The organism is Campylobacter concisus (assembly GCF_050447485.1).
GTDB classification, from domain to species: Bacteria; Campylobacterota; Campylobacteria; order Campylobacterales; family Campylobacteraceae; genus Campylobacter_A; species Campylobacter_A concisus_BQ.
On record NZ_JALMFY010000001.1, the window covers coordinates 921137 to 978807 of the forward strand.

The 57671-nt window shown below is 39.7% G+C and carries 63 protein-coding genes and 1 pseudogene (2 of these 64 running past the window's edge); 30 read left to right on the forward strand and 34 right to left on the reverse strand.

The genetic code is table 11. The features are described from left to right. The 4 genes from MTT29_RS04645 to MTT29_RS04660 all read right to left on the reverse strand — a co-directional run. Positions 1-273 carry the 5' end (the start) of a hypothetical protein gene (locus tag MTT29_RS04645; protein ID WP_429799914.1) on the reverse strand. It extends 1857 nt beyond the left edge of the window, so 273 of the gene's 2130 nt are visible here — the first part of the coding sequence; it begins with the start codon at positions 271-273; the stop codon falls past the left edge of the window. 213 nt (positions 274-486) lie between these two features. After that, positions 487-792, reverse strand: coding sequence for a hypothetical protein (locus MTT29_RS04650; RefSeq protein WP_429799915.1), 306 nt, complete (start codon positions 790-792; stop codon positions 487-489). Positions 793-834: 42 nt separating this feature from the next. Beyond that, positions 835-1056, reverse strand: a complete 222-nt coding sequence (locus tag MTT29_RS04655; protein ID WP_107856962.1) for a phosphonate transporter — start codon at positions 1054-1056, stop codon at positions 835-837. Between the two features lie 125 nt (positions 1057-1181). Next, a complete protein-coding gene (locus MTT29_RS04660) occupies positions 1182-1508 on the reverse strand; it encodes a hypothetical protein (RefSeq protein WP_107856961.1) in 327 nt (108 codons plus the stop codon). Positions 1509-1795: 287 nt separating this feature from the next. Here MTT29_RS04660 and MTT29_RS04665 point away from each other — a divergent pair, with 287 nt between their 5' ends. The 6 genes from MTT29_RS04665 to MTT29_RS04690 are packed head-to-tail and all read left to right on the forward strand — an operon-like array spanning position 1796 to position 3488. Next, positions 1796-2047: a cobalt chelatase gene (locus MTT29_RS04665; RefSeq protein WP_103578958.1), complete on the forward strand. Its 252-nt coding sequence runs from the start codon at positions 1796-1798 to the stop codon at positions 2045-2047. Beyond that, positions 2044-2295 (forward strand): hypothetical protein, encoded by a 252-nt coding sequence (locus MTT29_RS04670; RefSeq protein WP_103578957.1) that lies wholly within the window; start codon positions 2044-2046, stop codon positions 2293-2295. The genes MTT29_RS04665 and MTT29_RS04670 overlap by 4 nt, the downstream gene beginning before the upstream one ends. Further along, positions 2292-2528: a histidine kinase gene (locus MTT29_RS04675; protein WP_108700399.1), complete on the forward strand. Its 237-nt coding sequence runs from the start codon at positions 2292-2294 to the stop codon at positions 2526-2528. The genes MTT29_RS04670 and MTT29_RS04675 overlap by 4 nt, the downstream gene beginning before the upstream one ends. Before the next feature lie 45 nt (positions 2529-2573). Further along, on the forward strand, positions 2574-2783 hold the full coding sequence (locus MTT29_RS04680; RefSeq protein WP_103579048.1) for a helix-turn-helix domain-containing protein: 210 nt from the start codon (positions 2574-2576) through the stop codon (positions 2781-2783). A gap of 14 nt (positions 2784-2797) precedes the next feature. Then, positions 2798-3031 carry a histidine kinase gene (locus MTT29_RS04685; RefSeq protein WP_107860954.1) on the forward strand — a complete coding sequence of 78 codons (234 nt, stop codon included), beginning with the start codon at positions 2798-2800 and terminating at the stop codon, positions 3029-3031. Between the two features lie 4 nt (positions 3032-3035). Continuing rightward, a complete protein-coding gene (locus MTT29_RS04690; protein ID WP_103578955.1) occupies positions 3036-3488 on the forward strand; it encodes a hypothetical protein in 453 nt (150 codons plus the stop codon). A gap of 510 nt (positions 3489-3998) precedes the next feature. On the opposite strand, the gene MTT29_RS04695 is transcribed toward MTT29_RS04690, so the two are convergent. Continuing rightward, complete coding sequence (locus MTT29_RS04695; protein WP_429799916.1) at positions 3999-6242, reverse strand: molybdopterin oxidoreductase family protein; 2244 nt, start codon at positions 6240-6242, stop codon at positions 3999-4001. Between the two features lie 259 nt (positions 6243-6501). Then, on the reverse strand, positions 6502-7320 hold the full coding sequence (tupA, locus tag MTT29_RS04700) for a tungstate ABC transporter substrate-binding protein TupA (RefSeq protein ID WP_021085041.1): 819 nt from the start codon (positions 7318-7320) through the stop codon (positions 6502-6504). A 71-nt stretch (positions 7321-7391) separates the two neighbouring features. Between tupA and tupB the strand changes: the two genes are divergently transcribed. The 10 genes from tupB to MTT29_RS04750 all read left to right on the forward strand — a co-directional run bounded on the left by tupB (position 7392) and on the right by MTT29_RS04750 (position 17012). Beyond that, a complete protein-coding gene (gene tupB / locus MTT29_RS04705) occupies positions 7392-8084 on the forward strand; it encodes a tungstate ABC transporter permease TupB (protein WP_429799917.1) in 693 nt (230 codons plus the stop codon). 9 nt (positions 8085-8093) lie between these two features. Continuing rightward, positions 8094-9047 carry a tungstate ABC transporter ATP-binding protein TupC gene (gene tupC / locus MTT29_RS04710; RefSeq protein WP_429799918.1) on the forward strand — a complete coding sequence of 318 codons (954 nt, stop codon included), beginning with the start codon at positions 8094-8096 and terminating at the stop codon, positions 9045-9047. A 245-nt stretch (positions 9048-9292) separates the two neighbouring features. Next, entirely contained in the window at positions 9293-9988 is a 696-nt protein-coding gene (locus tag MTT29_RS04715; RefSeq protein WP_429799919.1) for a TorD/DmsD family molecular chaperone, read from the forward strand. Beyond that, positions 9978-10151 (forward strand): twin-arginine translocation signal domain-containing protein, encoded by a 174-nt coding sequence (locus tag MTT29_RS04720; RefSeq protein ID WP_103571853.1) that lies wholly within the window; start codon positions 9978-9980, stop codon positions 10149-10151. The genes MTT29_RS04715 and MTT29_RS04720 overlap by 11 nt, the downstream gene beginning before the upstream one ends. Before the next feature lie 30 nt (positions 10152-10181). Further along, the gene (locus MTT29_RS04725; RefSeq protein ID WP_429799920.1) at positions 10182-13004 is read left to right on the forward strand and encodes a formate dehydrogenase subunit alpha; all 2823 of its coding nucleotides are present in this window, start codon (positions 10182-10184) and stop codon (positions 13002-13004) included. A gap of 1 nt (position 13005) precedes the next feature. Beyond that, on the forward strand, positions 13006-13647 hold the full coding sequence (gene fdh3B / locus MTT29_RS04730; protein ID WP_107914773.1) for a formate dehydrogenase FDH3 subunit beta: 642 nt from the start codon (positions 13006-13008) through the stop codon (positions 13645-13647). Between the two features lie 219 nt (positions 13648-13866). Further along, a complete protein-coding gene (fdhD, locus tag MTT29_RS04735) occupies positions 13867-14649 on the forward strand; it encodes a formate dehydrogenase accessory sulfurtransferase FdhD (RefSeq protein ID WP_429799921.1) in 783 nt (260 codons plus the stop codon). Then, positions 14642-15385 (forward strand): winged helix-turn-helix domain-containing protein, encoded by a 744-nt coding sequence (locus tag MTT29_RS04740; RefSeq protein WP_009294802.1) that lies wholly within the window; start codon positions 14642-14644, stop codon positions 15383-15385. Before fdhD ends, MTT29_RS04740 begins: the two co-directional genes overlap by 8 nt. A gap of 25 nt (positions 15386-15410) precedes the next feature. Continuing rightward, a complete protein-coding gene (locus tag MTT29_RS04745) occupies positions 15411-15599 on the forward strand; it encodes a hypothetical protein (protein WP_002941192.1) in 189 nt (62 codons plus the stop codon). Positions 15600-15686: 87 nt separating this feature from the next. Beyond that, positions 15687-17012: an aminotransferase class V-fold PLP-dependent enzyme gene (locus MTT29_RS04750; protein ID WP_429799922.1), complete on the forward strand. Its 1326-nt coding sequence runs from the start codon at positions 15687-15689 to the stop codon at positions 17010-17012. 660 nt (positions 17013-17672) lie between these two features. On the opposite strand, the gene hisG is transcribed toward MTT29_RS04750, so the two are convergent. Genes hisG through MTT29_RS04775 form a run of 5 tightly spaced genes read right to left on the reverse strand, consistent with a single transcriptional unit; the run spans position 17673 to position 20799 of the window. After that, positions 17673-18287 carry an ATP phosphoribosyltransferase gene (hisG, locus tag MTT29_RS04755; RefSeq protein ID WP_012140323.1) on the reverse strand — a complete coding sequence of 205 codons (615 nt, stop codon included), beginning with the start codon at positions 18285-18287 and terminating at the stop codon, positions 17673-17675. Next, positions 18284-18913, reverse strand: a complete 630-nt coding sequence (locus MTT29_RS04760; RefSeq protein WP_429799923.1) for a type III pantothenate kinase — start codon at positions 18911-18913, stop codon at positions 18284-18286. Before MTT29_RS04760 ends, hisG begins: the two co-directional genes overlap by 4 nt. After that, positions 18900-19232 carry a hypothetical protein gene (locus tag MTT29_RS04765; protein WP_103631045.1) on the reverse strand — a complete coding sequence of 111 codons (333 nt, stop codon included), beginning with the start codon at positions 19230-19232 and terminating at the stop codon, positions 18900-18902. The genes MTT29_RS04760 and MTT29_RS04765 overlap by 14 nt, the downstream gene beginning before the upstream one ends. Then, complete coding sequence (locus MTT29_RS04770) at positions 19229-20236, reverse strand: L-seryl-tRNA selenium transferase (RefSeq protein WP_107856617.1); 1008 nt, start codon at positions 20234-20236, stop codon at positions 19229-19231. The genes MTT29_RS04765 and MTT29_RS04770 overlap by 4 nt, the downstream gene beginning before the upstream one ends. Continuing rightward, positions 20236-20799, reverse strand: a complete 564-nt coding sequence (locus MTT29_RS04775) for a hypothetical protein (protein ID WP_103618072.1) — start codon at positions 20797-20799, stop codon at positions 20236-20238. The genes MTT29_RS04770 and MTT29_RS04775 overlap by 1 nt, the downstream gene beginning before the upstream one ends. Before the next feature lie 124 nt (positions 20800-20923). Here MTT29_RS04775 and gatC point away from each other — a divergent pair, with 124 nt between their 5' ends. From gatC to MTT29_RS04825, 10 genes are all read left to right on the forward strand, one after another. Further along, positions 20924-21211, forward strand: coding sequence for an Asp-tRNA(Asn)/Glu-tRNA(Gln) amidotransferase subunit GatC (gene gatC / locus MTT29_RS04780; RefSeq protein ID WP_021085025.1), 288 nt, complete (start codon positions 20924-20926; stop codon positions 21209-21211). A gap of 3 nt (positions 21212-21214) precedes the next feature. Continuing rightward, positions 21215-22348, forward strand: coding sequence for a type IV pilus twitching motility protein PilT (locus tag MTT29_RS04785; RefSeq protein ID WP_021085269.1), 1134 nt, complete (start codon positions 21215-21217; stop codon positions 22346-22348). After that, positions 22348-22959: a CvpA family protein gene (locus tag MTT29_RS04790; protein ID WP_429800457.1), complete on the forward strand. Its 612-nt coding sequence runs from the start codon at positions 22348-22350 to the stop codon at positions 22957-22959. Before MTT29_RS04785 ends, MTT29_RS04790 begins: the two co-directional genes overlap by 1 nt. A gap of 1 nt (position 22960) precedes the next feature. After that, entirely contained in the window at positions 22961-23428 is a 468-nt protein-coding gene (locus MTT29_RS04795) for a Fur family transcriptional regulator (RefSeq protein ID WP_002941362.1), read from the forward strand. A 4-nt stretch (positions 23429-23432) separates the two neighbouring features. Further along, entirely contained in the window at positions 23433-24941 is a 1509-nt protein-coding gene (gene lysS, locus MTT29_RS04800; protein WP_231132548.1) for a lysine--tRNA ligase, read from the forward strand. After that, complete coding sequence (locus MTT29_RS04805; protein WP_429799924.1) at positions 24938-26182, forward strand: serine hydroxymethyltransferase; 1245 nt, start codon at positions 24938-24940, stop codon at positions 26180-26182. Before lysS ends, MTT29_RS04805 begins: the two co-directional genes overlap by 4 nt. Next, entirely contained in the window at positions 26182-26724 is a 543-nt protein-coding gene (locus MTT29_RS04810; RefSeq protein ID WP_002941307.1) for a DUF1882 domain-containing protein, read from the forward strand. The genes MTT29_RS04805 and MTT29_RS04810 overlap by 1 nt, the downstream gene beginning before the upstream one ends. A gap of 9 nt (positions 26725-26733) precedes the next feature. Beyond that, positions 26734-27627 carry an SPOR domain-containing protein gene (locus MTT29_RS04815; RefSeq protein ID WP_429799925.1) on the forward strand — a complete coding sequence of 298 codons (894 nt, stop codon included), beginning with the start codon at positions 26734-26736 and terminating at the stop codon, positions 27625-27627. Then, the gene (locus MTT29_RS04820; RefSeq protein WP_429799926.1) at positions 27624-28412 is read left to right on the forward strand and encodes a shikimate dehydrogenase; all 789 of its coding nucleotides are present in this window, start codon (positions 27624-27626) and stop codon (positions 28410-28412) included. The genes MTT29_RS04815 and MTT29_RS04820 overlap by 4 nt, the downstream gene beginning before the upstream one ends. Positions 28413-28545: 133 nt before the next feature. Continuing rightward, positions 28546-28923, forward strand: a complete 378-nt coding sequence (locus MTT29_RS04825) for a hypothetical protein (RefSeq protein ID WP_107805556.1) — start codon at positions 28546-28548, stop codon at positions 28921-28923. Positions 28924-28981: 58 nt separating this feature from the next. On the opposite strand, the gene MTT29_RS04830 is transcribed toward MTT29_RS04825, so the two are convergent. The 7 genes from MTT29_RS04830 to gltX all read right to left on the reverse strand — a co-directional run bounded on the left by MTT29_RS04830 (position 28982) and on the right by gltX (position 35914). Beyond that, positions 28982-30817 (reverse strand): aryl-sulfate sulfotransferase, encoded by a 1836-nt coding sequence (locus MTT29_RS04830; protein ID WP_429799927.1) that lies wholly within the window; start codon positions 30815-30817, stop codon positions 28982-28984. Positions 30818-31112: 295 nt separating this feature from the next. Beyond that, the gene (locus tag MTT29_RS04835) at positions 31113-31787 is read right to left on the reverse strand and encodes an MqnA/MqnD/SBP family protein (protein WP_429799928.1); all 675 of its coding nucleotides are present in this window, start codon (positions 31785-31787) and stop codon (positions 31113-31115) included. Beyond that, positions 31784-32056 carry a barstar family protein gene (locus MTT29_RS04840; protein ID WP_429799929.1) on the reverse strand — a complete coding sequence of 91 codons (273 nt, stop codon included), beginning with the start codon at positions 32054-32056 and terminating at the stop codon, positions 31784-31786. The genes MTT29_RS04835 and MTT29_RS04840 overlap by 4 nt, the downstream gene beginning before the upstream one ends. Then, complete coding sequence (locus MTT29_RS04845) at positions 32053-32559, reverse strand: ribonuclease domain-containing protein (RefSeq protein WP_429799930.1); 507 nt, start codon at positions 32557-32559, stop codon at positions 32053-32055. Before MTT29_RS04845 ends, MTT29_RS04840 begins: the two co-directional genes overlap by 4 nt. Positions 32560-32568: 9 nt before the next feature. Further along, positions 32569-33195, reverse strand: coding sequence for a uracil phosphoribosyltransferase (upp, locus tag MTT29_RS04850; protein ID WP_429799931.1), 627 nt, complete (start codon positions 33193-33195; stop codon positions 32569-32571). 89 nt (positions 33196-33284) lie between these two features. Next, complete coding sequence (locus MTT29_RS04855) at positions 33285-34538, reverse strand: malic enzyme-like NAD(P)-binding protein (protein ID WP_429799932.1); 1254 nt, start codon at positions 34536-34538, stop codon at positions 33285-33287. After that, complete coding sequence (gene gltX, locus MTT29_RS04860) at positions 34535-35914, reverse strand: glutamate--tRNA ligase (protein WP_429799933.1); 1380 nt, start codon at positions 35912-35914, stop codon at positions 34535-34537. Before gltX ends, MTT29_RS04855 begins: the two co-directional genes overlap by 4 nt. Positions 35915-35984: 70 nt before the next feature. On the opposite strand from gltX, the gene MTT29_RS04865 reads away from it, so the two are divergent. The 3 genes from MTT29_RS04865 to MTT29_RS04875 all read left to right on the forward strand — a co-directional run bounded on the left by MTT29_RS04865 (position 35985) and on the right by MTT29_RS04875 (position 41005). Further along, positions 35985-36815: a peptidylprolyl isomerase gene (locus MTT29_RS04865; protein ID WP_429799934.1), complete on the forward strand. Its 831-nt coding sequence runs from the start codon at positions 35985-35987 to the stop codon at positions 36813-36815. 175 nt (positions 36816-36990) lie between these two features. Beyond that, positions 36991-39297, forward strand: coding sequence for a TonB-dependent siderophore receptor (locus tag MTT29_RS04870; RefSeq protein WP_429799935.1), 2307 nt, complete (start codon positions 36991-36993; stop codon positions 39295-39297). Positions 39298-39349: 52 nt separating this feature from the next. Next, entirely contained in the window at positions 39350-41005 is a 1656-nt protein-coding gene (locus tag MTT29_RS04875; RefSeq protein ID WP_429799936.1) for an ABC transporter ATP-binding protein/permease, read from the forward strand. Positions 41006-41033: 28 nt separating this feature from the next. On the opposite strand, the gene MTT29_RS04880 is transcribed toward MTT29_RS04875, so the two are convergent. The 16 genes and pseudogenes from MTT29_RS04880 to ileS form a co-directional block, all read right to left on the reverse strand. Continuing rightward, positions 41034-41216 (reverse strand): hypothetical protein, encoded by a 183-nt coding sequence (locus MTT29_RS04880; RefSeq protein ID WP_429799937.1) that lies wholly within the window; start codon positions 41214-41216, stop codon positions 41034-41036. Between the two features lie 193 nt (positions 41217-41409). Continuing rightward, positions 41410-42501: a succinyl-diaminopimelate desuccinylase gene (gene dapE / locus MTT29_RS04885; protein ID WP_429799938.1), complete on the reverse strand. Its 1092-nt coding sequence runs from the start codon at positions 42499-42501 to the stop codon at positions 41410-41412. Further along, a complete protein-coding gene (locus MTT29_RS04890) occupies positions 42501-44411 on the reverse strand; it encodes an EAL domain-containing protein (RefSeq protein ID WP_429799939.1) in 1911 nt (636 codons plus the stop codon). The genes dapE and MTT29_RS04890 overlap by 1 nt, the downstream gene beginning before the upstream one ends. A 96-nt stretch (positions 44412-44507) precedes the next feature. Beyond that, the gene (locus MTT29_RS04895; protein ID WP_429799940.1) at positions 44508-46712 is read right to left on the reverse strand and encodes an endonuclease MutS2; all 2205 of its coding nucleotides are present in this window, start codon (positions 46710-46712) and stop codon (positions 44508-44510) included. Further along, on the reverse strand, positions 46709-47053 hold the full coding sequence (locus MTT29_RS04900) for a hypothetical protein (RefSeq protein WP_103633672.1): 345 nt from the start codon (positions 47051-47053) through the stop codon (positions 46709-46711). Before MTT29_RS04900 ends, MTT29_RS04895 begins: the two co-directional genes overlap by 4 nt. Next, a complete protein-coding gene (locus MTT29_RS04905; protein WP_107848148.1) occupies positions 47047-47364 on the reverse strand; it encodes a hypothetical protein in 318 nt (105 codons plus the stop codon). Before MTT29_RS04905 ends, MTT29_RS04900 begins: the two co-directional genes overlap by 7 nt. Beyond that, positions 47364-48671: a UDP-N-acetylmuramate--L-alanine ligase gene (gene murC / locus MTT29_RS04910; protein ID WP_429800458.1), complete on the reverse strand. Its 1308-nt coding sequence runs from the start codon at positions 48669-48671 to the stop codon at positions 47364-47366. The genes MTT29_RS04905 and murC overlap by 1 nt, the downstream gene beginning before the upstream one ends. Positions 48672-48757: 86 nt before the next feature. Further along, positions 48758-49111 (reverse strand): MmcQ/YjbR family DNA-binding protein, encoded by a 354-nt coding sequence (locus MTT29_RS04915; RefSeq protein WP_429799941.1) that lies wholly within the window; start codon positions 49109-49111, stop codon positions 48758-48760. Further along, positions 49111-49523: pseudogene (locus MTT29_RS04920) on the reverse strand (DNA-3-methyladenine glycosylase I). Before MTT29_RS04920 ends, MTT29_RS04915 begins: the two are co-directional and overlap by 1 nt. Before the next feature lie 21 nt (positions 49524-49544). Then, positions 49545-49667, reverse strand: coding sequence for a hypothetical protein (locus MTT29_RS04925; RefSeq protein WP_429799942.1), 123 nt, complete (start codon positions 49665-49667; stop codon positions 49545-49547). After that, positions 49664-50458 (reverse strand): carbon-nitrogen hydrolase family protein, encoded by a 795-nt coding sequence (locus tag MTT29_RS04930; RefSeq protein WP_429799943.1) that lies wholly within the window; start codon positions 50456-50458, stop codon positions 49664-49666. Before MTT29_RS04930 ends, MTT29_RS04925 begins: the two co-directional genes overlap by 4 nt. Further along, positions 50451-50642: an exodeoxyribonuclease VII small subunit gene (xseB, locus tag MTT29_RS04935; protein ID WP_004317712.1), complete on the reverse strand. Its 192-nt coding sequence runs from the start codon at positions 50640-50642 to the stop codon at positions 50451-50453. Before xseB ends, MTT29_RS04930 begins: the two co-directional genes overlap by 8 nt. Positions 50643-50645: 3 nt before the next feature. Continuing rightward, positions 50646-51752, reverse strand: coding sequence for a homoserine O-acetyltransferase MetX (gene metX / locus MTT29_RS04940; protein ID WP_429799944.1), 1107 nt, complete (start codon positions 51750-51752; stop codon positions 50646-50648). After that, complete coding sequence (gene guaB, locus MTT29_RS04945) at positions 51752-53200, reverse strand: IMP dehydrogenase (RefSeq protein WP_107791297.1); 1449 nt, start codon at positions 53198-53200, stop codon at positions 51752-51754. The genes metX and guaB overlap by 1 nt, the downstream gene beginning before the upstream one ends. Positions 53201-53204: 4 nt before the next feature. After that, positions 53205-54563, reverse strand: a complete 1359-nt coding sequence (gene gatA, locus MTT29_RS04950; protein WP_429799945.1) for an Asp-tRNA(Asn)/Glu-tRNA(Gln) amidotransferase subunit GatA — start codon at positions 54561-54563, stop codon at positions 53205-53207. 99 nt (positions 54564-54662) lie between these two features. Continuing rightward, positions 54663-57419: an isoleucine--tRNA ligase gene (gene ileS / locus MTT29_RS04955; protein WP_429799946.1), complete on the reverse strand. Its 2757-nt coding sequence runs from the start codon at positions 57417-57419 to the stop codon at positions 54663-54665. 95 nt (positions 57420-57514) lie between these two features. Here ileS and MTT29_RS04960 point away from each other — a divergent pair, with 95 nt between their 5' ends. Then, positions 57515-57671, forward strand: partial view of a CinA family protein gene (locus tag MTT29_RS04960; RefSeq protein ID WP_429799947.1) — the 5' end (the start) only. It continues 941 nt past the right edge of the window; only the first 157 of its 1098 coding nucleotides appear in the window; its start codon is at positions 57515-57517; the stop codon falls past the right edge of the window.

The window sequence follows — 57671 nt, forward strand, 5'->3', positions numbered from 1 at the left end:
AAAGTAAAGATAATCTCCAGCAGTATAAAAACCGCTTGATTTAGTCGGATTAAAATAAAGACGATCTTCAACAGAATAAGTAGTAAAAATTCTATATCCCCCAGTTTCAGGAACAGAACATTTTACAAATTTTTTACCAGATAAAAATTCGCAATCTCCAAAAGGATAAAGATTTCCTAAATTTACATCAGTATCAACCCAAACTTCTTTTGAGAATGAAAAAGAGCTTAACAAGCTAAGCAGACAAAAAAGCTTTAAAAGAAATTTAACCATAATATTGAGCTCCTATTCATTACTGACGCGCTTCGCTTGTCACTTCTTTTTTATCCAGCGGAAAAAAAGAAGTTTAAAGCTTCGCAAGGAAAAATTTATATCTAAAAAACTATTTCACAAAAGAGAGAGCTATAACGTATATAAAAATAGGCACAAAAAAGAGAGAGAAAACATTTAAAAAATAATTAAATACATCATTGTTAAATACTTCAATCATCGTGTAGCTCCGACTATAATTAACCCAATAAGAAAAGAAAATGCTATAAGTATCGCAGAAAAACCCATGAGAAAGTTAAATTGATATTCATATATACCTAAATTTGGAAGTAAATCATTTTTTTGAATGTAGCAAATATTAGTTTCAGTGTTAAAAAGATAGTTTGTTTGAAAATTAGAAAATGAATAATCAGAAGTAGAAACGCTATCATCAAAATTTACAAAAAATACTTTTTTATCTTTTATGTAGAAATCTTTAACACAGATATTTAGATTAGGAACGTATATAGCATTTTCTTTCATTATTTTAACCTTACAAGGGAGCAAAAAGCCCCCTATAAAAAACTACTTTATGAAAGACTTGACTCTGCCAGCAATCATAAAGATAAAAGCGACAGCAATAACGCCAGCAAACACGTAATCGAACAAAGCATAATCAGCTTTTAATGGCGTAGCCGGAACAGTTGGAGCATCTGCCGCAAAAAGAGCTGGAGCAGTTAGCAACATAGAGCTAGCAACAGCAACTTTACCCTTAGTAGATTTTAGAAAATTTTTAGTTTTTTCCATATCTAACTCCTTTTTAAAATTTTAGAGATCAATCTCTACAAAATTTAAAAAATAAACTTTGTAGAAATTGATATGAGCGGGAGAGTGGTTTGCTACTCACATTAAGGCATAGCCCCCGCTTTTAACTATTTAGATGATTTAGTTTCTTTCAAAAAAGGATTTTCATTGAAAACTTGGAAACTTAAAGTTTCATCAGGGAACATATATGCACCATTGCGAGTATTTAAAAAGCGATATGGAACAGCGATATATTTGCCTTTTACAGAATCAAATTTTGGCTTAAGAGAAAAGTCATAATTGATAGTTTCAGTTGATTTAACAAGATAGCCGTGTTGATCGCGACTTTCAAAAGTGATAGTTACGTCGATAGACGATGAAACTTCGCCAGTTTTCTTGTCGATGCGAGAAATCGGACGAACTTCGTCACAAAGGCCTAAAAGATAAGTGTACATGTGTAGCTCCTTAAAAAATATTTGTTTTGTAGCTAAGTATTTTAGGGGCAGAGCTACACCACCCCCAACAGTTTTACAACGTATTAAGGTTGTAACAAACAAGCCCCTAAACATCTCTACTCTGTTGCGGGCAGTTCATTAGGTTCAAAATAGTTTAAAGCCATATTAAGGGCAAAATTTACATACCTTCGATAAAATCGGAAATATGAAATCATTTCATACGAACAATGAAATTATTTCATAATGTAACTTAAATAAAAATTAAAAATGAAAGAATTTCAAAGAATATGGAAAAAAAAGAGATAGCAAATTTACTAGACATAGAACTAAGAACACTCTATAACTGGGAAAAATCAAGACCAAAACTATATAATTTCATTATAGAAAATATTAAAGATAAACAAGAAAATAATTCAAAAACGGATGAATTAAAAAAATATTTTGAAAAATTATCAGAGATAGAACAAGAATATTTTTTATCTAGCTTAAAAGTAAAAGTATTAGAAAAAGAAATAAAACAAACAGAAACATACAAATGACAAATGCAGAAATCGCAAAAAAGCTAAAAATAGCTGAAAAAACAATATATAACTGGCGTAAAAATAGAAAAGAGCTTTTTGAAGTTATAGAAAATGGACTAAATTTAAAAGAAAACAAAGAAAGCCTATATGTAAATGATGCATATAAAAAATTAATACAGCTCTTTGAAAAACTATCAGAACAAGAAATTCAATACTATATCCTAGATATAAAAACAAGAATTTTAAAAAAAGAAATAGATAAATGAACAAAAGAGAAGTAGCCAAATTTATCGGAAAAGATATAAGCACTATCTATAACTGGAAAAAAAATAACCCAAACTTATACAAAATACTAGAATTTTATTTTCAAAAAGAAAGTGAAATAAATCCAACGCATAAAGAGCTAATAGAGCTATTTGATAAGTTAAGTGAAATGGAACAACAATTTTATTTATCAGACATAAAAGCAAGAATACTTAAAAAAGAGATAGATAAATGAAAAAATCTAATAAAATACAAAATAATTTGTCAAAAAGTATAAAAAATGACTAGACAAGAATTAGCAGAAAAATTAAATATTACAAGAAATACACTAACAAACTGGGAAAAAGAAAAACCAGAATTAATCAGATTAATAAACCAAGGTCTAGCACTAGACGATCAAATTTCGGAAACTCAAAAATTCTTAGAAAAATTAGAAAAAATAAAAGAAAAAGCAAACAATGGAAAACTAAATATAAAAGAAAAAAAATAGGTAGAGATAGATAAATGAATAAAAGAGAAGTAGCCAAATTCATCGGAAAAGATATAAAAACTATCTATAACTGGGAAAAAAATAACCCAAACTTATACAAAATACTAGAATTTTATTTTCAAAAAGAAAGTGAAATAAATCCAACGCATAAAGAGCTAATAGAGCTATTTGATAAGTTAAGTGAAATGGAACAACAATTTTATTTATCAGACATAAGAGCAAGAATACTAAAAAAAGAAATAGGTTAATAGAGTGAGAATACTAAAAACTTTATTATTGCTTTGCATTTTTTTAATTGCTGATCCAATAGAAATACACGTAGAGAAAAACAAAAACCAAAACAAATACATAAAAGATTTAAATTTAGTAGGCGACTGGAACATACAAACGGAGAGATACTTTATAGATTTTATACTAACAGCAGGCAGTAGCTGGGATATAAGTTTTAAAAAAAATCACGAAATTTTACTTGATAATCAACCAAGAGAAATGTTTTGGAAATACGACAACGAAAAAGGGGAAATAAGCATATACAACAAAAAAGAAATAACCATATACGGCGGAGATGAAATAATTTTAAAAGAATACATAGGAAATAAATGCTTTAAAGCAGAACTAAACAAAAACCACCAAATAAAAATGTGTAAAACAAAAGGAACAATAGTAAATAACGTAAAAGAATTAATAAAAATAGATATGAAATAAAATGTATAGTATTCAAATCCCTCTCTGTCCGCCACTAGTTATAAACAATCACAAATTTTTATCAACTTTTGCAAACATTGAGCCACGGTTTTAACGTTATTTTAAAACCTTTATTCAAAAAATTACAAACAATAGCAAACTATTATTATCATAACTTTTTAGCTGGCTGTTTGGCTGACTAGCTCAAAAAATAGCCAAAATATTCTGTCTTAATCAGTCAAAAAATACAAATGCCTAAACCCTCACGCCAACCGTGATCACACAATTTAAAAATTAAAGCCGATAAAGTCTTGTTAAAAAGATAGCCATGACGCATACAAGCTCTAAAAGCATAAAAGTCTTAATAAATTTAAAAGAGAAAACTATATGGATAGCACTTCATAGTAATTTTAAAAAATAGCCCTTTCTTACTATGAAATTTCATCTAAAACAATAGAAAATTTTAGTTAATAAAAGTTGATTTGCTATGAAAATTTGAATTAAAAATTCAAGGGCATTGCGCCCTTGAAATTATGATCTAACAGGTGAAAGATAAGGTTTTTCAGAGTGCATAGACATCTCGTTTTGTTGTCTAAAAGCTATATACTCTTCTTCGCTTAATTTTTTTATGTTAGCTATAGTGATCTTAAGAGGTGTGATACCTGAGAGTGGGTCGTGGTCTTGTGCGTTTGCGAGCTCATTGCCATCAGCCTCACTATAGTGGAAAGTCGTAAATATCGTACTCTCCCTAAGGTCAGGATTTACACGAAGTTTAGCTGCGATCCTGCCGCGTTTATTCTCTACCATTGCGTAGCAGCCATCTTCTAGCTCTCTTTCTCTTGCGATATCAGGGCTTACTTCGATTAGCGGACCTTCGATGCCAGCACCATACTCTAGCGGTGGGCACTCTCTAGTCATCGTACCAGTATGGTAGTGATAAACTTTTCTACCTGTTGTAAATAGGCAAGGATAGACCTCATCAGGCACTTCGCTCATCGCACCTGAGCCTACTGGATAGCCATCAGGTATATGCATTTTGGCTTTAAATTCAGCCTCCATGCTTGCACGCTTATCTTTATCGTCAGCGTAAAGTACTGGAGCTAGGCGGAATTTACCATCAGGTAGCATTGATTTGTGATCAGTATAAAGATCAGGTGTGCCTGGATGATCTTCATCGGGGCATGGCCAGCTGATGCCGCCTAGTTTTTCAAGTCTATAGTAGCTGATACCGCCAAAGAATTTAGGCATTAGTTTTCTAAGCTCGTCCCAAACCTCTTCTGCGCTTAAGAAGTCAAATCCCTCAAGTCCCATAGCTTTTGCGATGTTACAAACTACTTTCCAGTCAGGTTCTACACCACCTACTGGCTCACTTGCTTTTCTGGTTCTTTGAACGCGGCGAGATGTGTTGATAAATGTTCCATCTTTCTCACCCCAACCAGCTGCAGGTAAGACGACATCAGCCTTTTGAGCACTTTCAGTAAAGAATAGATCTTGTACGATAAAGCAGTCTAGGTGATGCGTAGCATGCACAAAGTGCTCTGTCCAAGGGTCGCTCATAACAGGGTTTTCGCCGTAAACATAAAGCACTTTTAGCTCGCCACTATCCATCTTATCAGGTGCGTATGTTAGTTTAAAGCCAGGCACTGGATTAAGCTCGAAGTGCCAAACTTTGCGAGCTTGCTCTTGTGCGTAAGCGCTATTTACTGCACCTGCTGGGATGACATTAGGTAGTGCGCCCATATCGCATGAGCCTTGAACGTTGTTTTGGCCACGAAGTGGATTTACTCCAGCGCCTTTTTTACCTAAATTTCCTGTTAGGATCGCTAAATTTGAAAGCGAGAAGACATTTGATGTGCCATCGCTAAACTGAGTGATACCCATAGTGTAGCAAATAGCAGCACTGCCAGCTTTTGCATACATCCTAGCAGCCTCAATGATGAGCTCTTTTTTGACGCCAGTCTCACGCTCAAATCTCTCAGGAGTGAAGTCTTTTACCGCTTCTTTTAGGTACTCAAAACCCTCTGCATATTTTTCGATAAATTCTGTATCTTGTAAATTTTCAGAGATGATGACGTTCATCATTGTGTTTAGTGTTTTGATGTTTGAGCCAACTGGAATTTGCAAGAAAATATCGGCTTTTTTAGCCATATCGGTGCGTTTTGGATCCACAACGATCATTTTTGCACCACGCTCTAAGCCTCTTTGCATCTGCATAGCGATGATAGGGTGGCATTCGCTTGTGTTTGTGCCTATTAGTAAAAATACATCTGTATCAGTCGCAAATTCAACAAGATCATTTGTCATCGTTCCGTTTCCAAGGGTGCTGGCAAGACCTGCCACTGTTGGAGCGTGTCAAAGACGAGCGCAGTGATCTACGTTGTTACTTCCTAAAGCACGAAAGAATTTTTGAAATACATAGTTATCTTCGTTGTTTGAACGAGCTGAACTAAAGCCCATGATAGAGCTTGGACCATATTTTTCTACGCTATTTTTAAAAGTCTTTCCTAAAAATTCATAAACCTCTTCAAAGCTAACCTCTTCGAGTTTGCCCTCTTTGTTAAACTCTCCGTTTAGTTTTCTCATCATTGGTTTAGTTAAACGTTTTGGAGAATTTACAAATTCCCAACCAAACATACCTTTTAAGCACAACTCGCCATCATTTACATGGTGGTTATCAGTCGGCTTTGCATCGACTATCCTACCGTTTTCTACGATAAGGTCTATGCCGCAACCAGTTCCGCAATACGGACAGGTTGTTTGAACAATCTTTTGCATAGATTTCCTTTCAAGTAATATTTCTAATAGTTCGGTTATTATATACCTTATAAAATAAAAGTAGTTTTAAAATTAATTATTTTACTTAAAAAAATTTTAAGTAATATGCAAAATTTGCATATTACTTTGACGCTGAATTTACGGAGTTTTTTACCATTTTTTGTCTTATTTTAAATTTGGTTTTTAGCTTAAGTGATTAAAAATAAATTTAAAGATTATGAAAAATTTATAAAAGATGGGCGATTGCTCGCCCGTTGTATTAGTTCTTGCGTGTGTTTGCGTCTGGAGTAAAAAGTGGCTTATCAAGAAGTTTGAAGTCGCCTATAAATTTCTGACCCTCTTCGCTTGTCGCCCATTTTATAAATTTCTCTGCATTCTCGATGTCAGTTTTAGGGCAGTGTTTTGGATTTACTGCGATTAGAGAGTAGAAGTTTTTAAGGTCGTTGTCGCCCTCGTTGATGATGACCATCTCAGGATGACCTTTTTGGTTTGCTTCATATTTAATGTAAGTACCGCGGTCAGTAAATGTAACGCCTTTTTGCTCAGCAGCAGCATTTATCGTAGCTAGCATGCCTTGACCTGTTTGCATATACCAGCTATCTTTTTCAGGGACTTCGCCAGCGATCTTTTTCCAGATGCCTTTTTCTTTATTGTCTGTGCCTGATTTGTCGCCACGTGAGAAGAATTTGATACCATCTTTTTTGATAAGTTCAAAGCTTTGTTTGATATCTTTACCTTTAAATTTATCAGCGATAGATTTATCAGCGATAACGACGAAATCATTGTACATTACGGCATTTCTTTTTAAGCCAAAGCCTTTTTCTACAAATTCTTTCTCAACTTTTGGTGAGTGAACGAAAAGTATGTCAGCGTTGCAGTCTTCGCCAAGCTTTAGAGCTGCGCCTGTACCAACAGCTGTCCATTTTATATCAACACCTGTTTTTGCCTTATAAACTGGGTAGATCGCATCAAGCAAGCCAGTGTTGTCTGTACTTGTTGTAGTCGCCATGATTAGTTCATTGTCAGCACCAAACGCCAAAACTGCGGCTGCTAGTGAGCCTAAAATAATCTTTTTCATTTTTCTCCTTTTTAGAAAATGTGGTATTATAGCATATTAAAATAATATGAATAAAAAAATAGGAATAATATTTGGATTTTTTACTTAATGGCTTTGCAGAAGCTTTTAATCTACTTTTAAACGGCGATCTTGAAACGTATTCAGCCATCAAGGCTACCCTTTACACATCAAGTGTGTCGATACTTTTTGCTGTTATTGTAGGCTTTCCACTTGGTTTTATACTTGGCTTTTATGACTTTAAAGGTCGCAAAATTTTACGCCTTCTAAGTGACACAGCTCTAGCCATGCCAACGGTTGCCATTGGTCTTATTTTATACGCATTCATCACTAGAAACGGTCCGCTTGGCAGCTTAAATTTACTCTTTACGCTAAAAGCGGTCATGCTAGGTCAGTTTGTGCTAGCCCTTCCTATCATCATCTCGCTTACTGCAAGCGTCGTTGAAAATATGGAGAAAAAGCACTATCTAACTATCCTAAATTTACGCCTCGCGCCAGCAAAGCTAGTTTTTTGCGTGCTTTACGAGCTACGCTACGCCCTCATGGTCGTTATCGCCACTGCTTACGGCAGGATCGTGGCTGAAGTGGGCGTTGCGATGATGATAGGCGGCAACATCAAGTATTTTACCAGAACGATCACCACAGCCGTTTCGCTTGAAACAAACAAGGGCGAATTTGCCATGGGTATAGCACTCGCGATGGTTTTGATATTTATCGCATTTTTAGTAAATTTAGCGATCTTTGCGCTAAGAAAACTCGACAAATAGGAGCAAATTTTGATAAAGATAAGAAATTTACACCTAAACTACGGCAAAAGCGAGATCCTAAATATCCCAAGCCTTGATATAAATACTAAAAAAATAACTGCTCTAATGGGTAGCAACGGCAGCGGCAAAAGCACGCTCATACGTGTGCTCTCACGCCTGCAAAGCCCAAATAGCGGCGAAATTTCACTCTGGGGAGAGAGCAAACCAAGCCTTGAAATGCTGCGTAAAATTTCAGTTTTATTGCCTGAGCCAGCCCTTTTAAAAAGAAGTGTGAGAGAAAATTTCAAAGCCATCTTAAAAAGTAGAAATTTACTAAGCGAATTTGATGAGCGAACTAGCGAAGCTCTGGCACTTGTAGGACTTGATGAGAAATTTTTAGATAAGCGCCACTTTGAGTTAAGCTCGGGGCAGACGCAGCGCATCGCATTTGCTTTGGCACTTTCTTTAAGAGCGCCATTTTATCTGCTTGATGAGCCGACAAATAGCGTTGATATCGCTACTTCAAAGCTCTTTAGCAAGGCTATAAATTTGATGCACGAGAAATATGGCTGCGGCTTTGTCATCGCAAGTCACGACGAGAAGTGGCTTAGCATGCTAGCAAACGAGTGCGTGTTTTTGCACAAAGGCAGAGTCTGCGAGTTTGAATACAAAAATATCTTTGAGATAGAGGATGGCGTGCTAAGCTTTGGCGATGATGCGAAGCTAAATTTAGCTTCAAATTTTAAAGGTAAAAGCAAGATCACGATCAATCCAAGCAAGATAAAAATTTCTAAAACAGGTGGTGAAGGTCAAATTTCAGGGATTTTGCACTCAGCTTCACTCTACATGGGCAATGAAAAGCTTTTGAAGGTCAAAGTTGGCGACTTTTTGATCAAAATTTTTAGCCACGATGATGAAATTACAAAGATTGGCGAGCGAGTATTTTTAAAATTTGAAGATGGCTCGATGCTAGCTTTAGAGTAAAATTTACTCCCACTCTTTAAATTTAGTCCAAAAATAAAAATGGATATCAAAAAATAGCTAAATTTTAATAATCATGCTAAAAAATCATATCTTATATAACTCCCTAAAAATGGCTTTTTTAAATATGCAATTAAGGCATATTTAAGCTTTTTTTAACTTTTCTAATTTATTTTATTTTAAGCCACATTAATAAGGCAATTAATTGTATAGTTTCAGTGTCGTTAAAAAACTATTTAAGGAAAAAGGTGAGCACAAAAGAGGAATTTGCAGCTGGCAGAAAACTTTACTATGCTACTTTCTCTAAATTCTTCGTATTTAGTGAAGATGAAAAGAGATTTGATGGCCTTAGTAAAATGCTTGATCTCATCGAAGAATATAGCCTAAACGATGAAGTCTCGCAAGCTGCTACTAATATAAAAAGTAAATTTAATGAAAAAAATCCAGAGAATTTGATCACCGAATTTGATGACATTTTTCACACTCCGCCAAGTCCGCTTCGAAACTCGCTCTCTTTTTATGATGAGGGATATGAAGTGGGTCATGCTTGCGCTAATGTGCGTAAAATTTTAGCCAAGACAAACATCAGAAGAGATGAAAGTAAATTTAAAGAGAATGAAGATAACGTGGGCTTTGTCTTTACGCTTATGAACGAGTTTATCGGCAAATTTGACGAGTGCGAAGATGAGCTTTTTAAAAATATTATAAATCCAAACATTGATGAGTTTATAGAGAATTTATATGAGCATAAAAATAGTGAAATTTACAAGGATGTGGCCGTTTTGCTAAACGAATTTATCGCGTTTGAGCGCGTGGCACTAAACTCACCAAAACCAGTCAAGATAGACCACAAAAAGAGCGATGGTCTTTCAAGATCTGAAAGCATAAGAAGAGAAAAAAACAGGATAAGAAAACTAAGAACGGAGGGTACATATGCAAAATAGACGCGAATTTCTAAAAAAAGTCGGTCTAGTTGGCGCTGTAGCAGCAAGTGGTGCTGTAGCAGCAAATGCTGATGAAAATTTAAAATCAGGAAAGAGTAAAAAGACCGAAGTGCTTTACAAAAGAAGCAAAAACTGGGAACTTTACTACAAACAAGCAAAATAAAATTTGATAGAAATTTAAGAAAGGATGAAAATGTCTGAAGCTATATTAAACGCTACGCCAAACAACATCGGCCGTAGATCGTTTTTAAAAATGGCTGCATTAGCAGGTGCTAGTGGAGCGGCCGGCTTTGCAGCAAGCAATGTCACAAGAGAAGCAACAGCTCAAGAGATGGCAAACCCATTTCCAGACTCAAAAATAGTAAAAACTGTTTGTTCAGTTTGCTCTGTAGGATGTGGAGTGTTAGCTGAGGTAGAAAATGGAGTTTGGGTGCGTCAAGAAGTAGCACAAGATCACCCAGTAAGTGCTGGTGGTCACTGCTGTAAAGGAGCAGACGTTATCGATATGGTGCGCTCACACTGCCGTGTAAAATATCCGATGAAAAAAGTTGGTGGCAAGTGGCAACGCATCTCTATGACGCAAGCACTTGACGAGATCGGTGCAAAACTAAAAGCTTACCGCGAGAAAAATCCAGAGCAAGTAATGTTTTTAGGATCAGCAAAAGACTGCAACGAGCAAAGCTATTATATAAGCAAATTCGTTGCGATGTTTGGGACGAACAACCTAGATCACCAAGCGCGTCTTTGACACAGCTCTACAGTCGCCGGTGTGGCGAATACTTGGGGTTATGGAGCTATGACAAATCACCTTGGAGATATCCAAAACGCAAAGTCTATTTTTATAATCGGATCAAACCCAGCGGTAAATCACCCAGTTGGTTTTAGACACTTTTTAAAAGCAAAAGAAAAGGGTGCTAAGCTAATAGTAATCGATCCAAGATATACAAGAACGGCGGCAAAGGCTGATTATTTCGCACAAATTCGCCCAGGAACGGATATACCTTTTGTATATGGCATGATGAATCTCATCTTCGAAAATGGCTGGGAGGATAAGAAATTTATTGATGACCGTGTTTATGGTATGGATCTGATTCGTGAAGAGGCTGCAAAATGGACACCTGAAGTCGTTGAAGATGTGACTGGAGTCCCAGCTGCAACTCTTAAAGAGATCACAGAAGTCTATGCCAAAAACCGCCCTGGCTCAGTCGTTTGGGCGATGGGTCTAACTCAGCACACAATAGGTAGCTCAAACACTCGTATAGCTCCGATCTTGCAACTAGTGCTTGGCAACATGGGCGTAAGTGGCGGCGGATGTAACATCCTAAGAGGCCACGATAACGTTCAAGGTGCAACTGATATGGCAAATTTACCAGATAACCTACCTGGTTATTACCCTAAAAATGAAGGAAGCTGGAAATATTTTGCAAAAATGTGGAAGGTTGATTTCGAGTGGTTGCAAAAGAATTTTATCAAGCCTGAGTGGATGTTTAAGCCAGGATTTTCACTTGCACGCTGGTGGGCTGGTACGCTTAATGGTAAAGATGGCAATGATGCAATCGATAATGCAGGAGATAGCCTAAAAGCTCTTGTAGTTATAGGTAACGGCATAACATCTACTGCACAACAAGCAAAGGTTCAAGAGGGTCTTGATGCACTTGAGTTACTTGTTTGTGTAGATCCGTTTGTAAATGACGCTGCCGTTATAACAAATAAAAAAGATGATGTATATATCATACCTGCTTCAACTCAGTATGAAACTAGCGGCACAGTCGTAGCTACAAACAGAAGTGGTCAATGGAGAAGCCAAGTATGCAAACCACTTTATGAGAGCATACCTGATCATGAATTGTTATTTGAACTAGCTAAACGCATAGGCTTTTATGACGAGCTAACTCGCACTATAAGAGGCGCTGACGGCAAGATAGAGTGGCCAGAAGCTGCTACTCACGAGATAGCAAATATTATAAAAACTATCGGTATGACTGGCTGGACACCTGAGCGCTTAAAACGCCACCAGGAGAACTGGGATAAATTTGATGAAGTAACATCTCTTGGCAAGCCAGGCACTCCTGTTGAAGGCGAATACTACGGACTTCCATGGCCATGCTGGACAGAAAATCACCCAGGTAGCCCAATACTTTATGATACACACAAATCAGTTCGCGAAGGCGGAATGGGCTTTAGAAACCGCTTTGGTTTAGAGCATAACGGTGTTAGCCAGCTAGCAGCTGAAGGCTCAGCGCCAGTTGGTTCATCTATAAATGGCGGATATCCTGAGATCAAAAAAGACAATATCGAGAAAATTTTAGGCATCACACTAACTGATGATGAAAAAGCAAGGATCGGAGCTAGCTGGTCAACTGATGATAGTAATATCATAGCAACAAAATGTTTGGAGAAAAACATCGCTCCATATGGCAATGCACGTGCTAGAACTATCGTTTGGACATTTGCTGATCAGATCCCTCAACACAGAGAGCCGATCCACTCACCAAGACCAGATCTAGCCAAGAAGTATCCAAGCTTTAAAGATAAAGCAAAACAATACCGCGTTGATACTAAATTTGAAAGCTTGCAACAAAGTAAGGACTTCTCAAAAGAATTCCCTATCAACCTTATTACAGCTCGTCTCGTAAATTTCAGTGGTGCTGGTATGGAGACGCGTGCTAGTAAGTATCTATCACGCATTACGCCTGAGATGTTTGCTGACATCCACCCAGAGCTAGCGGCTAAACATGGCATTAAAAATTGGGATTTTGTTTGGGTTCATTCACCTGAGGGTACTAAGATCAAGGTTCGCGCAAGGATCGTGCCATCAGTCAAGCCTAATATGATCTTCTTACCATTCCACTGGGCTGGATATATGCAAGGTGTTGATATGACTGGAAATTTCCCTGAGGGAACAAGACCTTTTGCAGTTGGCGAGAGCGCAAATACCGTAACAAACTACGGATATGACATAGTCACTCAAATTCCAGAAACAAAAGGCGGTCTTTGCCGCATAGAAAGGGCATAATATGAGCGCATTTAACGATAACAATAGACTTAAATTTTACTGCGACACAGATAGATGCATTGATTGCAACGGCTGCGCAGTAGCATGTGATGAAGCTCATGAGTTGCCTATCGGCGTTAGAAGACGCCGCGTCGTCACACTAAATGAAGGTATGCCTGGCAAAGAAATTTCAACATCAATCGCATGTATGCACTGCGAAGATGCACCTTGTTCGCTTGTTTGCCCAGTTGATTGTTTCTACATCAGAGCTGATGGCATCGTGCTTCACGATAAAGATATCTGCATAGGCTGTGGATACTGCTTATATGCTTGCCCATTTGGCGCACCGCAATTCCCTAAAGATGGTGCGTTTGGCGCAAGAGGCGTAATGGATAAATGCACCATGTGTGCAGGCGGTCCGCTACCAACTAATAGTGAAGAAGAACGCGAAGTATATGGACAAGATAGAATTTCTGAGGGCAAAGTGCCAGTTTGTGCTGCGATGTGCTCTACAAAGGCTTTGTTAGTTGGCGAGTCAGATATGATAGAAAAAATCTACAATGACAGAGTTACTGCAAGAGGTTATGGCGAAAAAGACCTAAAACAAACTACTGTTTGGAAGATCGCTTACTACGCTGGCGACAGACTAAAACTAAAAGCGTAAATTTATAGGTGCTTTTTGCACCTATAAAATTTGTTATTTTCTCTAATTTTATACTTTAAGAAATATGCCTATCTTGCATATCAAATTTTAATCACAATAACGTTTATTTCGTATCAAAATGCGTTTAAGCTTTTTGCTTTGTTTAAGCAAGTTTTTACTACAATCCAAAATTAAATTTAGCTTTTTGGGCTATCATTTGTGAAAACTTCAAGGAGCAAGATGGAACCGATTTATAAAACGCAGATCATCAAATATAAAGGCGAGCAAAAAGCACATGTTGATGATATTTTGGTGCGTGAGATCAAGCTTGAAATTTACATAAATGACAAAAAATTTGGTGCCGTTATGGCAACGCCTACCGATCAAAAGGCGCTTGCTGTGGGCTATTTGATCAGCGAAAACGTCATCACAAAGCCAGAGGACATAACAGAAGTTAGGCTCTCAACCGACGAGCTAAGCGTCTATGTAAGCGCCAAAGTGAATGAAAAACGCTTAGAGCAGTTTGACGAAGAGAAGGTCATAATAAGTGGCTGTGGCAGAAGCTCAACGGCAAATATCGACCCACAGGCGATGGCGGCAAGAGCCGTAAAAAGCGGGGCTAAATTTAACAAAGATATGATCCTTAATCAAATGAAGGAGTTTTACACGCAGTGCGAGCTTTATGAGATGACTGGCTGCGTGCATACGGCAAAGCTCTTTGTGAGCGAAGATAAATTTTACATAGGCGAGGATATCGCTCAGCACAACACGATAGACAAAGCCGTTGGCAAGGCTGTTTTAGATGGAGCTAACTTAGCAAATTCATTTTTGATGGTGAGTGGCAGACTTAGCTCAGAGATGGTCGCAAAGGCCGTTATGCACGGCATCCCAGCGCTTATCTCAAGGACAGCGCCAACTAGCCTTGGCGTGGTGATCGCTCGTAAATTTGAGCTGACGCTTTGTGGCTTTGCAAGGGGCGAAAATATCAACGTTTATAGCGGTGAAGAGAGAATTTATGAGTAAAAATTTAGAAGAGCTGATAAAACAAACGCTAAATAAAAGCGGCAAACTTGACTGTGGTACGGCTTTTAAGATCGCAAACAAGCTTGGCATAGAAGTCGGCGAGGTAAGCGACGAGGCAACCAGACTTGGCATCAAGATAGACAACTGCGAGCTTGGGCAGTTTGGCGCCCTAGATAAAGACCGCGGTAAATTTACATTGTCACTAAAACTAAAAGAAGTGAGCGACGAAAAGGGCAGAGTTTTTTGCAAAGATGCAAGAGAGATGGCGGCGGCTAACGGCGGGCTAAAGACCATGCGCTCGACGCTTAGAGACTACGGCTTTGACGTGAAGTACTGTCAGCTAGGCTGTTTTAAGGAAAAGAAAGGCAAAAAGATGAGAGTAAAGACGAAGACTTGGATAGAAAACGACGAGGGCGAGCTTATATTTGGCAAGGGCAAAACCGAGGTTTTAGACGTTATAGCCGAGGTTGGCTCGATATCAAAGGCAGCTGAAATTTTAGGTATGAACTATAAAAAATGCTGGTCGCATCTGCAAATTTTGCAAAAGAATTTAAAAGAAGATCTCTTTACGACCAAGCAAGGTGGCGGAGATAGCGCTGGCACTACGCTAAATGATAGGGCACACGAGCTCATAAACGCCTATAAACAGCTTCAAAATGACATCGAAGACTATGCAAATAAGCGCTTTAAAGAGCTATTTTTAAAACAAGACGAGAAGAAAAACGATAAAAAATAAACCAAATTTTTAAAAGGAGAAAAACATGTATGTAAAACTAAATGACAGGACTTATCTAAACAAAGATAAGATCACTAGAATCAAGATTGATAGCGTTCAAGACGGCATTCGTATCCGTTTTTACGAGGGTGCAAACCAAGTTGCTAAGAGCCAAAGATTTGAGAGTGAAGCAAAAGCTAACGAGTGGTTAGAGAAAAACTTCTTAAACAAATAAACAGACGCGAGTGGGCGCCCTGCCCGCTTGTAACCTCACTTTATACAAAATTTCATTATAATCGCGCTTTTAACCAAAGGGAAAATCGTGCCAACTATAGATGAAGTAAGAAAAAATATCATTTTAAAAGATGGAATTTACTATTTTGACTACACGGCCTCAGGACTTGCCTATGCGCCTATCGAAGATGAAATTTCAAAATTTCTAAAAACCTACGCAAACACTCACTCAGACAGCAGCTCAAGCGCCGTGCTAACGCAAAAACGCTACGAAAACGCAAGAGCCGAGCTAAAGGAGCTTTTGGGGCTTGATGATAGCTTTTATCTAATAGCAACAGGTCAAGGCGCAACGGCTGCGATAAAGAAATTTCAGGAGATAATGGGAATTTATCTGCCGCCAGCAACAAGAGCCTTGATCGGCGAAGCAAATTTAAGAAGCATAAATTTACCACTCGTGCTTGTGGGGCCCTATGAGCACCACTCAAATGAGATCAGCTTTCGCGAGGGACTTTGCGACTGCGAGCGCATCGGACTTGATGAAAACGGCGAGATAGACTACGTGATGCTTGAGAGGACGCTAAAACTAAACGCAAAAAGAAAGATCATCGCCTGCTTTAGCGCCGCCTCAAACGTCACAGGCGTGAAAACCGACTACAAGAGAATTTACTCGCTCGTTAAGAAATTTGGCGGAGTGGTGGCATTTGACTGCGCAGCGACCAGCTCGCATGAAATTTTAGACGCTGCGTACTTTGACGCAGCCTTTTTCTCGCCTCACAAACTACTTGGCGGAGTTGGTAGTTGTGGACTTTTAGCGATCAAAAAAGAGCTTTATACAAGCGATATACCAAGCTTTGCAGGTGGCGGCACCATCGCACTTGCGACGCCTTCAAAACACCTTTTTATAAAAAATGCCGAGCAGCTTGAGGAGGCTGGCACGCCATCTATCTTGGGGCTGGTGCGAGCAAGCCTAGCTTATAGCCTGCAAGCAAGTGTCGGGGTGGAAAACATCAAAGCTTGCGAAAATGAACTGGCAAATTTCTTTGAAAAAGAGCTTAGCAGCATCGAAGATATCACCATTTATGGCTCTAAAAATGCAGAAAAACTGCCTATTTTTTCATTTAATGTCCGTGATATTTCGCCTTATGACTTTGCCGCAACACTTAGCAACAACTACGGCATACAAAGCCGCGCTGGCGTGATGTGCGCTGGACCTTACGCTTTTGATCTGCTGGGACTTAAAGAAAATAAGATCTTAGAGAAAAAGCCAGGTTTTGTAAGAGTGAGCATGCACTACACGCACACAAAAGAGGATGTGCTCTATCTCATAAACGCTATCAAATCATCTATCAAAAAGCACCGTGAGCTTTGGGGCGAGGAAAAGGCGATGTATGAGATGTTTGGCAGGAAAATTTAGGCTAAATTTTTTTAGTTAAATTTAATATGTTTTGGAGATTAAGCGATTTATTTTTAAATACCAGCACAGATACAACTAGCTAATATCATAATCACATTGAAATTTTAAACGCTTTGCTTTCAAATAGCTTCTGTAGAATTAGCTATGTTTTTTAAATTTAAGCAGGCTTTATGTATATCAAATTTAGTCGGTCTGAAATAAAAATTTAAAATTTATCATAGCAACCCAGAAACCTAACCGCAAAGCAAAGCATATCTGCTTCCCCTTTTAAATTTAACTTATAAATTTAGCTGTGGATACAACTTTTGATTTGCCTAAATTTTAATAGCAAAGTCTTTTAAAAATAGATTTAAAATTTAAGCATTTTGTTTTTTGAACAGCCTCTGTAAAGCTAGCTCTGTTTTTCAAATTTAAACTGGCTCTACCTATATCAAATTTGGTTTTGAAATAAAATTGATCATGCCAGCTCATAAACCTAACCGAAAAACATATTTGCACCCAACAAAATACATTCAAATTTAACTTTTAAATTTAGTGGCGGCTACGGCTTTTACCCTATCTTACTTAGCTTAAATTTTAGTGGCAAAGCTTTTAAAATTTGGATAAAGCTAGTGGCATAAATTTAATAATTTTTAAATTTAAAAGCCGAAATTTCAAATTTTACTTTGAAATTTCATCTTTTATCTTTTGATAAAGCTCCAAAATTTCATCTTTTTTGATGATAAAGCTATTTTTATTTGCGATCAGATAGGCTGAGCTTTGCATAATATCACCAGCCACTTTTAGCCCATTTTGCTTCATGGTTGAGCCAGTCTCTACCACATCGACGATCGCGTCACTTAGCCCAACAAGCGGTGCTAGCTCGATCGAGCCATAAAGCTTGATGATCTTCACGCCAACAGCAAGCTTGGCAAAATAGTTTCTCGTGATATTTGGCATTTTTGTAGCGATCTTTAGCTCAGACCTTGAAAAATCAAGCTCCTCTTCGTTTTTTATGCCTATACAGACCTTGCACTTACCTATTTGCAGATCAAGTAGCCTCACCACATTTGGCTTATGCTCTTCAAGCACATCAAGGCCGACCACGCCGATATCTGCAGCGCCTTCTGTGACGTATGTTGGTATGTCTTGGTTACGAACCATTAAAAATCTAAAATTTCCCTCTTCAAGGATAAGCTTTCTATCCTCAAACATAAAGCTAGAGCCAAAAATTTTTCTAAAAATTTCAAGTGTATCTTCTGCGATCCTGCCCTTTGGCAAGGCTACTGTTATCATTTTAAAATTTCCTTTTTCTCATCGATTATTTTTTGCATGGCGCGAAAGATCAGCATCTTGTCGCAAATGGCATTTTTAAAAAATTTAGATAAAAAGTCACCATCTCCGCCAGTAAAATAGACTTTTTTGCTGCCTGCTAGCTTTGAAATAAGCGTGATAATGGGCTTTATGATGCCATAACTCACAGCGTCGCTCGTCTTTTGAGGTAATGCATCGATGTCAATTTGCGAATTTAGCGTCACATCAAGGCGTGGTGAGATGCTTTTATAGGCACTTAGCATAGTTGCTATGCCAGGCAAAATGTAACCGCCAAGATGAAGTGAGTTTGCCATTATATCAACGGTGATAGCACTTCCAGCATCTACTATAACGCCATCATTTATCATATAACAACCTGCTTTTCTATCTACTCCAAGCCCCTGATAGATCGTGTCTATCTCAAAGTAAGACTCTAAATTTACAAACATTTCGTCCTTATCTATCATGCGTAAAATTTCTTCATTTACACAGATAAAATAGACCTTTTCATCTGGCTTGTAGTTTTTAAATTCGCTAACTTTTATGTGTGTGATCTTGCCATTTTGCAAAAAAGAGGCGTTGGTATTACCTATATCACACAAAATCATAACAGCTCCAGCCTTGCTCTTTGAAGTAGTTTAGGGACTTTGAGCAAATTTGAGAGTTGTAAAAGATCACACGTTTTTTGATCTTGGTTTGAAATTTCTCCTCAAATTTAGTGCAAATTTCATTTATCTCGCCGGCTTCTTTAAGTAAAAGCCTGCTCTTTGCATTTCTTAAAAAAACGATCTCGTAGAAATTTTTTGTATCGACACCAAAAAACGCCTCAAGCGAGCGTTTCTTGGTAAATTCGCTAAGATCAAGCCTTTTTAGATCCCTTAGCAAGATCTTTTTAGCTTCGAAAAGCTCCCAAATTTTTTGGTTCATTGCCCTAGATTAACATACTCGTTATCGTAGTAAAATGCGCCATTTCCCATGAAGCTTTTATCTTTTATCTCGTCGCTAAACTCGTAAATTTCAGCTCCGCTAAGGTCTAAATTTGTCTTTATAACATAACCTGTTTTTTCGATGACATAGAGCTTATTGTTGATGATAGTGGCCGCTGAGAAGATAGCAAATTTGAAATTTACCTTATTTTGCTCTTTTAGCATGAGGTCTGTTCTTACTATCGTGCCATCTTTTTTAAAGATGTAAATTTCATCGTTATGAACTAGCACATCTTTGATCTCGCCGTCATAATAGACTGTCTGACTTGGGTTGATGACGATTAGTTTTTTAGCTGTTGCTGCGATTAGGTTATCGCCCTCAACGCCTAAAAATATGATGTTATTAAAGAAATTTTCAGAGCTTACGACAACGTCGCGTAAAATTCTACCAGTATCTTTTTGCACGATGTAAATTTTGCCATCTAGTGCTGGATAGACGATGAGTGAGCTCATGAAGTAAGGTGCTACAACTCTTGAATCAACCGCAGCGATGTCAGATGAGCTATACTCCATTAGTGTCGTAGCTGTGTTGATGTCGATTAGATAGATGTGGTTTGATGCGCTGATGGCCGCAAGTTGGTTTTGATCAAGTGAGGCTGCTACGATCGCAGTTGGAAATTTACCGCTATAAACGCTGTGACCGCTAGGATCAGTAACGTTTAGATCGCCATTTATGCTAGCTGAGATAACAAAGCCGTTGTTTTCATTTAAGAAGTTGAAATTTTCAGGCAAGATAACGCTTTTATTTAGCCCATTTTTAGTGATGATGTTGCCATTATCTAGCGTTGCGCCGTTTGCATTTGCTGATTTGATGTAAGAAGGAAGATCTTTTGACAAAGATATCTCACCAGAAGTTTGCGCAGGCTCAAAATATTGTCTTTTTGTGCCGCATCCGCTTAGAACTAAAGCCAAGGCAAATGCCAAGAATAGTGTAAGTTTTTTCATTATTTTATTCCCTGATAGTGTTTTAGATTTTTAACTAAAGTTTGTAGTTGTGAGTCAAGTGCGATCTTGTCAAATTCCACATTTGCCTCTTTGATTTTATTTTGTTTTAAAAGCTCAAAACCTTTTAAAAGTGCGTTGTATTCGCTTAAAATTTGAGTATTTGCATCGCCAGTTTGTGAAAGAATGATATCTTTTACGATCGGATTTACTTTTAAATTTGCAAGCTCACTAATGCCTTTTGTATCGTTTTTATCGAGCATTTGACCAAGTGAGAAAAGCGCATACATGCTTGGCTCTTTCTCCTTTAAAACATTTAAAGCGTTTGCGTCATTTGGATTTAAAATAAGCTTTGAATAGGCTAAATTTGCCTCTTCGACTCTGTTGTCGTTTAAAACCTTACTAGCGTAAAATCCAATGAGTGCGACGATAGCTGCCACGCATAGCACGATCAGCAAAGTTTTGTATTTCCTAAAAAAACGCTCTCCCTTAATCATACTCTCAAGAAACTGCTCTTGGGCGTCGATCTCTTTTTTTATCTCGGTTAAGTCTTCTTTTATAGCCAACGTTTTTCCTTGCTTTTAAAAAATTTTAATTCGCAGATTTTAGCATAATTAAATTAAAAGTAGCCCAAAATTAAAGCTTGAATGTGATATAATGCCTCAAAATCAATTAAAAGGTTGCTTAATAATGCAAATAGACGACACTCTCTTAAATAAATTAGAAAAACTCTCAGCATTACAAATTAATGATGAAAAAAGAGAAGAGATCAAGAAGCAATTAAGTGAAATCGTATCTTTTGTCGATGTTTTAAACGAGCTTGATCTAAGCAGCGATGAGGCCGTAGTTAGCTCTATAAAAGGCGGCACTCCATTAAGAGAAGATGAACCACATTTAAGTGACGTTGTCGATGAAATTTTAAAGCACGCCCCTTCACGCGAAGGACACTTTTTTGCCGTGCCAAAGATCATAGAGTAAAATATGGATCTAATAGAACAACTAAGAGCGCAAAGCTCGGACGCTCAAGCCAAAGCATCAGAGAGCAATCTCTCTGGTGACATCCAAACGCTTCTAAAAACCGTTGTTTTTAATAAAGCCAGTGACCTCCACCTAGTCTCAAGGTCTGAGCCTCAAATAAGGATAGATGGTACTTTAAGGCCACTTGAATTTGGCGTACTAAGCGGCAAAGATATAGAAAATTTATGCTACGCGCTTATCACAGACGCCCAAAAAAGCGAGCTTGAAAACAATAAAGAGCTAGACTTTGCCATAGAGCTTCCAAATATCGGCCGCTTTCGTGGCAACTACTACTACACGATGAATGGCGATCTAGCCGCAGCTTTTCGTATCATACCTATCGATATACCTTCGCTTGATGATCTAAATGCACCACAAATTTTTAAATATATCATCAAACGTGAAAAGGGCCTTATCCTAGTTACTGGACCAACGGGTAGTGGTAAATCAACAACGCTTGCTGCAATGCTTAATGAGATAAATTTAAATTATAGAAAGCACATCATTACCGTTGAGGACCCAGTTGAGTTTGTGCATAACAACAAAAAAGCCCTATTTTCACATAGAAACATAGGCACCGACACGCACTCTTACTCAAAAGCGCTAAAATTTGCACTTCGCGAGGACCCTGATATCATACTTGTGGGCGAGATGAGGGATAGAGAGACGATCTCTACGGCTATTACAGCGGCTGAGACTGGACACCTAGTCTTTGGCACTCTTCACACAAACTCGGCCATACAAACTATAAATAGGATCGTTGATAGCTTCGATGGAAGTGAGCAGCTTCAAGTAAGAAACATGCTTAGCGTTTCGCTAACTGCCGTCATCTCACAAAGTCTGATACCAAAAATAGGCGGCGGAAGGTGCGCTGTACATGAAATTTTGATAAACAACATGGCGATATCAAACTTGATACGCGAAAACAAAGTGCATCAAATTTACTCTCAAATGCAGCTAAATCAGCAACAAACCGGCATGAGCACGCAGACTCAAGCCCTGATGAAAGCGCTAAAAGAGGGCATGATTACAAAAGAAAACGCGCTAGCATACTCAACTAGCCAGCAAGAACTTCAAAATTTAATAGGAACTGTATGATGGATTTAGTAACTTGGTTTGACATTATCATTATCGCCCTTGTTTTGATGCTGGGCGTAAAGGGCATAATAAATGGCCTCATAAAAGAGACTTTTGGGCTCATCGGACTTATCGGAGGTTTAGTTGTTGCTAGCAGGTTTTCAGATGTGGCTGAGGGTTTTATAAGTAAAAATATATATAAATTTGAAAATCCTTCATTTTTACAATTTGTCGCATTTATCGGACTTTGGCTAGTTTTTTGGCTGGTTTGTCTGCTGGTTGGTAAATTTTTATCAAAGATTGTTTTAGTAAGCGGACTTGGCTTTTTAGACAGACTTGGTGGATTTGTTATGGGAAGTGGCAAAATTTTCCTCACATTTTCAGCAGTCGTTGCCGTGATGTCAGGCACTTCGCTAAACAAAATGATCGAGCCATACTTTACAAATAGCAAGGTCTATCCGCTCCTACTTGAAACTGGCAGGTGGATAACAAACGTCGATATGAAAAATATCAAAAATGAACTAGATGAAATGGTAACAAGACCAAAGGATACAAACAAAACTGATGCATTTATATCAATGGATGCAAATGCGAGCACAAACACCGACACAAACGTCACCAAAGGGGAGTGAGATGATAGAAAATTTAGAATACGATGCGTTACTTGAGAAATTTAAAAGGGTACTTCGCGACAACGGCTTAAAGTACACAAAACAACGTGAAATTTTACTAAAAACGCTTTACAACAACGACGAGCACTTTACGCCAGAGAGGCTATATCTTTTTATAAAAGAGACTTACCCTGAGCTAAATATCGGCATCGCAACCGTTTATAGAACACTAAATTTACTAGAAGAATCAGAGATGGTAACATCTATCAGCTTTGGTTCGCAAGGCAAGAAATTTGAGCTTGCCACAAAGCCACACCACGACCACATGATATGCAGAAAATGCGGTCTTATCATAGAATTTGAAGATCCTATGATAGAAAAAAGGCAAATAAGCATTGCAAAAGAGCATGGCTTTAAACTAACTGGCCACATGATGCAGCTTTATGGAATTTGCGAAAAATGTTCAAAAAATAATATAAAGGGAAAGTAAGGTGATATTTGACAACCAACATGAAATTCAAAGATTAGAAAGCATAGATGAGCTTAGAAATTTAGGCATAAATCCATATCCACATTTTCTTAGAAGAGATATGAATATCTCTAAATTTAGACTTAAATTTAACTATATAAAAGATACAGAAGAGAAAAAAGCAGAGGGGCAGCTAGTAGGCCTTGCAGGCAGGATAAAGCTGATCCGTGACGCTGGTAAAGCGGTCTTTGCAAACATCGAAGACGAAAATGGAAATTTACAAATTTATTTTAGCAACAAGACGCTTGATCCAGAGTGGTTTAAAATCGTTAAAAAATATGTAGAAATAGGCGACATCGTCTATGTTAGAGGCTACGCTTTTATAACAAGAACTGGCGAATTTTCAATGCACGTAAATGAGCTTAGCTTAGCTACAAAATCAATTAGTCCGCTTCCAGAGAAGTACCATGGGCTAGTTGATGTTGAGACAAGATATCGCCAAAGATACCTTGATATGATAATGAACCCTGAAGTTAGGGCTGATTTTAAAAAGCGCTCGGTGATTATAAGCACGATTAGAAGATTTTTTGAAGAAAAGGGCTTTTTAGAGGTTGAAACTCCGATGCTTCACCCAATAGCTGGCGGCGCAAATGCTAAGCCATTTGTGACATTTCACAACGCTCTTGGAGTTGAGAGATACCTAAGGATCGCTCCTGAGCTATATCTAAAACGCCTTGTAGTTGGTGGTTTTGAAGCTGTTTATGAGATGAATAGAAACTTCAGAAACGAGGGTATGGATCTAACCCATAACCCTGAATTTACAAGTATAGAGTTTTACTGGGCATATCACAACTACCACGATCTAATGGGCATCACAGAGGATCTATTTAATGTCATTTTAGAAAAACTTGGCATGGAGAAAGTGATAAATTTTGATGGCATGGAGATTGATTTTAGCAAGCCATTTAAACGCATAAGCTATAAAAAAGCCTTAGTTGAGATCGGCGGACTTGCTGAAGATATCGTAAGCGATAAGGCAAAAATTTTAGCAAAACTAAGAGCTGATGGCTTTGAAGCAAACGAGAAGCTTGACCTTGGCCACTTGCAGGCTGAACTCTTTGACAACTACGTAGAGAGCAAGCTCATCCACCCAACTTTTGTCATCGACTATCCGATATCAATTAGCCCACTTTCAAGAAGAAGCGACACAAATCCTGATGTGGCAGAGAGATTTGAGCTATTTATCGCTGGTCGCGAGCTAGCAAATGGCTTTAACGAGCTAAATGATCCAATCGATCAATACAACCGCTTTAAAGCGCAGATCGACGCTAAAAACGCAGGCGATGACGAGGCACATGAGATGGATGAAGACTATGTAAAAGCCCTAGGATACGGCATGCCACCAGTTGCAGGCGAAGGCATAGGCATAGATAGACTTGTGATGCTTCTAACAGATAAAAAATCAATTCGCGACGTTGTTCTCTTCCCAGCGATGAGACCACTAAAAACTGAGATAAAGGAGAATGAAAAATGAGTTTGCAAAGCTACGATAAAGAAATTTTTGACCTAGTAAATTTAGAGCTAAAACGCCAGTGCGACCATCTAGAAATGATCGCTAGTGAAAATTTCACTTATCCAGATGTTATGGAGGTGATGGGCTCAATCCTAACAAACAAATACGCTGAAGGCTACCCTGGCAAGAGATACTATGGTGGTTGTGAATTTGTCGATGAGATCGAGCAAATCGCGATCGATAGATGTAAAGAGCTCTTTGGATGTGAATTTGCAAACGTTCAACCAAACTCAGGCTCTCAGGCAAACCAAGGCGTTTATGGTGCTTTGCTTAATCCAGGCGATAAAATTTTAGGCATGGATCTAAGTCACGGCGGACACCTAACTCACGGCGCAAAGGTAAGCAGCTCTGGCAAGATGTATGAGAGCTTTTTCTACGGCGTCGAGCTTGATGGTCGCATAAACTACGATAGAGTTATGGATATCGCAAAGATAGTAAAACCAAAAATGATCGTTTGTGGCGCTAGCGCATACACAAGAGAGATTGAATTTAAGAAATTTAGAGAGATAGCTGACGCTGTTGGCGCGATACTCTTTGCAGACGTAGCGCACATCGCTGGCCTAGTCGTAGCTGGCGAGCATCAAAATCCTTTCCCATACTGCGACGTCGTAAGCTCAACTACGCATAAAACTCTAAGAGGCCCAAGAGGCGGCATCATCATGACAAACAACGAAGAGTATGCTAAAAAGATAAACTCTTCTATATTCCCAGGCATCCAAGGCGGTCCACTAGTTCATGTCATCGCCGCAAAGGCAGTTGGCTTTAAGCACAACCTTAGCCCTGAGTGGAAAATTTACGCTAAACAAGTAAAAGCAAATGCTAAAAAACTTGGCGAAGTGCTAATAGGCAGAGGCTTTGATCTAGTAAGTGGCGGCACTGATAACCACCTAATCCTAATGAGCTTTCTAAACCGCGAATTTAGCGGAAAAGACGCAGACATCGCTCTTGGAAATGCTGGCATAACTGTAAATAAAAACACAGTCCCAGGTGAGACAAGAAGTCCGTTTATCACAAGCGGCATACGTGTAGGCAGCCCAGCCCTTACAGCTCGTGGTATGAAAGAGGCTGAGTTTGAGCTAATAGCAAACAAGATCGCTGACGTGCTAAGCGACATCAACAATGCATCTTTACAAGAGAAGACAAAAGCTGAACTAGTTGAGCTTGCTCATAAATTTATAATCTACGATAAAGCGACATTTTGATGCAAAGTATTGATACATCTCTTATAAAGATAATAACGACCCACTACTACATCAAACGTGACACGATCGTCAATAAGATAGAGTACAAGGGTAAAATTTTCTTTGATAAATTTGAAAAGATCAACGAACCACTAACTTATAGTGTCATGAAAGAGCATGAGGAGGGCAAAGCTATAATCGCCCACTCGCTAATCAATGCAAGTGATAAGGTCGAAAATATAGTCTTTGACTACAACGGCAGAACTCCAGATAGGTTTTGGCATAGAGCTCAGCTTCTTTTAAGAGAAGAAGGCTTTATAAATTTCACAGCCTACGAGACCAAGACGCCGGGACATTTGCACCTTTATGTGCATAAAGGTCACACTACGCTAAATGAAGCTTGCACACTTGCAAATATGCTAAGTGCAAAGCTCTCACAAAAGTTAGCCAAAGAGTGGAGAATGTTTCCTAATCAAGATATGCCAAAAGAATTTAACATCCTAACTTTGCCATATAACCTCTATCAAAAAGAGCGTGGGGCAAGTTGGTCAAAATATATGTAAGGAGAAATAATGGAAAACGAAGAGTTAAAAGATATACTTTTAGAAAAAGATGATGAGGCAAAGGGTGCAAAACTAAAGAAACTTCTTATGTTTATAGCAGCTCTTGTTATACTTTTTTTAATCATCATCGTGGCCATGAAGCTTATAAACTCAAGCGACTCGACACAAGCACAAAATGAAGCCGACTCAAGGCTAGTTCTGCCTCCAGTGCCAGCAGAGCAGCCAGTCGATACACAGGTGCCTGCGCAAGATACAAATTCAGATGTTAAAAAAGGCGATACTCAGCTTTTCGAGCAAGTACCTATCGTGCCTGAAAACAAGCAACAAGATGATTTTGAAGATATGATCAAAAAGCTAAAAGATAAAGAAGGTGCAAAATCAGCTCCTAAAACTGAAGAGCCAAAAGAGGTGGTAAAAGCTGTCGAGCATCCAGCTGAAGCGCCTAAAAAAGCTGAGACAAAGGTAGAGGCTCCAGCTAAAAAAGCTGAAACAAAAAGCGAAGCTAAAGTAGAGAAAAAGGCTGAAACAAAGCCAGCCAAAACTGAGGCAAAAGCAGAGAAGAAAGCTGAAACTAAACCTGAGAAAAAACCTGAAACAAAGGTAGAGAAAAAGGCTGAAACTCCTGCAAAAGCAGAAAAAGCTGAGAAAAAAGCTGAAGCTCCAGCAAAGGCTGAGAGCGTCGCAAAAGGCTCTTATGTTCAAGTATTTGCAACTAGCAAATTTAACCCAAATGCCGACTATATGAAAAAAATAGCAGCTAAAGGATATAGCTACAAGACTATAAAAGCTGGCGAGCTAACTAAAATTTTAGTTGGTCCATTTGATGAAAAAGGGCTACAAAAAGCTGTAAATGACATAAGAAAAGATGTCAATAAAGACGCTTTTGTCTTTAGAGCAAAATGAAAACCTTCGCAGTTTTTGGAGATCCGATAGCTCACTCGGTATCTCCAAGACTACACAACAAAGCCATTGCCGATCTAGCTCTTGATGCCCTATATACTAGGGTTTTGCTAAAAGATGGCAATGAGCTAATCAATAAATTTAAATCCTTAAAACTAAACGGCGCAAATGTCACACTCCCGCATAAAGAATTTGCTCTAAATTTAGCCGATGACGCCTCAGAAGTAGCACGTAAAATAGGCTCTGCAAACACCTTGGTGCTAAAAAATGAGAAAATTTATGCCTACAACACTGACGCACCTGGCTTTTTAAAAGCGATATCAAATTTCAAAGAGGCAAAAAGCGCCATCATCCTTGGAGCTGGAGGCACTGCAAACGCCCTAGCCTACGCACTTAGATCACAAAACATAGATGTTTGCATACTAAATAGAAGCAAGGCAAGACTTGATAAATTTAAAGATCAATACGAGTGCTTTAGCTGGGATGACTATAAAGAACACAAATTTGATCTAGTGGTAAATTCGACCTCAGCAGGGCTAAAAGATGATCTTTTGCCAGCACCAAAAGAGATTTTAGATGGCATTTTAAAAAGCGCTAAATTTGCATTTGATGTTATTTACGGCAAGCAAACGCCATTTTTAAAAGAGGCAAAAAGGCAAAATTTAGCATGCAAAGACGGAGCTGATATGCTCTTGTATCAAGCGGTTTTAGCGTTAAATTTATTTTACAATGGCAGCCTTGATGAGAAAAAGATAGAAATTTCTATGCGAGAGGCTTTGAGTTTATAAGGCTTGCAAGACTACATCGTTTAAAATCAATGGAAAAATCATCAAACTTGATAAATAAGGCTCTAAAGCTTAGCGATATAAATTTTAACTCCTTTAGCCATTCTAAAGCGCCTTAAACTACGATGATACTAACTTGAGCGATGAAACGCTTGAAGTAAAAACTTTGCACGATAAATTTAAAAAGCTAGGCATCTTACAAGAGCCAAATGAGCACTTTGACCTTGGTTTAGATGGTGAGATTTTGCTACCTGCCATCTGCCTTAGGATAGATGCTTTGAAATTTGATGAGATCAAAGATCTAGCTAAACTACTCATGCTCTATACATACTCCTTAAACGAGTGGTGCTTTTTCATCTTTCCAAGCCTAAATTTAGCGCTTTATCCGCATGATGAGAGAGGTTTTGGATGTATCGGACTAAATGACGATACAAAAAATGAGAGAGAATTTCTGGGATTTTGTAAAAAAGAGAAAAATGCAAAGGTTGTTTTAAAAGAGCAAAATAGCAAATAAATTTTAAAATCACACAAAACTAAAAGCCCTCCCTTGCCGAAGCAAAGGAGGAAAATTTTTACTTTTCAAACGCTTTTTGCAAGCTAAATGGAAATGCCTGATAGCCCATAGCATTTGTCATCTTTATCTCGATGCTAGGCTCTTTTGCACCCCACTCAAACTCATCGATGTGCGGGCTAGGAAGTCCTACTGGGCGACCTTTTGCGATGTCAAACTGCATGCCAGCAACAGCTGAATAGACCATCACGCTATCAAGGTCATCTTGATACTGCGTAAGGCTAGTAACCGAGCTATACCACTCTTTGCCGCGCTCTTTGCCGTACTCCCAAATTTGCTCGATAGTCTTTTTATTCTCATCGATCTTATAAACGACCGCACGAGAGTACTTCATGCCAGCGATGGCTGGTTGCTCCATACCCCTTGTGTCGCCGTTGTCAAAGACACTTAGATAAATTTCGCCTTTTTTAGACTTGCTATCTATCCTAAATGCTGTGTGCTGCGTCCATTGCCAGTCAAAGCCACCTTTGTCGCTCTCGTATCCTGGGCATTTTGAGTACTCATCTTCGCAGACGATCTTATTGCCTTTGCTATCAACTGGCTGAAGGAGTTTATCTTTAAATTTATCGCTCCAGCCCTTGTGAGCGCCCATGATCCATTTTACTTGTTTGTCACGGCCGATCTTTATAACTGCGTCTTGGTGGCGGCTTGAGATGATGATGCTATCATCGCTTGGGTCATAATCCACGCTATTTACGTGCGCCCAGTTGCGTCCTGGACCTGCTCCTACGATATCGCCCCATTTATCGTGCGTATCCATAGACTGAAGCTCATCAGAGCTTGCTGTGTGGCCTGCTTTTTTAGCGTCTATGTTTAAGCAAACTGCGCCTTGATCAAGTGTTTTTAGCACGATATCGCGGTAAGGATCGAGGATTTCATATAGTCTAAAGTCATCAACCACGTTGCCGTCGCGGTCAAGCTCGACGATCACGTCACGCACTGTTCTTACGTTTTTGCCATCAGCCCTTTTGTAGTCGGCATTTGCCACGCGCAAGAAGTAGTGTCCGTTTTGTGCTACGTCCATTGAGTGAGAGAAGTCGTTGTAGCTAGCTGGTAGCTCGCGGTTGAAAATTTCTCTACCCATGATGTCGTATTTTGCGTATCTTTGGCCGTATCCCCAAGTCATAGCACCATCGTCATTTTGTTTAAAGCCCATCATTACGCCAGCGTGAAATGGCTGTTTTAGGTCGTAAATTTTGCTTGGCTCAAGGTACCATCTAACCTCGCCTTTTGTATCAAGGATGAAGTTATTTGGGCTGTAGTTCCACTCGATCGCACCGCCAGCTGGGTTGTTCCAAACGACTTTTGTGCCCTTGCCTGTTTTATTTACAAAGTTATTTACATAGTAGAGACGGTTTGCAAATTTAGCACTTGCTGGCTTAGTAACCTCGATCTTATCAAATAGCGCGCCCTTTTGATTTGGCGTGCCAGCACTCTCTAGGTAGATAGCTGGGGCGTAAATTTTATAGCTCTCTTTTATATGCTCAGTCTTGCCCTTGTAGCTCTTGTCGTACTCGACCTCAACGGTGTTTTGATAGTCAGGATACATGCCAAAAACTGGGATGCCGCCATGTGTGCGAAGATGCTTGTCAGCCACTTTGTAGCTTATCACCTGACCGCCTTGCTTTGGCACGATAGTGACCTTAGCGTTGCTTAGTGTGTAGCCGCCATTTTTGATGACTGCTGTAAGTGGTGCTGTGTCATAAGGATTTACCACTACTTCGCCGATAGCTCCGGTAATAGCGTAGTCAAGCTTAGCTCCGCTTGGACCGCCTATCGCAAAAGCGCTCGAGCAAAGCACAGAGGCTAGTGCAACACAACTCAAAGTCTTTTTCATAACATCTCCTTTAGATAAATTTTATAAACTCTACTCATAAAGCTTATAAAATTTAGAAAAAGCCTTGGCAAAAACCAAGGCTTAAATCAGTAAAAGGAATAACAAAAATGATTTGCTTTGTGTGTAATTGTAGTAAATCTTTATAACATAAATTTCACGCTAAAGTTAATACTAGCTTAAAATTTAAAAATATATTTAAAATTTATTAAATAGCGTATTCAACCTCGTTATCTTCGCCATTTATAATGTCAAATATAATAAAAAATGATGCTAGCAAATTTACCTAGTCTTATTACTACTTTACCTCTCTTAAAAACCTATGTTCTTTAAAAAATTTTCGGAGTGATTTTTGCTCTTTTGGGCCTATTTTGTAGCTTATAAATTTAAGATACCACTTGATATCTTGCTCGCTTATATCGCGACTTTTGGCGTAGCTAGCCAAGATATAGTTTGGGATTTTGACATTTTTTTGCAAAAATTTTGCGACTAGTCTTTTGTAAAACGAGCCATTTTTTACGTAAGAAAATCTACCAAAAACAAATGGCAAATTTGTCTTTTCATGCCAAATTTGACCAAGGTCGTAAAAGCACTCTTTACCCTCGCTTAAATATGCCTTTAGCGCGCGATCGCCTATGATCACCTCGCCTTTTAAATGAAGTATATTTGCTAGGGCGTTTGAGCTAGCTGAAGCTGGGTCAAATTTCATAGCGGAGTTTTTTCGAACAAGCACGCTTTTTACATCTTTTTTGGCGACTATGCCAAAATTTAGTTTCTTTAAATTTGCCTTTTTGCCAGCTATGCTTGAAATGACCGCAGCGTCGATCTTTCTGGCGTTTAGGGCTCTATTTAGCTTACTCGGCACGCCCTTTTTAAACTCGATCGCCTTTTTGATCTGAGTTTTGAGCGGAGCTGCCTTTAAAAATACGTGAAATGGGAGTAAATTTAGATAATCAATCTTTCCAAATATCATCTTTTATCTTTTACTAGCTCAAATTTAACCAGTTCATTTTCTGCGCAAACGTCCAAAAATAGCGCTACCAAGCTCTCTTTTGTACTCTTATCCAAAGCATTTTCATTTTTTAGCTTTATAAGAGTTGGCTCGTTTATCTCACAAAGGCAGTCAAAAAGCGCGTCTAAATTTCTGCCGTAGTGCTCTGGTAGGTCAAATTTCTTCGCCAGATAGTCGTGCATATTCTCTTTTTCGACCATCTTTTTGGCGTCTAAGCTCACATTTTTCATTGCATCCTCTTCTCATAAAGCAGGTAAAAATGCTCGTAGTGATCTGGCGTGTAGTATATGAGGCCGTCGTTTGAGTACACTATCCGCTCAGCGCCGCGTCTGCCGCCTTTATAGTTCACGTCGCACTCAAACCACTTCCTGCCGTCAGCCTCAGGCAGCCTCTTTTCTCTATTTGAAAATCTATCCCCACCTATGCTTTTACCACCGCTTATCTGCCATAAATTTCCGCTTTTTGCGTCCCAGCCCAGAGCCATCGCATCTTTTTTGGTTATGAAATTCTTTGGCAGCTTGTTAAATTTATAGATATAAAGTGCGACCTCGTCTTTTGAGGTATATGAGCCCTCAGCCTCTAGTTTTAGGCTCTTTTGCCCCTCTTTATTAAGCTGCTCAAGTAAAATTTGAGCGTTTTTATTCGCCTCGCCGCCCTCTTTTGAAAAAAAGAAAGTGCCAACTATGATAGCCAGCACAAAAGCAACTAAGGCTGGCAAAAGTCTTTTGTTCAAATTTAGCCCTTAAAGCGTGTTAAAAACTCTATCGCCAGCGTCACCAAGACCTGGAACTATATAGTTTTTCTCATCTAGTTTCTCATCTATCGAGGCTGTATAGACCTCAACGTCTGGGTAAATTTCACTAAATCTTTTTAGCCCCTCAGGTGCAGCGATGATGGAGATAAATTTGATCTCTTTAACGCCCTTTTCACGCAAGAATTTGACCGCGTCTATCGCCGTGCCACCTGTTGCAAACATAGGGTCGATGATGATAGCCATGCGCTCTTTTGCGTCCTTTGGAAGCTTTGCGTAGAAAAACTCAGCCTGCGCTGTCTCTTCATTACGCTGAAAGCCCAAAAATCCCACGCTCGCATCTGGAATGATGGTAAATACGCTATCAAGCATACCAAGAGCTGCTCTTAAAATAGGGCAGATCATCACCTTTGTAGTGAGCCTTTTTGCGTCTGCCACCGCAACTGGTGTTTGGACTTTGACATCTTTTACCTTTAAATTTCTAGTCGCCTCAAAGATCATAAGGTAGCTGATCTCATCAACTAGCATGCGAAACTGAAAAGGCTGGGTGTTTTTATCACGTAAAATGGTTAATTTATGCTCGATCAATGGGTGTGAGATGAGCTTCACGTTTTGCATTTTTTGTCCTTAAATTTACTGTTTTTACAAGGTTTGTCTTTTACAAAATGCCAAGAGAAGAATTTAGCCCAAATTTGGGCTAAATTTGATTAAAAACCTTTTGCAAGTTTGGCTCTGTAAGCCTCAACGTCAAAATCTTTTACTCTTGCTACGCCGTCATCAACTGCAGCTTTTGCAACCGCTGGAGCGACCGCTGTTAGCACGCGCTTGTCAAATGGTTTTGGGATGATGTACTCTTTGCCAAATTTTAGCTCGCTAACGCCACTTGCCTTTAAAACTTCAGCTGGCACTGGCTCTTTTGCAAGCTGCGCAAGCGCTTTAGCTGCAGCCATTTTCATATTTTCAGTGATCTTTTTAGCCCTAACATCAAGCGCTCCTCTAAAGATAAAAGGAAAGCCCAAAACGTTATTTACTTGGTTAGGATAGTCGCTTCTGCCTGTGCCCATCATAACGTCATCTCTTACAGCTACAACGTCCTCTGGGAAGATTTCAGGCACTGGGTTTGCCAAAGCAAAGATGATAGGCTCTTTGTTCATCGACGCAACCATCTCTTTTGTCACAACGCCAGGCTTAGAAAGACCTAAAAACATATCAGCGCCTTTCATCGCATCAGCTAAAGTCCTATCCTCGGTCTCAAGCGCAAATTCAACCTTTTCTGGAGTTAGGTCTGTTCTTTTTGAGTGGATGACGCCTTTGCTGTCTATCATCACGATGTGTTTTGCGCCAAGTGCTTTATACATCTTTGCGCACGCGATGCCAGCTGCACCAGCGCCGCTAACTACGATCTTTATCTTAGATATATCTTTACCAGAAATTTCCATCGCATTTATAATGCCAGCGCTTGTTATCATCGCTGTGCCGTGCTGATCGTCGTGCATTACAGGGATATCAACTGCTTCTTGAAGCTTTCTTTCGATCTCAAAGCACTTTGGAGCGCGGATATCTTCTAAATTTATACCGCCAAATGTCGGAGTAAGAGCCTTGCAAATTTCAACGATCTTATCAGGATCATGCTCGTCTAGCTCGATGTCAAAGGCATCAACGTTTGCAAATTTCTTAAATAGCACCGCCTTGCCCTCCATAACTGGCTTACCAGCGATAGCGCCGATGTCACCAAGTCCAAGAACAGCCGTGCCATCAGTGATGACAGCTACTAAATTTGCCTTATTTGTATATTTATAAGCTAGTTCAGTGTCAGCCTCTATCTCTTTACAAGGCTCAGCAACGCCTGGTGTATAGGCCATTGAAAGGTCTCTTGAAGTCTCGCAAGGTGTCTTTACCTTGATCTCGATCTTACCGCCTATGTGGTAGTTTAGTGCCTCTTCTTTAGTTACATGTGTCATTTCTCTTCCTTTAATAAATTTTGTATTCTGTTTTTGATCTCGTTGCTACCTACTACTTCAAGCACTTCAAAGATACTTGGGCTCACGCTTGAGCCAGTTAGCGCTATCCTTAGAGCCTGAGCTAGGTCTTTTAGTTTTAAGCCATTTTGCTCTAAAAATTGATTAGTTAGCTCCTCGTAGCCCTTTGCGTCAAGGTCGCGGTCTAAAATTTGAGCAAATTTCGCCAAAATTTCTTTGCTATCTTCATTTATAAATTTAGCCCAAGCTTTCTCGTCATAGCTTTTTGGAGCGTTGATTATCGCATTTGCGCTATTTGCCATTTCGATTAAGGTTTTTGACCTCTCACGGAGTGAATTTAGTAGTAGCTCGCCCTTTACCAAAGCCTTAAAATCCACGCCAAACTCGAGCATATCGTGCGCTAATCTCTCGTAAGGCAAGGTCTTGATGTAGTGAGAATTTAGCCAATCAAGCTTTTGGGCGTTGTAGGTGCTTGAGCTTTTGTTGATATCGTTTGGATTAAAGTATTTAAGCATATCTTCGATAGTAAAAATCTCATCATCGCCGTGACTCCAGCCAAGACGAACGAGAAAATTTAAGAGCGCTTCAGGCAAGTAGCCCATCTTTTTATACTCCATAACGTCAGTTGCGCCGTGCCTTTTGCTAAGCTTTTTGCCGTCCTCGCCATTTATCATCGCGACGTGGTAAAATTTAGGCGTTTTAAAGCCAAGCGCCTCGTAAAGAACGATCTGTTTTGGGGTATTTGAGAGGTGATCGTCGCCACGAATAACGTCTGTTACGCCCATTAGCGCGTCATCTATCACGACCGTGAAGTTGTATGTTGGCGTGCCGTCGCTTCTAGCGATGATGAAGTCGTCTAAGATATCTTCAACCTTAAATTTAACCTCGCCCTTTATGCCGTCATGTATGACGATCTCGCCGCTAAGTGGGGCTTTTATACGGATAACTGGCTCGATGCCAGCTGGAGGCGTGCCTTTAAAATCTCTATATCTATTATCATATTTTGGGCGCTCTTTTCTAGCCTCTTGGCTGGCTCTAAGCTCCTCAAGCTCCTCTTTGCTCATGTAGCATTTGTAGGCTTTGCCCTCATCAAGTAGCTTTTTAACATACTCTTTGTAAAGATCAAACCTCTTTGACTGATAGGTCACTTCGCCGTCGTGATCTAGCTTACACCAAGCAAATGCCTCTTTTATGGCTTGTGTGGCTTCTTCTGAGTTTCGTTTTAAGTCAGTATCTTCGATGCGAAGTAGAAATTTTCCATTATTAGCTCTTGCGTATAAATAATTATAAAGAGCTGTCCTAAGTCCGCCTATGTGTAGGTATCCAGTAGGCGACGGAGCAAATCTAGTAACTATCATTTTGTGCCTTATTTTTATGTTATAATTGCCCAAAATTATATTTATTAAATACTTAAATAAAGGTTTCATTATGAAAAAATTGCTCTTTTTGGCTGCTGGCGTGTTAAGTGCCTTAAATTTATATTCAGCTCAGATGATAAATGGCATCGCAGCTATCGTGGAGAACGAGCCTATCACGCTTTACGAGGTTTATAGCTTGAAAGAACAGCTAAAAACAACAGAGCAGGACGCTTTAAATTTGCTTATCAGAGATAGACTTGAAGATGCACAGATAAAAAACTTAAATTTAAGCGTGACACCTTTTGAGCTAAACGACAGGATCGAAGCGATCGCAAAGCAAAATGGCATGACAAATTCGCAGTTTAGAAGCTCTATCCAAGCTCAAGGCATGGACTTTTTGGACTTTAAAAACAACCTAGAGCACAAGATGCTTCAAGAAAAGCTTTACAAAAGCATAGCTGCTGAGGCTGGCAAAAATATAAATGAGCAAAAAGCAAAGGCGTATTTTGACGCTAATCCTGATAAATTTAAGGTCTTTAGCACCGCTAGAGTCGTAGTTTATAGAGCAAAAGACCCAGATCTGCTTGAAGCTCAAAAGACAAGTCCGAAACTGCTAGATGGCGTGCAAACACAAGAGGTCAGTTTGGACTACCAAAGCATAGATCCAAGGCTTGCTGCGATCATCTCAAGCACAAATAACGGCGACTACACACAGCCTTTGCAAGGACCTGACAGCTTTGATATGTTTTTGGTAAAAGAGAAGATCGGCTCATATACACCAAGCTTTGCTGATATAAAAGATAACGTTATAAACGAGCTTTACCAAGGCGAGCAAGAGAAATTAATGAGTGATTACTTCGAAAAACTCCGCGCAAAAGCAAAAATTCAAATCCTAAGATAACTTCAAATTTAGCCACTTTGGTGGCTAAATTTTCTACCTCATCTTCAAACAAAAATTATTTTAGATCTCGCTTTGTAAAATTTCGGTAAATTTTTTGTTAAAAATTTATTATTCTTTAATCTCATATTTATATAATTTCATAAAATAATAATGATTATTAAAATAGGAGTATATTATGAGATATAAGTTATCCATTGCACTTGCGCTAACTTTTGGTATAAATACGTTCTGCGCAGCAAATAGCACCGATCTAAACAAGACAAATAATGCAACTGTCATTAAAAATAGTACTAATTCAAATGACCAAAATTTAGCAAATGACACCAACCTTTCAGAGGTGCAAGTAGTAGGCGATCTTTCAAAGACTGAAGGCACTGGCTCATATACAGCCGATAGGATGAACACCGCAACCGGACTAGGTCTAAGCATAAAAGAGACACCACAATCAGTCTCTGTCATCTCAAATCAGCTCATAAAAGATCTAAATTTAAAAGATGTAAATTCGGCTTTGCAATACGCCCCAGGAATTGCTGTTAGAAACGATACAGGACGCATTAGGATAAATTCACGTGGTTTTGACGTAGATAACATACAAGAAGATGGCATCGCATCATCAGTCTCTTCATCAGTTCAAGGACCACTTGGCTATTCTAAAGAATTTACAGATCTTGAGTTTTACGATAGAGTCGAAGTTTTAAGAGGTGCAGCAGGTCTTACACAAAGTAACGGCGAGCCAGGCGGCACTGTAAATTTAGTTCGCAAACGCCCAACTAGCGAATTTGCTTTTAATACAAGCCTAAATTTAGGCAGCTGGGATAATTACCGAGGTACGTTTGATGTTAGCAATGCGCTAAACGAATCTGGCTCAGTGCGAGGAAGATTGATTGGAGTTTTAAGTAAAAATGGCACATACAAGCACTACCGTAACGGCTGGCGTGGAGCACTGGGCGGGATATTTGAGTTTGATTTAACTGATAAAACACTGCTTACTGCTGGGCTTATATGGCAAAAGACAAGCGAAGTGTATGATATATACGGCGTACCAGCGCTTGATAAAGATGGCAATAATTTGAATTTGGATAGAAAGAGCTATTTTGGAGCAAACTGGAACAATAGCATCTATGAAAAATATAATGCCTTTACAGAAATTTCTCATCAGTTTAATGATGACTACAAAGCTTACGCAAAGCTAAACTATACAAAAAGCGATGGCATAATAAAATTTGGCTCAATGGGCGGAACAAATCCATATGACCCAGTAGCACCTTCTCATGATATACGCTTACAAAAATACGAAAATGGCTCAAAAGAGGTCAATCTAAAGCTTGGAGTAGATGGAAAGTATGAGCTTTTTGGACAAAAGCATGATATCTTCGTAAATGGCTCACTTAGTAAGGAGAAATTTGTAGAGCATGATATCAGAATGCTAAGTATGTCTTTAGCATCGCTTGGGCTTGGCATATATAACTGGAGCTCTTCAGCCATAGCCGAGCCAAACTGGGGTGGGGCAAATTCAACTTTAAATAAAACTTTTACAAATACAATTTACCAGCAAGCTCTAACAGCTGGCACTAGATATAACTTTAATGATGATTGGCATTTGATCCTTGGCGGAAGATTTGCTAGGGTAAAATATGACAGCTTTAATGAAAATCACAAAACTGGTGTAAGATCTGAAAACACCTATATCACAAAGTCCAAATTTTCACCTTATGCAGGCTTAACGTGGGATTTTTTAAAAGATCATAGCTGGTACGTAAGCTACGCTGAAATTTTTAAGCCCCAAAGTGCAACTGATGCAAACAAAAATGTCCTTGAGCCAGTCGTAGGATACAACATAGAAACAGGCGTGAAGTCTGAGTTTTTAGGAGGTGCGCTAAATACAGCCGTAGCACTCTTTCAAATAATCCAAGAAAATAGAGCCATAACAGATCCAAATAATTCAAACTACTCTATCGCAGAGGGAAAGGTACGAAGCAGAGGTATAGACGCTGAAATTTCAGGCTCGATAACTGAGAGGTGGAGCGTGATGGCTGGATATACATTTAATAAAAGCGAATATCTAAAAAGTGAAAGAAAAACATCATCAAATGTCGATTACAGCAAAGGAGCTGACGCTAAAAAATATATCCCAAGACATATGTTTAAGCTCTATACAAGCTATGAAATACCGCTTGTTGGCACTCAAAAACTAAGCATCGGCACGGGAGTTAGATACCAAAGCAAAACAAGTGGTATCTATATGAAAGATAATATGAGTTCAGGCTCAGCCATAAGCTACTACGTACCAGAACAAAAAGGATACGCACTTTGGGATGCAAATATCAACTACTTGATAAACGACAACTTTAGTGTAGGTCTGATCGTTAAAAACATAACCGATAAGAAGTATTTTTACAATACACACAATAGAACCGCTGGTATGAATAATTTCTACGGCGAGCCTAGAAGCTTTATGCTAAATTTTAACTACAAATACTAAATTTAGTCCCAAGGCTTTTTGGCTTTGGGGTCTTAAAATTTAAAGGAAAAATTTGAGAATTTTAAGGCAGTTTTTTGAAATTTCAGCTTGGTTTTGGTTAGATAAAAAAGCTTTAAAAGCATGGATAATCCTTTCTTTGATGATATTTGCAAGCCTTGGCGTGACAAAGATAGCAGTCTTGATGAATGAGTGGGAAAAACGCTTTTATGACGCACTAAGCGCATTTAACAAGAGCCTGATCTTGCCACTTATGGGAGAATTTTTACTCTACACGCTATTTATCGTAGTTTTCATAGTTTGTGGCAGCTACTTAAAGAAATTTCTCATCATTTCGTGGCGAGAAAGCCTAAGCTCAAAGCTAGAAGATCTTTGGCTTAAAAATTCTAACTTTTACAAGGCTACTCTTGTAGATGCAAATTTTGACAACCCTGATCAAAGGATCGCTGAAGACAGTCTATTATTTGTTCAAAGTAGCGTAAATTTGGTCAAGTCCTTCGTCTATAACATCGCAAATTTAATAGCTTTTGTCTTTATACTTTGGCAAGCTTCTAAAATTTTAATGGTTGATTTTGGTGAAATGCATTTAGAGATAAGTGGCTTTTTAGTCTATATCGCCATCATCTACACGCTCATTTGCTCGCTCATCACTCATCTCATCGGCAAAAAACTAAAACCGTTAAATTTTGACAAACAGCACCTTGAAGCAAACTATAGAGCAAACCTACTAATCCTTAGGGAAAATGCCGAAGCAGCTGCCTTTTTGGGCGGAGCAAAGAGAGAAAAAGGAAGATTTAGGGAGAGCTTTTTAAAAATTGTAAAAAACTACAAAGATATCATCAACACCGAATTTAGACTAGAGTGCTTTAGTGCCAGCTACCTAAAGGTGACAAATCTAATACCAATCTTTGCCTCCTTGCCGCTTTATCTAGCTAAAGCTATGAGCTTTGGCGATATGATGCAGGCAAGAACGGCATTTTATAAAGTTCAAGACGGTCTTGCATGGTTTATGGACTACTACAAACAGATCATGGAATTTGCTGCTAGCGTAGAGCGTATATATACTTTTGTGAATGCACTTAACAACACAAAAGAAAGCAATGTTTTTGACAAAAACGACGATGCCATAACTTGTAAAAATTTAACGATAAAAACTCCAAATGATGAAGTTTTATTTAAAAATTTAAGCTTTAGTTTAAGCCCTGGAAGATGGCTAGTACTAAATGCAAAGAGCGGAACTGGAAAAAGTACGGCTTTTAGATACTTAGCAAATCTTTGGCAATACGGCGATGGCGAGGTAAAGATGCCAAAAGATGGTGTGATGTTTGTGCCTCAAAAAAGTTATTTGACAAAATCAAACCTCAAAGAGCTTATCTCGTACCCAAATGAAAACGCTTTAGCTGATAGTGAAATTTACAAAATTTTAGACAGAGTTGGTTTAGGCAAATTTAAAAATTTAAACGAAGTGTTAGACTACGCAAAGATAATGAGTGGTGGTGAAAAAGAGAGACTAAATTTTGCTAGAGTTTATCTTTTAAAGCCAAAATTTTTATTTTTAGACGAAGCAACATCAGCGCTTGACATTGCTTCAGCGACTAAAATTTTGACAAATTTAAGAAGTGATTTTAAAGAGCTTAGCGTGATGATGATCACACACCAAAGTGAGCTTTTTGACCTTTTTGATGAGGTGATAAAAATCAAGAGTGAGTAAATTTGACTGCAAAGGCAGCCAAATTTATTTAAGCTTTTTTGGTGAAAAATCCAACGTAAATAGCGTAGATAAAGCCGATCACTACGGCATACGGGGCAAAATTTGTGATGCTTGCAAAAAGGACGATAGAGATGACACCATAAAACATCGAAAAGTCACGCTCAAAAATTTTGCTGATAGCTCCCACTGAGCAAAATTTACTTCTTTGCATAAATGCACCATTTTGCCAAGTTTTAGGTCAAAGATAAGTGCTATCAAAAATAAAATAGCAATGATAGTTGGCAAAAGCCCTATCGCCTTTGCAGTGGTTTCATTTTCAGGCAAAACGTAGCCGTTTTTTGAAAATTTATTCTAAAAAACGCTAGAAGTGGCAACTAAATTTAACTATTTAATGAAAAAAGAGATTAGCGGAAATTTTCTATGAGATCTTTAAAAACTTCATAAAGTTTATTTACTTCGCTGATGCTGACACGTTCGTTTTTGGCGTGTATGCGGTCATTTATGACGCCAAATTCTATCGCATCTACGCCAAATTCAGCAAAATGCCTTGCATCGCTCGTGCCGCCCTTTGTATTTAAAAGTGGCGTAACGCCGGTGATCTTTGTGACAGATGCTATTAAATTTCTTACGATCTTGCTATCTTTGTTGGTTAAAAATCTCTTCGAGCTTTGTTTTACACTAAGCTCGTAACTAAGCCCATCTAAAACGCTTCTAAGATAGCTCTCAACGTCATTTGCGTCAGTTAAATTTGAGTTTCTAACGTTAAACATTATGCTAAGCTCACTTGGCGTGACATTGCAAACCTGCATACCACCGCGAATGTCCGTCACCACGATCTTGCTTGGGCTAAAAAACTCGCTCCCCCCGTCCATATCATGGTCAGCTATCTTACTTAAAAGTGGAGCTATTAAATTTACTGGATTTAGGCACTTTTCAGGGTATGCTACGTGTCCTTGAATGCCCTTTATCACGATCTTGCCATTTATCGAGCCACGTCTGCCGACCTTTATGCTATCGCCAAATTTCTTATCACAAGTTGGCTCAGCCACGACGCAAAATTTGGGCATATCCCCTATCTCACGCAGATATTCAAGTGCCAAAGGCGTGCCATAAGTGCCATCGCCCTCTTCGTCACTTGTTAAGATAAGGCTTAGTTTGCCATCAAATTTAGTCTCTTTGCACGCACAAACAAAGGCAGCCACGCCGCTTTTCATATCCTGCGCGCCCCTTGCGTAGATGTAGCCATCTTTTTCTAGTGGTGTAAATGGCTCGCTCTCCCAGCCATCGCCTGGTGGCACGACATCGACATGCCCTGCAAAGGCTAGATGCTCGCCGTCTCCATAAATTTTAGAAAGTATGAGATTTTTTGTGCCATTTTTTTCTATAAATTTAGCTTCAAAATCAGGCAAAAATTTAGCGATAAACTCTAAGCTACCTGCATCATCTGGCGTGATAGAACGAAAGCTTAAAAGCTCTTTTAAAAAGCTAACTACCACTAAAACGCCTTTTTAGAAGGAATTCCCAAGTAAAATCCCTGAAATTCGTCGATGCCTATCTCCTTACAGACGTTAAAGATTTCTTTAGAATGAACATACTCTGCGATCGTTTTTATGCCAAGATCCTTTGCAAATGCCACGATCGCGCTTGCGATGGCGTATGAGTCTTTATTGATATCGATATCTTTGATGATAGAGCCATCGATCTTCACGTAGTCTGGCTTGATCTTTATGATATAAGAGAAATTTGAGTAGCCAGAGCCAAAGTCGTCTATTGCGATCATAGCGCCCATGCTCTTTGCACGCTCAACAAAGACTGAGACGCGCTCAGCACTCTTTAGCTCCTCGTCTTCGACTATCTCAAAGACTATCCTGCCAGCGACATTGTGCTTGTTTAGTAAATTTAAAACCAGCGCAGAGACGTCACCATCTATCATATCTCGGCTGCTTAAATTTATAGAAAGAACCAAATTTGGATCTTCAGTGAGGTGCTCAAAGCACTTTTTGATGAGCTGTTTTTCAAGGTCTGCATAACGCTTGATACGCTTTGAGATATCTAAAAATACACTTGGCGAGATAACGTCGTCGCGGTCTAAAATTCTTATCAAACATTCATATTTTATAGGGATCTTTTTCTCGTCAAATATCGGCTGAAAATACGGCACAATATTATCATTTATCGTAGCGTTTTGGATCAGCTTTGAGCGCTCGATCTGATTTGCGTATTCATCTTTTTGACTTAGTCCTTTAAAGTAGCAAACATAGTCTTTATCAAGCGTTTTGGCTGATTTTAGCGCGATGGTTGCCTTTCTTAAGGTCTGGTCGCTATCAAGCGCAAAGCCTATGGTGTTGTGAATTTCTATATCATCGACCTCTACGCCATTTTCATCTTTTATGCTAAGCATCCTGCCTTTAAAGATATCTAGTAAATTTTCAGCAAGCTCTTCGTATCTGTCGATAAAGTCGTTGTTATCTTCAACCAAAGCAAACCTGTCCGCCTCGATACAATAAGCCTTCATATTCTCATTTTTTGCAAATTCTTTGATGAGATTTGCCATCTGTTTTAGTATCTGGTCACACACGTATTTGCCGTAGTAGTCGTTCATCTTGCCAAAATCATCGATATCCATAAGTATCACTTTTGGATATTTATACTCGCTCACATCTTTTAAAAGCGCAGCCTTGTTAAAAAGTCCAGTCATCGGATCGATGTATAGCCTCTCTTTTAGTTCAGCGATCTTAATAGTGCTCTCTTCTTTTACTTTTAGATAGTCAAATTTGATGTTTAGATACTTAAATACAAACCAAAGACAGACCGCAAGTCCTAAAAATAGACCGATCGAGCTTAAGATCAAAGTAAGAGCCATATTTTTCATCAGCCACTGAAAATAAAATTCATCGCTAGTGCCAGTTATCCTTTGATCGATATGCGCTTTAAAGCCTAAAATATAGTCGTTCACGGCAACAAACATACATACTTTGGCGCTGTTTTCTGGCAAAATTTCAGCCCAAAAATAATCCTTTTGAAAATCATGCGAGTAGATGTCGCCACAGCTCTTGTCTTCGTAGTCTTTATTTACGAGGCTTTTGTCTGACGATGCCTCTATCTTAAAGCCATTTTTGCCATTTTCTTTTAGTAAAAAGACATCACCAAAGGCGGCATTGCTTATGTAATTTTGAAAATCTAAGACACTAAATTTACTTATATTTTTAAGGTAATTTACATATTGAGATGTTAGATACTCGGTCTTTTTTTTAAGGTCAAAGTTGTTTGTAGAGAGCGCATTATTGTATTTATACGAGTAGATCGTTAAATTTTCAGTTACAAAGAAAGCAAGAAGCAAAACCACGACCAAAGTGACGGTTTTAACCATACTAAAGTGCTTTTTTTGCGATTCGTCGCCTGGCATAAAGTTTAAACTTCCTTTCTTAAATTTAAATTTTTCTACTGGATTATATCCAAGCTAAATAAAAATTTTCTTTCATTTTTTAATTAAAAATTTAGCTCAAAGCTTAACGATCTTTGCACCATATCCGCCTTGATTTGCCGGTGCATCATGAAATTCTTTCACGCTTGGATGTTCTTTTAAGAAATTTTTAACAGCAAAAGCGAGCTTGCCAGTGCCGATGCCGTGAAATACGCTAACCTCATCAAATCCCATAACAAGACTATCTGAGATAAATTTATCAAGCTTTGCTATCGCCTCGTCAGCTCTCATGCCGTGCAGATCAAGCGAGAGTGAGGCAGTTTTTGGCTTATCAACATTTAGGCTAACGCCGCCTTTTTTAGGCAAGACTACTTCGTTGCCATTTTTTCTTAAAAGCTCGAGTGGCACGCGCAAATTTATGCCATTTGACTCGATCATCGCGTCATTTTTAGAGATGCTTAAAACCGTGCCTTTTATATTTTCATATTTCACTCTATCGCCTACTTTTAGGCTCTCTCGCTCAGTTTTTTTAGGCTTAACGATGGCAGCTTTTTTCTCATTTGCCACATTTAGCGCCCTTTGCTTGTCTTTAATGTCTTTGAAATTTATAACAGCTTTTGCCGCATTTATCGCGTCAAAATACTCTTTTTCAAGGCGCGAAATAGTCGCATTTAGCTTGATCTCATTTCTCTCTTTTAGCTCCTTTTGCTCCTCAAGCAAGCGCTCTAGCCGCTCCTCTTTTGCCGTGACCTCTTTTATCCCCTCATCAAGCTTGGTTTGTAAATTTAGCGTCTTTGTGATGATCTCGTTTAAATTCTCTTTATCCTCGCCGTAAATTTTCTTTGCCTGCGCCACTAAATTTTGAGATATGCCGTATCTTGCCGCCGTTTCAAAGGCGTAAGACTTGCCGATCGTGCCCTTTAAAAACTCAAATTTAGGCCTTTGAGCCGCCTCATCGTAAAGTGCCGCCACCAGCTCAACCTCTGGATTTTTAGCTAGCAACATCGCAAGGCGCTTGTGGTGGGTCGTGATGATCATTTTGATATCTTGAGTGATGAGGCGCTCTATCATGACGCCATACAAGCTTGCAGCCTCCTCAAAATCGGTGCCAAGCTCGATCTCGTCGATACCGATGATGATCGATTTTTTAGTAAAAAGCCTTGCAAAATGCACCATCCTGCCAGCAAAGGTCGAGATGTCGTTTTTCACACTTTGCGGATCTTCTATGATCGCGTCAAATTCTTTAAAAGAGCCGATGCTTGAGCGGTTTGCGTCGATACGCATAGGCAGCAGATACTTTGCAAGCAGCGTGGCTGAGATGATCGATTTTAAAAGCATCGACTTACCGCCAGCATTTACGCCAGTTATTAAAAGCACTTTTTTGCTAAAATCCACGCTCACACTCTTTGGATTTTTAAGCGCTGGGTGGGCAAATTTCTCAAGCTTTATAACGTGCGAGCTGTTTGGCAAAACAAACTCATAGTCACGTGACCTTGCCAAATTTACGCGCGCTTGATAGGCGTCAAACTGATCAAAAGCGTTATTTATAAATTTCAAAAAAAGTAGGCTCTTACTCATCTGCAAGCTAAATTTCTTGCAGTGCTCAAAAATGATCTCCTCTTTTCTATCAAGCAGCTCACTTTGCTCCTTTTTTAGGCGCTCGGTGCTTGCAGGTGCGACGTAGAAGTAGCCGCCCGAGCTTCTAGCGATCACGGTGCCTTTTAGGGCGTGATTAAAGCCGCCACGCACCAAAAGTGCCTCTTGCGAGTTGATGTAGTGCGTCTGGGTATCAACTAGATAGGGCGTGATGTGCTTTGAGTAGATGAGCTTTTTAAGCTCGGCGTCTATCTGGCGCTTTTTCTCGCTAAATGCCTGCTTTATCGCGTAAAATCGCTCATCCACGCTGTCGCTAAACTCGCCGTTTTCATCAAAGCTGTTTGCCATCTGGCTCATCGCTTCAGGGATTTCAACTTTAGCGATCCACTCGCCAAGCCTGCCTTCAAATTTTTGCTTTTTTAGATATGAAAAATACTTAATGATCTTTGCAAACTCGTAAATTTCGCTGATGTGAAGCACTGCTTGCTTGCTAAGTCTCATAAGCGCGTCATCAAGCTCTTTTATCTCGTCAGGTGCCTTAAAATCATACTTTGAAAGCTCGCTAATGTTTTCAAAGTGGATTTTGCTGTCGCCTTGTAAAAATAGCGGTTTTTGCCTTGCTAAAAAGGAGTTAAATTTATCCAGATACTCGCCCAGATCGAGCTTTAAAAATATCTCTTCAGTCATTGCTCGCAACTTTTTATAGGCACTATCACGCCTGAGAGATCACTAAATTCTCGTTTTGGCAAAAATGACGCCGTGCCAAATTCGTAGTTAAATTTCTCAGCGCTCACGTTGTATTCGCCACATTTTAGTGTTTTGCCTTGTTTAAAATCGCTAACTAGCTTTGAGATGGCGTCCTCATTTTTTGATAAATTTTGCTCGTAAAAATAGACGCAAACAAGGATCACAACAAGCACCGCGCTAACAAGCGCCTTAACGCCTTTGCTGATCTTTTCATCTTTTATCGCCCAGATCGCTCCAAAAAGTAGCATCACGCCGGCGATTATTATCAAATTTCTTACCATTTTACGCCTTTATACTTTGCGATTAGCTCTTTGTAAAGCTCAGCATGAGGCTTGATCTTTTCTAAAATTTCAGCCCTAACCTCGCTGATATCTTGCTTTTCAACCAGCAAACAAACGGCTAGATAGGGGGCATTTGGCAGCATCTCTTTTATCTGGACGCTATTTAGCTTTTGTGACCTTGCAAGCGCGATCAAGATATCTTTTTTACCTAAATTTATAAGGCTTGAAATTTCTTCTTCGCTAAGCTCTTTTTCTTTTATCTCTTTTAAAATTTCATTTTCATCTTGAGGCTTGAAACTACTTAGATCCATTAATATCCGCCTCTTAGCTGCACGCTGATATCGCCCGCTCCAAAGCCAACTACTATGCCGTCACTTAGGCGGTTTTTCACGCCAAATTCATCTGTAAATTCTATCCCCTCTTCAACCCTCTCGACCTTGTCTGTAAAGATCGGGTTATACTCGCTAAATTCACTCTTCATATCAACTTCGATCGGATTTTCTCCAGCTGCATAAACTGGCAAGATGACAAGCTCATCAACACCCTTAAAGCACTCTTTAAAGCCAGGTAAATTTGTGCTAAGTCTTGTGTAGCGGTGTGGCTGAAATATCGCTGTGACGCTCTTTATACCTAAAATTTTGGCGTATTCAAAGACTGATTTTAGTGTCGCTTTTATCTCGGTTGGGTGGTGCGCGTAGTCGTCAATAAGGACAAAATTTTTGTTTGCACAAAGTATGTCAAAACGCTTTTTGATCCCTTTAAAATTTAATAAATTTTCTCTTATATCTTTAAGCGGCGTCTCGTGCATAGCAGCAAGGATAGCCAAAGATGCGTCTATGGCGATGTGCTCACCCATGCCAAAGGCTTCAAATTTGCCTAAATTTTTAAGATTAAAGCTCGTATATGGCTGATAGTCTCTTACAACCATCGTAAGCTCGGTGATATCACTGCTTGGATAGAGCCTGATCGCATCAAGCTTAAGCGTGCTTAAAAACTCATCCTCAGCGTTTATCACTCTAACCTTTGCGCGCTCTAAAAAGCCCTTGTAGGCTGCGTAAAATTTAGCTAGATCGTAGTCGTAGTGCTCCATGTGCTCTGGCTCTGCGTTGGTGACGATGGCTAGATATGGATTTGAGTTTAGAAAGCTTGAGTCGCTCTCGTCGGCCTCAAATACGACGTTGTCGCTTTTGGCGTAGCGCATATTTGAGCCAAACTGCTTTGAGATGGCGCCGATGATGACTGAGCCTTCTATCAGGCTTGCTAGCATCGCTGAAGTCGTACTTTTGCCATGCGCGCCAGCTACTGCAAAAACGCACTTATCTTCAAGCACGTAAGGCAAAATTTCTTTTCTAGAAAAGCACTTGATGCCCTTGTTTCTGGCCTCCACTAGCTCGATGTTGTCCTCTTTTATCGCAGCTGAATAGACCACAAAGTCTTGGTCTTTTATCGCCTCTTTGCAGTGCGGCGTGATGACCTCGATGCCCTCGCTTTGCAGCTCAAGCGTCGTCTTGCTCTCTTTGATGTCGCTGCCGCTTATCTTGTGGCCTTTTTCGTGTAAAAATCTAGCGATGGCTGAGATGCCGATGCCGCCGATGCCTATGAAATGGACTTTTTTGATCTCATTGTTTAGCTCTTGCAAATTTTATCCTTAAGTTTTTCGTGATTTTAACAAAAACTACTAAATTTAAGGCTGAAAAATGGCTTTTATTTGCTTAGCTCAAAGCTTTCATCTATCAGGTCAAAAACAGTTTTTTGTGAGATTTTGGAGTTTAAATTTACACTTATCCAGTGCTTTTTATTCATGTGATATGCTTTAAAAATTTGCCTCTCATCAACTAGCACCATCGCTAGATCTGGGCTACATTTTAGGTTTAAAACTTCTATCATCTCATCACTTTCAAGCCCTAGCTTGCTAGCATTTAGCTGCATAAGTAGCGCAAACCACTTCTCATTTTTCTTGTGACGAAAGGCACGAAAATTTGGATTTTTTGGGAAAATTTGCTCGCCCAAAACATCAAATTTCTCTTTTATATATTTTTCAACGTCGCTTCGTTTCATTAAATTTTACCTTTACAAAAGCACTCATTTTCGTGATCGTCTATGACGCCAACGCCTTGTAAAAACGAGTATATGATCACAGCACCTACAAATTTAAAGCCACGCTTTTTCATATCTTTTGAGATGCTCTCTGAGAGCTCACTGCTTGCTGGCATGTCCTTGGCGCTTTTTATGTCATTTATGACGCACTTGCCATTTGTAAATTTATAGATGTAGTTATAAAACGAGCCAAACTCAGCACAAAGCTCTAAAAAGTCTTGGCATTTTTTGGCAGAGAGTAAATTTTAAGGCGGTTTTTGATCGCTCTATCATCACTTAAAAGACTTTGAAGCTTTGCCTCGTCGTAGCTAGCGATCTTTTTTGCGTCAAAGCCGTCTAAAATTTGAGCAAGTCCAGCTCTTTTTCGTAGCACATAGTCCCAGCTAAGACCTGCTTAAAATCCCTCTAAAATGAGCATTTCAAAGAATTTCTTATCATCTTTGACCGCCCTGCCCCGCTCGCAGCCCTGATAGCTCCTACTAAATTCGCTCTTTTCAGCCCAGACGCAACGCTTCATCTTTTAAATTTCGCCTCTATCTGCATAAAACCCCAAGTGCTTCTAGCCTCACCAAGCTCCTTTTTGCTAAGCTCATCGATCATCATCTCTTCATTTTTGCCAAGCCTGTTTTTCACCTCGCCAAATGGGCTAATAAGCATCGAATCACCATAAAAACTCCACTGCTCATCCTCACTCTTATGGCTTCCCACGCGATTTACGCGGAGCACATAAATGTTGTTTGTAAAGGCTCTAACCTTTAAAAGCTCCTCCCAGCGCGCCTGCGAGAAAAAAGTGCAAGCCGTTGGCACAAGCACGATATCGACCTTTTTAGCACTCATATATGCCCAACACACATCAAAGTGCGCCTCGAAGCCAAACATAACTCCAACCTTAAATTTATCGTATGTAAAGATAGGTAAATTTAGCTCCTCGCTTGCGTTGCTAAAAAACTTCGCCTCGTTCCAGTGCGCGTAAGGCATGAGGATCTGCTGATCGTATAGCTTTACTTGCGTTTGGCTAAATTTAGCTAGGCTCTTAAATATCTCCTTGCCTTTTAAATTTATGATAGGTGCGATGATGTTTAGATCATACTTTTTTGCCATCGCAAATAGCGCCTCTTTTTTGCGCTCGCTCTGCTCTTTTATGAGGCTTTTTGGCATGCTAGCAAGCTCTTTAAAGAAGCTATTTAGCACGTATTCGCCAAGCACAACCAGCCTTGCGTTTTCGTCCGCGCAAATTTTAAGGTAATAATCAAGCCTCGCCTCGCTTAAAGGCTGCGTTGGTAGCTGAAGGGCGCAAATTTTACTCATCATCCACCTGCTTTATGCTAAGTTTTGCGTTTTCTAAAATTTCTCTTGCCTCATTTAAGAGCTTTTTGCCCTGCTCGTGCAGCTTTATGCTGTTTTCTAAGCTCACATCATCTTTATTTAGATCGTTTAAAATTTTATCGGCTAGGGCTAATTTTTCTTCAAAGCTTTGCTCTTTTTGCTCCATTTTCTATCCTTTTAATATATTTTTTATATATCCATCAAATTTTTCTATCTCGACCAAAAAGGCGTCGTGGCCGTAGTTGCTATCTATCTCTACAAAATTTGTCTTTGCCTCCCGCCCCATCTCGCAAAGTGCGTCATAAATTTCTCTCATGCAGCTTGGCGGAAAGAGTAGATCACCTTTGAAAGCGATTAGATGCAGATTTGCTTTGATCGGCGCAAGGGCGTCTTTTAGGCTATCGTAGTGCCTTGTGCAGTCAAAGATATTCATCATCTTTACGATATATAGGTAGCTTAGTGGGTCAAACCTCTTTGGGAAGTTGTAGCCGTTATACTCCATGTAGCGATCTACCTGAAAATGCCCAAAAAGGTCGTAAAGGCCGTCAGTTTCGACGTAATTGCGTCCAAATTTCTTATCCATGCTATCAGGGCTTAAAAAGCTGATGTGCCCTGCCATCCTGCCGTAAGCCATGCCTTTTAGCCCATTTTTTCTTATAAATTCCACGTCGTATTCGCCGTTTTTGAAATTTTCATCGTTTAAAATGGCTTCGATGGCGATTTTATTAAACGCTATCGCCCAAGGCTTAGTCTGATAGGTGCTTGCAAGCATTATGATATCTTGCGCAAATTCTGGAAACTCGATAGCGTAGCAAAGTGCCTGCATACCGCCAAGACTGCCACCTATCACAGCTCTTGCCCTTGTGATGCCAAGCTCGCCAAATAGCCTCATCTGCGCCTTTACCACGTCACTTATAGCAAGGACTGGGAAATTTAGCCTATACTCTTTGCCGCTACTTCGATCAACGCTTAACGGCGAGGTCGAGCCAAAGCACGAGCCTAAAATATTTACGCAAATAACGTAAAATTTATCCGTATCAACCGCCTTTTTGCTGCCTATTAGCCCGTCCCACCAGCCAGCTTTCTCATCTCCTGCGTATGTGCCAGCAGCGTGGTGCGAGCCAGTTAGGGCGTGGCAGATCACGATAACGTTGCTTTTATCAGCATTTAGCGTGCCGTAAGTCTCGTAAATAAGCTTGAAATTTGATAGCATACGGCCACTCTCAAGATAGAGTGGCTCATTAAATTTAATAGTTCTAGTTTGCAGGTCTAACACTAATTAACTTTGTAGTTTGGTGCCTCGTGAGTGATAACTACGTCGTGGACGTGACTCTCTTTTAGTCCAGCGCTTGTTATCTCGACAAATTCAGCTCTTTCTTGAAGAGTTGGGATATCTTTTGCGCCAACATAACCCATAGCGCTTCTTAGGCCGCCTATTAGCTGATGTATCACATCTTTTATGCTGCCAGCAAATGGCACACGGCCTTCGATGCCTTCAGGTACAAGCTTGTCTTGAGCGGTGCCCTCTTGAAAGTAGCGGTCAGAGCTGCCCTTTGTCATAGCGCCGATCGATCCCATACCGCGATATACTTTGTACTGGCGACCTTGGAATGTTATAAGCTCACCTGGACTCTCTTCGCAACCTGCAAGCAAGCTACCTGCCATAACGCAAGCTGCACCTGCAGCAAGGGCTTTTGCCACGTCGCCTGAGTATTTTAGACCGCCGTCAGCGATAACTGGGATGCCATATTTTGCTGCTTCGCTTGCGCAGTCGTCAATAGCTGAAATTTGAGGCACGCCAACGCCAGCAACGATCCTTGTAGTACAAATAGACCCTGGTCCGATGCCTACTTTTATGCCGTCAGCTCCTGCTTCTGCTAGGTCTTTTACGGCTGCTGGGTTTGCGATATTGCCAGCTACGACATCGACTTTAAAATTTGCTTTTACCTCTTTTAAAGTGTCGATGATGCCCTTTGAGTGGCCGTGAGCTGAGTCGATGACGATGACATCTACACCAGCATCAACTAGCGCTTTGGCACGGTCTATCTGACCCACGCCAATAGCCGCAGCCACGCGAAGTCTGCCATAGCTGTCTTTGTTTGCGTTTGGATACTCTTTGCGTTTTTTTAGATCTTTTATGGTGATAAGACCGTCAAGTCTGCCGTCTTTATCGACGATAGGAAGCTTCTCAACTCTGTTTTGAGAGAAAATTTTCTCCGCATCATCAAGCGTGCAGCCCTTTGGTGCGGTTATAAGCGGTGCTTTTGTCATGCGGTCTTTTACCAAAACACTCATATTTGTCTCAAATCTCAAATCGCGGTTTGTTAAAATTCCTATTAGTTTGCGGTCTTTGTCGATAACTGGAACGCCTGAAATATGAAGATCTGACATAAGGCTTAGAGCTTCAGCCACGGTTGCTTCTGGATTTATAAAGATAGGATCGATGATGACGCCACTTTCGCTTTTTTTAACGCGCTTGACCTCTTTTGCTTGGCTTTCGACGTCCATATTTTTGTGTATTACGCCGATACCGCCGAGCCTAGCCATCATGATAGCAGTTCTATGCTCGGTCACCGTATCCATCGCAGCAGAGACGATCGGGATATTTAACGTGACATTTTTGCTGATCCTGGTTTTGACATCAACTTGCTTTGGCAAAATTTCAGAGTATTGCGGCACAAGAAGCACATCCTCAAATGTTAAAGCTCTCTTTACTATCTTCATATTTTTATCCTTTTATTAAATTTTCTAGGCTCTTAGCACCATTTATCAAGGTCTGTTCGTCCCACGCTTTTGCGATGAGCTGGGCGCTCACGTTCAAATTTTGATCATCTTTGCCAACTGGCACAGAGATAGCTGGTAGGCCTGCTAAATTTACGCTGATCGTATAGATATCGCTTAGATAGGCTTGAAGCGGATCGCTGTGTGCTCCAAATTTATAAGCTGTGCTTGGAGCAACTGGCATGAAGATAAGGTCATTTTCTTCTAAAATTTTCTCATATTGAGCTTTTATATGCGCTCTTGCTTTTTGAGCTTTGATGTAGTAAGCGTCGTAGTATCCGCTACTTAGCACAAATGTACCAAGCAAAATTCTTCTTTTTACCTCTTCGCCAAAGCCCTCTGAGCGCGAATTTACATATAGTTCTTTTAAATTTCTAGCATCTGCGCGTCTGCCATATCTCACGCCATCGTAGCGGCTTAAATTTGCACTTGCCTCTGCGGTTGCGATGATGTAGTAGGCAGCAACGTCATATTTTGAGTCTTCAAAATTTGTATAAGTTACGCTGTGGCCGTGTGATTTTAGCTTTTCAATAGCTAAATTTAAAGCGACTTTTGTCTGCTCGCTTGCGTTTTCGACGTAGTTTTTGATGACGCAAATTTTTAGTTTTTTGTTGCCATCTATCTTGTCGCTAATGCTCACAAATGGCACATCTGCGCTCGTGCTATCTTTTGGGTCGTGTCCAGCGATAGCGTCATATAAAATGGCAGCGTCTTCTACGTTTTGAGCGATAGGTCCTATCTGATCAAGGCTGCTTGAGTATGCGCCAAGGCCGTATCTGCTCACTCTGCCGTAGGTTGGCTTAAAGCCCACACATCCGCAAAATGCCGCTGGCTGGCGGATCGAGCCACCAGTATCGCTACCAAGTGCTGCGACTGCAAGACCAGCTGCGACTGCTGCTGCTGAGCCGCCGCTACTGCCACCTGGAACGTGAGCGTGATTTAGTGGGTTTAGTGTTTTGCCGTAAAATGAGCTCTCAGTCGTGCTTCCCATCGCAAATTCGTCCATATTTGTACGACCAAATGGAGCTAAATTTTTACCAAGTAGCTTTTCGATGACAGTTGCGTTATAAGGTGCTACGTAGCCTTGTAAAATTTTTGAGGCACTTGTTACATTCCAGCCTTTTACTTGGATGTTGTCTTTTATAGCGATAGGCACGCCCTCGCCTAGTTTTGCGATCTCTAAATTTGCTAGCTGCTCGACATAAGCGCCAAGCTCTTTTTCTTTTATGATCTTTGCCTCAAGCTCGGCTCTTAAATTTTTTATCTCTTCAGCTGAAAATTTCAAAGCTTCTTTTAAAGTTACCACTATTTTTATCCTTTAAATTTATTAACCAAAAATATGCCAAACAAGCTAACAACGACCACCGCAGCGATCGTTGCGACTATGATAGTTGCGCTTACTGGCTCACTTAGCACTTATGACCTCTTCACATCTTGGGCATAGCGCATCTTCTTTGCTAGCGTTAAATTTCCAGCATCTTGGGCATTTGTGAAGGTTGCTTGCTATGATCTTAAATTTATCACCCTCTAGCTCAAACTCAGCTAATGGCTCGCTATCATCATAAGCTCTAACTGAACTTACCATGTAAAGATCAGCCACTTCGCGCTCGTCGTAGCCTGTGATGTTGTGGTTTGTGGTCTCTAGGCTTAGCTCTAGGGTTGATTTTATCTTTTTGTCCTTCTTAAGAACATCCACGATCTCGTTAAATTTCTCTCTGCTGGCAAAAAGCAGCTCATCTTCAAAGCTAAGGTCAAATTTAATTGGCTCATAGACTAGATCAAACGCGTCTTTTGCCTCGCCTTTGATGATATTTGGAGCATAGTCCATCACCTCATCAACGGTGTAAGTAAGCGTTGGAGCGATGAGTGGTAAAAGTGCCTTTGTGATGATCGCCATCGCACTTTGAGCTGATCTTCTTCTTGGGGCGTCTTTTGCGTCGCAGTAAAGCCTATCTTTACAAACGTCAAGATATACGCCGCTAAGATCGGCTGAAAGGAAATTTAAAAGGATGTTAAAGCCCTTTGAAAAGTCGTAGTTTTTAAAGCAAGCGCTCGCATCGTCAAAGACCTTTTTAGCGCGCGCTAATATCCATTTATCAAGGATGTTAAACTCTGTATTTAGGCTCTCAAGATCATTTACGTTTGCTAGTAAAAAGCGTATAGTGTTGCGGATTTTGCGGTATTGCTCGCTGATTTGTTTTAATATATCTTCGCTTATTTTTAGATCACTTGAATAATCACTCATACCAACCCAAAGGCGTAAAATTTCCACGCCGTGGGTCTTAGCTACGTCTTGTGGAGCGATGACGTTGCCCTTACTTTTACTCATCTTCTCGCCCTTGGCATCGACAGTAAAGCCGTGAGTTAGTATGCTCCCATAAGGTGCGTTAGAATTTACAGCTGTGCTTACTAAAAGCGAGCTTTGAAACCAGCCGCGGTGCTGGTCTGAGCCCTCTAAATACATGCTTGCAGGGTATTTGCCAGCGTCGTAGTTGTCGCTTTGCAAGACCGCATGCCACGTCGAGCCACTATCAAACCATACGTCAAGGATATCCATCACTTTTTCTAAATTTTCAGCTTTGTATTTTGAGCCTTTTGGTAAAAGCTCATCAACACTTAGCGCCCACCACGCATCAGCGCCTTTTTCTTTAAAGATGCCTGCGATGTGGTCTAAAATTTCACTATCAAATATAACTTCTTTTGTCGCTTTGTCCCTGAAAAACGCGATCGGCACGCCCCAGTCACGCTGACGAGAGATACACCAGTCTGGGCGATTTTCTATCATAGAGCCTATTCTTTTTATGCCAACGCTTGGGTAGAATTTAACCTTTTCAAGCTCTTTTAGCGCTGTTTGCCTAAGCGTTTTGCCACCTAGTTTTGCCTCGTCCATAGCTATAAACCACTGCTTTGTAGCTCTATAGATAACAGGCTTGTGCGTTCTCCAGCAGAAAGGATAAGAGTGTCTAAATTTAGAGACGCTAAGTAAATTTTTGCCAAGTAGCTCTAAAATTTTCTCATTTGCTTTAAAGATGTGCATACCGACAAACTCATCTACCACGTCACTTCTAAACAGTCCGTGATGTTTTATGCTCTCATCGTAGCAGCCACCATCATCAACTGGCATCAAAATTTCACTAAAGCCATACTTCAAACATACGTAGTAGTCGTCTTCGCCGTGACCTGGAGCTGTATGAACAAGTCCAGTACCCCCATCCATCATGACGTGGTCGCCTAGTAAAAATTGAGACTTTCTGCCATTTAGCGGATTTAGTGCGTGAGTGTTTTCAAGTAGGCTTGCCTTAAACTCTTTTTTGACTTCGCCCTTGCTTAGACCGCTCTCTACGATACTCTCAAGCAGAGGCTTTGCAAAGATCAAATTTTCAGCTGTTAGGACGTAAATTTCCTCTGGATTTAGGCTTATAGCTTGATTTGCCGGAAGTGTCCAAGGCGTAGTCGTCCAGATGACAGCGCTTGCCTCTTTTTCGCCAAGCTTTTCTAGCGCGTCGCTATCAAGCTCAAAGGCTACATAAATAGAATAGTCCTCTTTTTCCTCGTACTCGACCTCAGCTTCAGCTAGCGCTGATCTAGCCGCCCAGCTCCAATAAACTGGCTTGCTTCTCTCTACTAAAAGCCCCTTTTTAGCGATATCGCAAAGCGCTTTGTAGATGTCAGCCTCAAACTCAAATTTCATCGTCATGTATGGATTTTCAAAGTCGCCGATGATGCCAAGGCTTTTAAATTCATTTCTTTGAATGTCTATAAATTCTCTCGCGTGCTGTCTGCAAAACTCCCTGATCTCGACCTTACTAAGTTCTTTTTTCTTGTCACCAAGCTTAACTTCGACTTGCTGCTCGATAGGCAAGCCGTGGCAGTCCCAGCCTGGCACGTAGCGGACGTTTTCGCCGTAAAAATAGTGCGTTTTTGTAATGATATCTTTTAAAATTTTATTTAACGCGTGGCCGATGTGTAGGTGTCCGTTTGCATACGGAGGGCCGTCGTGGATATTGAAGTTTTTAACCGCATTTTGGCGGTTTTTCTTCATTTTTTCATAAACCTTGCGCTCTTCGTACCATGATTTTAGTCTTTGTGGTTCATTTTGTGGGAGATTTCCGCGCATCGGGAAATTTGTCTCTGGGAGTAAAAGTGTCTCTTTGTAGTCCATTTTTTACCTTGATTTTAAAATTTGCTAATTTTACACCTGTGCTGGTTAAATCACACTGAAAAATAGTATAATGAGGCAAAAAAAGGAGCTTAAAAATGAGACAAAGTATCTTGATAATAGGCGAAGATCTTGAGATAAATAGAGAATTTCTAAACTACATTTTTCAAAGTTACGAGGATCATTTTGGCGAGCTTGGAGTTGTCAGTTTTGCTCCAAAAAATAGCAAAGAGCTACCTTTTATCATCGAAAATT

Excerpts from the sequence above, each read along its gene's own strand:
- MTT29_RS04650 (WP_429799915.1), bottom strand. The coding sequence starts at position 792 with ATGAAAGAAAATGCTATATACGTTCCTAATCTAAATATCTGTGTTAAA.
- MTT29_RS04655 (WP_107856962.1), bottom strand. The coding sequence starts at position 1,056 with ATGGAAAAAACTAAAAATTTTCTAAAATCTACTAAGGGTAAAGTTGCT.
- MTT29_RS04660 (WP_107856961.1), bottom strand. The coding sequence starts at position 1,508 with ATGTACACTTATCTTTTAGGCCTTTGTGACGAAGTTCGTCCGATTTCT.
- MTT29_RS04665 (WP_103578958.1), top strand. The coding sequence starts at position 1,796 with ATGGAAAAAAAAGAGATAGCAAATTTACTAGACATAGAACTAAGAACA.
- MTT29_RS04670 (WP_103578957.1), top strand. The coding sequence starts at position 2,044 with ATGACAAATGCAGAAATCGCAAAAAAGCTAAAAATAGCTGAAAAAACA.
- MTT29_RS04675 (WP_108700399.1), top strand. The coding sequence starts at position 2,292 with ATGAACAAAAGAGAAGTAGCCAAATTTATCGGAAAAGATATAAGCACT.
- MTT29_RS04680 (WP_103579048.1), top strand. The coding sequence starts at position 2,574 with ATGACTAGACAAGAATTAGCAGAAAAATTAAATATTACAAGAAATACA.
- MTT29_RS04685 (WP_107860954.1), top strand. The coding sequence starts at position 2,798 with ATGAATAAAAGAGAAGTAGCCAAATTCATCGGAAAAGATATAAAAACT.
- tupA (WP_021085041.1), bottom strand. The coding sequence starts at position 7,320 with ATGAAAAAGATTATTTTAGGCTCACTAGCAGCCGCAGTTTTGGCGTTT.
- MTT29_RS04720 (WP_103571853.1), top strand. The coding sequence starts at position 9,978 with ATGCAAAATAGACGCGAATTTCTAAAAAAAGTCGGTCTAGTTGGCGCT.
- fdh3B (WP_107914773.1), top strand. The coding sequence starts at position 13,006 with ATGAGCGCATTTAACGATAACAATAGACTTAAATTTTACTGCGACACA.
- fdhD (WP_429799921.1), top strand. The coding sequence starts at position 13,867 with ATGGAACCGATTTATAAAACGCAGATCATCAAATATAAAGGCGAGCAA.
- MTT29_RS04740 (WP_009294802.1), top strand. The coding sequence starts at position 14,642 with ATGAGTAAAAATTTAGAAGAGCTGATAAAACAAACGCTAAATAAAAGC.
- MTT29_RS04745 (WP_002941192.1), top strand. The coding sequence starts at position 15,411 with ATGTATGTAAAACTAAATGACAGGACTTATCTAAACAAAGATAAGATC.
- hisG (WP_012140323.1), bottom strand. The coding sequence starts at position 18,287 with ATGATAACAGTAGCCTTGCCAAAGGGCAGGATCGCAGAAGATACACTT.
- MTT29_RS04760 (WP_429799923.1), bottom strand. The coding sequence starts at position 18,913 with ATGATTTTGTGTGATATAGGTAATACCAACGCCTCTTTTTTGCAAAAT.
- MTT29_RS04765 (WP_103631045.1), bottom strand. The coding sequence starts at position 19,232 with ATGAACCAAAAAATTTGGGAGCTTTTCGAAGCTAAAAAGATCTTGCTA.
- MTT29_RS04770 (WP_107856617.1), bottom strand. The coding sequence starts at position 20,236 with ATGAAAAAACTTACACTATTCTTGGCATTTGCCTTGGCTTTAGTTCTA.
- gatC (WP_021085025.1), top strand. The coding sequence starts at position 20,924 with ATGCAAATAGACGACACTCTCTTAAATAAATTAGAAAAACTCTCAGCA.
- MTT29_RS04785 (WP_021085269.1), top strand. The coding sequence starts at position 21,215 with ATGGATCTAATAGAACAACTAAGAGCGCAAAGCTCGGACGCTCAAGCC.
- MTT29_RS04790 (WP_429800457.1), top strand. The coding sequence starts at position 22,348 with ATGGATTTAGTAACTTGGTTTGACATTATCATTATCGCCCTTGTTTTG.
- MTT29_RS04795 (WP_002941362.1), top strand. The coding sequence starts at position 22,961 with ATGATAGAAAATTTAGAATACGATGCGTTACTTGAGAAATTTAAAAGG.
- MTT29_RS04805 (WP_429799924.1), top strand. The coding sequence starts at position 24,938 with ATGAGTTTGCAAAGCTACGATAAAGAAATTTTTGACCTAGTAAATTTA.
- MTT29_RS04810 (WP_002941307.1), top strand. The coding sequence starts at position 26,182 with ATGCAAAGTATTGATACATCTCTTATAAAGATAATAACGACCCACTAC.
- MTT29_RS04815 (WP_429799925.1), top strand. The coding sequence starts at position 26,734 with ATGGAAAACGAAGAGTTAAAAGATATACTTTTAGAAAAAGATGATGAG.
- MTT29_RS04820 (WP_429799926.1), top strand. The coding sequence starts at position 27,624 with ATGAAAACCTTCGCAGTTTTTGGAGATCCGATAGCTCACTCGGTATCT.
- MTT29_RS04830 (WP_429799927.1), bottom strand. The coding sequence starts at position 30,817 with ATGAAAAAGACTTTGAGTTGTGTTGCACTAGCCTCTGTGCTTTGCTCG.
- MTT29_RS04835 (WP_429799928.1), bottom strand. The coding sequence starts at position 31,787 with ATGATATTTGGAAAGATTGATTATCTAAATTTACTCCCATTTCACGTA.
- MTT29_RS04840 (WP_429799929.1), bottom strand. The coding sequence starts at position 32,056 with ATGAAAAATGTGAGCTTAGACGCCAAAAAGATGGTCGAAAAAGAGAAT.
- upp (WP_429799931.1), bottom strand. The coding sequence starts at position 33,195 with ATGCAAAACGTGAAGCTCATCTCACACCCATTGATCGAGCATAAATTA.
- MTT29_RS04855 (WP_429799932.1), bottom strand. The coding sequence starts at position 34,538 with ATGACACATGTAACTAAAGAAGAGGCACTAAACTACCACATAGGCGGT.
- gltX (WP_429799933.1), bottom strand. The coding sequence starts at position 35,914 with ATGATAGTTACTAGATTTGCTCCGTCGCCTACTGGATACCTACACATA.
- MTT29_RS04865 (WP_429799934.1), top strand. The coding sequence starts at position 35,985 with ATGAAAAAATTGCTCTTTTTGGCTGCTGGCGTGTTAAGTGCCTTAAAT.
- MTT29_RS04870 (WP_429799935.1), top strand. The coding sequence starts at position 36,991 with ATGAGATATAAGTTATCCATTGCACTTGCGCTAACTTTTGGTATAAAT.
- MTT29_RS04880 (WP_429799937.1), bottom strand. The coding sequence starts at position 41,216 with ATGCAAAGAAGTAAATTTTGCTCAGTGGGAGCTATCAGCAAAATTTTT.
- MTT29_RS04890 (WP_429799939.1), bottom strand. The coding sequence starts at position 44,411 with ATGCCAGGCGACGAATCGCAAAAAAAGCACTTTAGTATGGTTAAAACC.
- MTT29_RS04895 (WP_429799940.1), bottom strand. The coding sequence starts at position 46,712 with ATGACTGAAGAGATATTTTTAAAGCTCGATCTGGGCGAGTATCTGGAT.
- MTT29_RS04900 (WP_103633672.1), bottom strand. The coding sequence starts at position 47,053 with ATGGTAAGAAATTTGATAATAATCGCCGGCGTGATGCTACTTTTTGGA.
- MTT29_RS04905 (WP_107848148.1), bottom strand. The coding sequence starts at position 47,364 with ATGGATCTAAGTAGTTTCAAGCCTCAAGATGAAAATGAAATTTTAAAA.
- MTT29_RS04915 (WP_429799941.1), bottom strand. The coding sequence starts at position 49,111 with ATGAAACGAAGCGACGTTGAAAAATATATAAAAGAGAAATTTGATGTT.
- MTT29_RS04925 (WP_429799942.1), bottom strand. The coding sequence starts at position 49,667 with ATGAAGCGTTGCGTCTGGGCTGAAAAGAGCGAATTTAGTAGGAGCTAT.
- MTT29_RS04930 (WP_429799943.1), bottom strand. The coding sequence starts at position 50,458 with ATGAGTAAAATTTGCGCCCTTCAGCTACCAACGCAGCCTTTAAGCGAG.
- xseB (WP_004317712.1), bottom strand. The coding sequence starts at position 50,642 with ATGGAGCAAAAAGAGCAAAGCTTTGAAGAAAAATTAGCCCTAGCCGAT.
- guaB (WP_107791297.1), bottom strand. The coding sequence starts at position 53,200 with ATGAAGATAGTAAAGAGAGCTTTAACATTTGAGGATGTGCTTCTTGTG.
- ileS (WP_429799946.1), bottom strand. The coding sequence starts at position 57,419 with ATGGACTACAAAGAGACACTTTTACTCCCAGAGACAAATTTCCCGATG.